Source organism: Dysgonomonas sp. Shenzhen-Wh21 (genome assembly GCF_043392705.1).
Classification (GTDB): Bacteria; Bacteroidota; Bacteroidia; order Bacteroidales; family Dysgonomonadaceae; genus Dysgonomonas.
This window is the reverse complement of sequence record NZ_JAIXHZ010000156.1, coordinates 1-57,671: the sequence shown is the minus strand read 5'-3', so window position 1 is coordinate 57,671 and position 57,671 is coordinate 1. Positions and strand designations below refer to the sequence as shown.

Here is a 57,671-nt window from a genome sequence, read left to right as displayed (position 1 = left end):
GGTGGGCTTCACCAAAAGATGTAATACTAAAATTGGCAGGAATACTTACCGTAAAAGGTGGCACAAATGCTATTATAGAATATTTCGGAGATGGAACGAGCTCGCTATCTGCTACGGGAAAAGCAACGATATGTAATATGGGAGCAGAAGTAGGGGCAACAACATCCATCTTCCCTTACGACAAAAAATCATCAGATTACCTGAAAGCAACAGAACGCACCGATGTGTCTGAACTGGCAGATAAAGTAATCGAGTATCTTCAACCGGATACAGAAACAGTAAACAATCCGAAAGAATATTTCGATCAGGTGATAGAAATAGACCTATCGACACTCGAACCATACGTAAATGGGCCATTCACTCCCGACGCAGCTCATCCGATTTCGGAATTTGCCAAAGTAGTGAAAGAAAAAGGCTATCCTCAAAAAATGGAGGTGGGTTTGATTGGGTCGTGTACAAACTCATCATATGAAGACTTATCACGAGCAGTATCAATCGTAAAAGACGCAAAGCAAAAGCATGTAGAAGTTAAAGCACAATTCATTATCAATCCCGGATCGGAACAAGTACGTTATACAGCCGAAAGAGACGGCATACTTCCGGCCTTCGAAGAAGTGGGCGCTACCATAATGGCGAATGCCTGCGGCCCATGTATAGGACAATGGAAACGTGAAAGCAAAGACCCTGAGCGTGCGAATTCTATCGTCACCTCTTTTAACAGGAACTTTGCAAAAAGAAACGACGGAAACCCAAATACACACGCATTTGTTACATCTCCTGAGATTGTTGCCGCATTGAGCATTGCCGGTGATCTTTGTTTCAACCCTATGACTGACACCTTAGTAAATAGTGAGGGGGAGAAAGTAAAATTGGAAGAGCCAAAAGGATATGAATTACCTCCGTTGGGATATGAATTGAAAGAGTCCGGATTTTTAGCACCAATTGCAGATGGATCGGATATCGAAATCAGCATAGCAAAAGATTCACAACGACTTCAAGAATTAGCGCCATTTGCGGCATGGAATGGCAAAGACATTATAGAACAACCTCTTCTGATCAAGGTAAAAGGAAAGTGTACAACGGATCATATTTCGATGGCGGGACCATGGCTTCGATTTAGAGGACATTTGGATAACATCTCCGACAATATGCTCATTGGGGCGGTAAACGCTTTCAACGATAAGACAAATGCAGTACTTGATCAGGAAACGAACGAATATATTCCTGTTCCAAAATTGGCTCGTAAGTTTAAAGCCGAGGGGTTAGGGTCTGTTGTTGTTGCAGAAGAAAATTATGGAGAAGGATCTTCTCGTGAACATGCTGCGATGGAGCCTCGTTTCTTGAATGTAAAAGCTATACTTGTTAAGTCTTTCGCTCGTATACACGAAACAAATCTAAAAAAACAAGGGATGCTGGCACTTACCTTTGTGGATAAGAATGACTATGAAAAAATAAAGGAAGACGACAAAATCAGCATAATCGGACTCTCCGAATTTAAACCCGGAAAGAACCTGACTGTTGAACTAACACACAAGAATGGCACAAAAGAATCGTTTGAGGTTGCCCATACATATAATGAGGTGCAGATAGCTTGGTTTAAAGCCGGTAGTGCCCTGAACTATATGAAACAAAAATAATTTTTATTTATCTCATTATAAAGTTACACATAATAGTAAAAGGTGACATTACGAGAACATCATTAACCTGTTACTTTTGTCACCTTTTACATAGAAACACAATGTAGCAATGATCATAAACGTTGTACTATTTCACAACTTTGAAACCCTTGACGTATTTGGTCCTGTGGAAGTTTTTGGCAAAGCAGACGAATGGGAAATCAAATACTATTCTCTGGATGGCGGTTTGATTTCGAATCAAGACAATGTACACATCGCGACAGAAAAACTTGATCAGTTTATCTCCGATCAAGTATTATTTCTTCCCGGAGGAATGGGCGCAAGGGATGAAATAAACAACTCCGGCTTTATTGATACAATTAAACATCTGGCAAACAAAAGCCAATTTGTTATCACCGTCTGTACAGGAAGTGCCTTACTGGCAAAGACGGGTCTATTGGACGGAAGAAAAGCAACATCGAACAAACGGTCTTTCGATTGGGTAAAACAAAGCTCCGACAAAGTGATTTGGATAAAACAAGCCAGATGGGTCGTAGATGGCAAATACTATACATCTTCAGGTATTAGCGCAGGAATAGATATGGCTTTAGGCTTTATAGCAGACATAAAGGGGCTAGAAAAAGCAAGAGAAATAGCAAAAAGAATAGAATACAACTGGCAGGAAGATAAAACCGTTGATAACTTCACAGAGTAAGGATCAAATATGATAACAATAAAACATATTGAAGAGAATGATTTTGAAGAACTAGTTGCTCTTTTTCTTGAATTTGCAACATTCCAGAACCAACCGGAAAAGATGAAAAATTCGGTAGAAAAGATGATATCCGAGAAAGAATTCCTTCATGGTTTTACAGCCAGAGACGAAAATGATAGGATTATAGGATATGCTACTTTTTTCTTTGCATATTATACATGGGTGGGTAAATCCTTATATATGGATGACCTTTACATAAAAGAACAATATAGAGGGAAGGGAATCGGCACGCTACTCATCAATGCAGTTATCAAACATGCCGAGAAAGAGAAGTGCGACAGGTTAAGGTGGCAAGTTTCTGAATGGAACAAGCCTGCGATATCCTTTTACAAAACTTTAGGAGCAAAAATAGACGAAACAGAAAAAAATTGCGATATAGTATTCTAAATATATTTCTCCTATTCAAGAACCTATTTGAATAATTTTTTGTTCCTAATAAGTACCATTGACAAACAGTTAAAACCAGATATTATGGATAGATTAAAAGATAGTGAAACAATAAAAAAAATATCAAAAACAGTAGAAACAACATGCAACATTGACAATGAACTTTTCAAAACTTTCAATGTAAAACGTGGACTTAGAAATGAAGACCATACAGGGGTTGTTGTTGGTCTCACAAAGGTAGGTGACGTTGTTGGGTACGAACGTGATGCTGAGGGAAATCTGACGCCTATACCGGGAAGGCTGATATACAGGGGAATTAGCCTTGAAGATATAGTAAAAGGAGCTCAAAAAGAAGACCGACTAGGATTTGAAGAAGTCGTTTATCTTATTCTATCGGGTAATCTGCCAAGCAAAGTAGAACTAAAAGAGTTTTCGGGTGTAATAAGCAGAACTATGGATTTGAATCCTAAAATCGTAATGCATATATTAGACTTGGTAGGAAAAGACATCATGAACTATTTATCAAGGTGCGTGCTCGAACTATACACTTTCGATGAGAATCCGGACGATACGACTCCCGAAAACCTAATCAAGCAATCCGTCAATCTGATTGCAACATTCCCTACCATAGTAGCCTATGCACATAATGCCATACGACATGGACAAGGTAAGTCGTTACATATAAGACACCCTCAGCCGGATGTTTCTCTTGCCGAGAATTTCCTTTACATGATGAAAGGACGCCACTACACTCCACTGGATGTAAAGATACTAGATCTTGCCATGATGGTACACGCCGACCACGGTGGAGGGAACAACTCTACATTTACGGTACGCGTAACCAGCTCTACAGGAACCGATACATATTCTACTATTGCCGCAGGCATAGGCTCACTGAAAGGTCCTCTTCATGGAGGAGCAAACCTGAAGGTTATAGACATGATACAAACTATCAAGAGTGAGGTTAAAGACTGGACCAGCGTTGAAGAAATAGACAATTACCTTTGTAAGATATTGAACAAAGAAGCTTATGACCGCACCGGGCTTATTTACGGTATCGGGCACGCTATATATACCATATCAGATCCTCGCACTGTTCTCCTGAAAGAAATGGCCCGGGATTTGGCAATCGAGAAAGGCCGTGAAGCTGAGTATAATTTCTACACCTTATTAGAAGAGCGGGCGATCTTCAACTTCATGGAAACGAAAGGGAAAAATGTTAACAAACAGGTATGTGCCAATGTGGACTTTTATTCCGGATTTGTATACGATATGATTGGTCTTCCGCAGGAAATTTATACTCCGTTGTTTGCTATGGCTCGTATTGTAGGATGGACAGCACACCGCATTGAAGAACTAAACTTTAAGCAAAAACGAATCATCCGTCCTGCATATAAAAATGCAGCTGATGTTCGTGAATACATACCTATAGATAAAAGATAATGAAGCAACTCGTATTAATTGCAGCAAGTATATACGGTACTATATCTGTTATACTTGGAGCTTTTGGAGCACATGCCTTCAAGGCGATGCTAACTCCCGATAAGCTAGCGAGCTTCGATACAGGGGTGCGTTATCAAATGTATCATGCGATTGTATTGCTGATAATAGGCCTGACTCTATCTTTCACATCCTCACTCGAGAAGTGGGCTGCTATCTCCATCATTGTGGGTGTATTCTTATTTTCGTTTAGTATTTATTTTCTAGCCTTCTCCGAATATTGGAATGTGAACTTAAAATTTCTAGGTCCCATTACCCCTATCGGAGGCATGTTTATGATTGCAGGATGGGTGCTGCTGGTTGTATTTTTCATTAAAAATAAAATTATTTAATTTTTTTTGATTTTTTCTGTAACCAAAAACATAGTTATGCCGTCATATCTATAAGTTAACAATTTTAAATTATTATAGAAATGAAATCTATTTTATACACAATCAGCATTAGTTTATTAATATTTGTTGCCCAGTCTTGTAACTTCAATTCGGTAAGAGGTAACGGAACAATAGTAGAAAACGAAGTTAGTATATCTGACTATAAAGCCATTGAATTTGGTGGAGGCGGTGAACTCGTTTATGAACAAAAGCCCGACGTAGCACCATATGTGCGTGTAGAAACTGATGAAAATATTTATCCGTTGTTGATAATAAAAACAGATGGTGACGTGCTATCGTTCAAAAGCAAGGAAAATATAAGCCCTACAACATACAAGATATATACTAACTCGAAAGACCTGACAAGCCTAAGCATCAGCGGTTCTATGAAAGCTCACCTAAAAGGCAAGTTAGAAACATCAAAATTAGATGTGTCTGTATCAGGGAGTGGCAACATCATTATAGACAGCCTTATATGTCATTCATTATCAACAAGAGTATCGGGATCGGGCGATGTAGATGCAAAAGGGAAAGTAACAAACATAGACTCCAGAATATCAGGTAGCGGTAAAGTAATAGCTACAGATCTGGTTGCCGACTCTGTTAAATGTTCGGTATCTGGGAGCGGAGACTTTTTTGTATATGCCAACAAATATCTAGACGTAAGTATCTCTGGTAGTGGTAGTGTTAAGTACAAAGGTAACCCACAAATAGATCAGTCAATATCCGGAAGTGGTAAGATTTCGAGACAAGAATAAGAAGCGTAAAGCATAAAAACAAAAAAGATTATCCCGGTCGGGATAATCTTTTTGTATTATAATACAATAGCAATTGTATAAACTAAACAACTATAATCCTATTTGAGTTTTTATAAAGTTATTCGCTTCATCTTCACTCTGGAAATATATAAGTCCTTTAAACTCAAACGGGAAGTTATCGAAAGGCAAAGAGAATCGTTTCTTTTCACACGTTACGGAAAAGTCCTCATAATTGGTCGTCGTAAAATTTACAACTTCGTCAGGAGAGTCAATCTTAAATACCTTTATAGACAACTTTTTGGGGTCAACTCTATATAATATATCCCCTACCTTCAAAACATCTCTAAGTCTCATAGCAATATCATTTTAAAAGATGGAACAATAGGTCATATTATAACAACCATCTATAACACATTGTTCACAAAATTATCTATTTGATATAAAAGGGATATGAGTATAGGCAATATACAATCAATATTAATAACATAGCAATTAGTACTAAATATGGATATATTACTACGTAGCACAACTACAAGAACCACAATATCAATATAAACTGTAACATATTTCCATAAATGCACAGTTTCTTATTTTTTGTGCATAACACAAGTTTTTTTATAATTTTAATTTCGTTGTCTTATATTTTAATAGTACCTTTGGGGCGAACTAAATAATAACTTTTTATTCAAATATAACATGGATATTTCGCACATTGAACATCTAGGTATTGCTGTGAAAAGCATCGAAGAACAACTTCCTTATTATGAAGGAGTTTTAGGCTTAAAATGCTACAGCATAGAGGTTGTTGAAGATCAAAAAGTAAAGACCGCTTTTTTTAAAGTAGGCCAAACAAAAATCGAACTGCTTGAACCGACAAGTCCAGACAGCACAATTGCTAAATTTATTGAGAAAAAAGGAGAAGGAATTCACCACATTGCATGGTGTGTTCAAGACGGCGTAGCAAACGCTTTAGCTGAAGTAGAAGCTAAAGGAGTTCAACTAATAGACAAAGCCCCTCGCCGTGGTGCTGAAGGTCTTGATATCGCATTCCTTCACCCGAAATCAACAGGAAGCGTTCTTACAGAACTTTGTGAGACTCCAAAAAAATAAATAAGAAGATGACTTTACTCATTAAACCCACAATGAAGTAAAGTCATTTTTGCATTATCCTATAATTTAATTAGAATCTAAAATATTAAAACATGGGCCAACTTGAAAAAGTAAAAGAGCTGATAGAGCTCCGCGCAAAGGCACGCCTCGGTGGAGGAGAAAAGAGAATAGAAGCTCAACATGCAAAAGGCAAGTATACTGCACGCGAACGCTTAGCCATCTTATTGGATGAAGGCAGTTTCGAAGAATTTGACATGTTCGTTGAACATCGCAGTACAAACTTCGGAATGGACAAACAAAAATTTCTTGGAGACGGAGTCGTAACAGGCTGTGGTACGATCGAAGGTCGTCTTGTTTATGTCTTCGCTCAAGACTTTACTGTTATAGGAGGATCACTTTCCGAAACTATGGCATTAAAGATCTGTAAAGTAATGGATATGGCGATGAAAGTAGGTGCTCCGGTAATCGGTATCAACGACTCGGGAGGCGCACGTATACAAGAAGGAGTTAACGCTCTTGCCGGCTATTCAGAAATTTTCCAACGTAATATCTTAGCTTCGGGTGTAATACCTCAAATATCAGGAATCTTCGGCCCATGCGCCGGTGGAGCTGTATATTCACCAGCTTTGACAGACTTCGTCTTGATGACAGAAGGCACATCTTATATGTTCCTTACAGGACCTAAAGTGGTAAAAACTGTTACCGGAGAAGATGTAACACAAGAAGAGCTTGGTGGAGCAAGCGTACACACTACCAAATCGGGGGTTGCTCATTTCTCTGTAGCAAACGAAGATGATGGATTATCTTTGATCCGTCACTTATATAGCTTCCTTCCTCAAAACAATATGGAAGAAGCTCCTCGCAAAGAATGCACAGACCCAATTGCCAGAATGGAGGATTTACTAAATGAAATCATCCCTGACAATCCGAATAAACCATACGATATGTTTGAAGTAATCGGTGCGGTTGTCGACAATGGCGAATTCCTTGAAGTACATGGAAACTATGCTAAGAACATAATAATTGGTTTTGCCCGCATGAATGGTCAATCTGTTGGTATCGTGGCTAACCAACCTAAATACCTTGCCGGAGTACTAGACATCAACGCTTCACGCAAAGCAGCTCGTTTTGTACGCTTCTGCGATGCTTTCAATATTCCGTTGGTGACATTGGTAGACGTACCTGGATTCCTTCCTGGAACAGGTCAAGAATACGGCGGTGTAATTACTCATGGCGCAAAACTTCTTTATGCATATGGAGAAGCTACAGTACCTAAAGTAACAGTTACTCTACGTAAATCTTACGGAGGTTCACACATCGTAATGAGCTGTAAACAACTTCGTGGCGACATCAACTACGCATGGCCTACTGCCGAAATCGCAGTTATGGGTGCCGATGGAGCAGCAGAAGTACTTTACGCGAAAGAAATCAAAGAATCTGAGAATCCGGCTGAAGCACTTGCTGCAAAGAAAGCAGAATACAACAAATTATTCTGTAATCCTTTCAACGCTGCACGCTATGGATATATTGATGACGTAATAGAACCGAGAAATACTCGTTTCCGCGTTATCCGCGCTTTGGAACAACTGAGAACTAAAAAGCAAGTCAATCCTTCTAAGAAGCATGACAACCTGCCTCTATAATCTCTAAACGAATTAGTATTATGAGTAATAATAATATACCGTCAGAAGTATTAGCAGCTATAGCCTTAGCTATATATGATGTGCAAAACCAGCACGACATAGAAAGCAATGTGCTAACGATCAAACATGTGTCGAAAGATTATCTACCATGGGCTGACAAAAGTAAAGCTATGCTTCAAATGCCAGTAAGAAAATAAAATTTGATAAATTATTATGAAACAGTTCATATATAGAATAAACGGACAGGAATACATAGTAGCCGTAAACAAGATGGATAACGGTCTTGCTGAAGTTGCAGTAAACGGAAGCAACTATAAAGTAGAATTGGTAAACAACGAGGAAGAAATCACTCTTGTTACTCGTCCGGCTTCGAAAGCACCGGCAGCTACTGCCACTGCAGCACCTAAAGCTACAACTTCGGCACCAACCAAACCAGCAAGTGGTGGTGCAGGCAGTGTAAAATCTCCGCTTCCGGGCATCATCATCGACGTATTAGTTAATGAAGGTGACGAAGTAAAGAAAGGACAAACTGTAGTTATGCTTGAGGCTATGAAAATGGAGAATGCTATCCAAGCTACTCAGGACGGAAAAGTTACCGGTATACATGTATCTAAAGGAGACTCTGTACTAGAAGGAGTTGCTCTGATTACAATCGGATAAAAAACAACTATCTATAAAGTAGCGCCGCATAAATTAATTTTTATGTGGCGCTCTCTATTTATCTCACCTTACGCTAATGAATATTTTCCTATCTCTTATAACTCTATAGCAAAATCAAACTAAAAAACTATTTATCAGCAATTTACACAAAACACACTTTGTTAAAAAACAAAAAAAAGAAAATTTATATGCAACGTTTTTATATCCCCTCCATCTATATACTAAATGAGCACTAGAACAATACTTAAAAACAAAGCTACACTACATAATTAAAACTATATATTCTTTATTTTTAAAGGTATATTAAAAGAGAAAACAAACAACATTACTACGCTAATTAAGAGAAAGCTACATAAATTAATTTTTATGTAGCTTTTTTATATACAAATTCAAAATCATATCATTTACATTTGAATCCCTCACCCACTTTGTTTCAAGATTAGACTTAAAATATTTATTTATTCCAAAAAAACTTTATACCTTTGCGCCGTTCTTTTGAGTTTTAAATACAATACGTGGGAAAGTTTAGCTTATATAATATCCCTTTGAGAAGTTTAACCGAAGGGAAACATGAATTCAAGTATGACTTGGATAATAAGTACTTTGCTCTTATTGATGACGGCACAGCCGATATAAAAAGGGGCAACTTAAAAGTAGTAGTATCTTTAAATAAGACCAGTACTATTTTTGAGCTCAATTTTGATATTTCCGGATTTGTTTTAGTTCCATGCGATAGATGTTTAGACGACATCAACATGAATGTGGAAACAAAAAACAAGCTTATCGTTAAATTCGGTAAAGAATACTCTGAAGAAAGTGATGAGATCGTTATCATCCCTGAAGATGATGGAGAAATTAATATCGCATGGTTTTTGTATGAATTTATTGTACTCAGTTTACCGGCAAAACGAATACATCCTCCGGGCACATGCAATAAAACAATGTCTTCTAAGTTAAATAAGCATAGAGCTAAAAGTACTTCCGATGAAGATTCAGACGAAGACGACTTGGATGATATCGAAATAGAGGACGACTCATCCCTTACAGATTCTCGTTGGGACGCATTGAAAGATGTCTCTATTGACGAGGATTAAATAAGAACAGGAATTTGATTTTTTAATTCAGATATATAGAAATAACTAAATAAAACAAAAAGATGGCACATCCGAAACGAAGACAGTCAAAGTCTAGAACAGCTAAAAGAAGAACTCATGACAAAGCAGTAGCTCCAACATTAGCTGTATGCTCTAATTGCGGCTCTTGGCATGTATTCCACACAGTTTGCCCTGAGTGCGGATACTACAGAGGTAAATTGGCAATAGAAAAAGGAGCGGCGGTTTAATATCTTAAACCAAGACTTTAAGCCCTAATATTAGGGCATTTTTTTTATAAATACTCACAAAACCAAAAAATACAATGATTCGAGCTGCAATTACCGGTATAGGAGCATATGTCCCTGAGGATATTCTCACCAACAGTGATATTGAAAAATTGGTGGATACTACAGACGAATGGATCATGACCCGTGTCGGAATCAAAGAACGTCGTGTACTCAAAGGCGAAGGCAAAGGAACTTCTGTTATGGGAGCCGAAGCTGTGAAAGAATTATTGAAGAAAACAAATACCAAACCAGAAGAGGTTGAGGTAATCATTTTTGCCACTACTACACCTGACTATGTATTTCCATCAACGGCTGCAATGACAGCTGAAGCTTGTGGAATAAAAAATGCTTTAGGGTTTGATATCCAAGCTGCATGTTCAGGCTTTATATATGCATTAGAGGTTGGTTCTAATTTTATCAAATCAGGTAAATACAAAAAAGTAATTGTAGCTGCAGGAGATAAAATGACATCTATAGCCAACTATAAAGACCGTGCTACATGTCCTCTATTTGGAGATGCCGCAGGTGCTGTAATGCTGGAACCAACTGAAGAGGAGTTTGGCATTATGGATAGTATTCTTCATCTCGACGGAGTTGGAATAACTCATCTCCACCAATATGGAGGAGGGTCGGCATATCCGGCTTCCCACGAAACCGTAGATAAAGACATGCACTATGTTTATCAGGAAGGACAAGTCGTATTCAAACATGCCGTATCTAAAATGGCTGATGTTTCTGTAGAGATAATGGAACGCAACAATCTATCAAATGAATCGGTAGACTGGTTAGTTCCTCATCAGGCAAATATTCGTATCATCGAGGCTGTAGGAAATCGCATGGGACTTTCGCCAAACAAGGTTATGGTAAACATACAAAAGTATGGTAATACAAGTGCCGCCACAATTCCGGTGTGCATACACGAATGGGAATCTCAGCTTAAGAAAGGAGACAACCTCATCCTTACAGCATTTGGCGGAGGATTTACATGGGGAGCTTTATACTTAAAATGGGCATATTGATATCGCCTGTCAATTAATAAAAACAAAAAAGGTGCCAAATGGCACCTTTTATTGTTTATGTAGAATACTAATTAATATTCACGTCTTCTAAAACCACCGTTTCCACCTCTGTTGTTATCGAAGTTTCTGCGTGGGCGGTCTCCACCTTCTGTACGAGGACGAGCTTCTGAAACAGAAATAGTTCTTCCGTCATATTCAGCACCATTTAATTCTTCAATAGCTTTTTGTCCGGCTGCATTGTCTTCAAGTTCAACAAATCCATAACCTTTAGAACGGCCTGTAGCCTTGTCCATAATAACTTTTGCTGAGGAAATTTCACCGTATTCGTTGAATAAATCTCTCAAATCATTGTCGTTGATGCTGTAGCTCAACCCTGCAATAAAAATGTTCATTGTAAAAAAATAAAATTTAAAATTTAATACTTTGCAGAAGAAGTAAATAAGAATAAAAAGCTAAAATAAACTAGACAAGAAAGGTTACCAAGAAGGGAAGTGACTTGCGAAGAAAAATTTAAACCATACTGTTAAGAACTCTAATGCTCCACAAATATAAAAATAAAAATCAGTTATTTAACTCTTTATCTATTATTTTTTTGTTATAAGTTAATATTTTAGGATTATATAACTGAGATATGGTTTAGAGACTAGGTATTAAGCCCTTTATAATTTTCAATAACTTTTATTACAGTCTCTTTATCTCTACTAATCTGATCCTTTAAAGTCGTAATATCTGAGAATTTTTCGTCAGGACGCACAAAATCAAGAAATTCTGCCGTGAGGGTTTTATTATACAGATCTCCGTCAAAATCGAAGAGATTAACCTCTATACTTATATTATCTCCATTATGCAGCGTAGGACGTTTACCAATGTAAAGCATACCATCATATTTAACACCTTCGACATGTACATAGACTGCATATATGCCAAAAGCAGGGACTACCTTGTAAGTCTCCCATATCTGTATATTGGCAGTTGGGAAACCTATCGTCCTACCTACTTTAAATCCTTCTACAATCTTTCCTGAGATGGTGTAGTTATATGATAATAGCTTCCCCGCTTTACGGATGTATCCTTCTGCCAGAAGCTTACGTATACGTGACGAACTAACATGTTCGAGCCCGGGTAAAGCTTTAGCTTCTATGACCTGCATTTTTATTTCACTGCCATATCGTTCGTAATCAGAAAAGTCATCTTCTCTATTGTGACCAAAACGATGATCGTAGCCTATGATGAGAGAATCAACATTCAGTTTTTCTTTCAGAATATCCTGCATAAATCTCTTCGCAGACATTTGTGATATCTCAACCGTAAAGTCGAGACAAATACAATAATCGATTCCGGTAGTAGCCAGACGCTCTATCTTTTCGTCATAGCCACAAAGTAAAGACGGCTGATAGTCTTTTTGCAACACCTTTCGCGGATGTACAGGAAAAGTTATGACGGCAGAGGGTAAACCTCGCTTGGCGGCTTCTTCTTTCACCTGATCAATCAGATATCGATGTCCTGTATGCACACCATCGAAAAAGCCAATAGTAGCCACTAATGACGGAAGTTCTATCTTGTTTGTCTTATCAACTAACTGCATATCCTAAGTATTAACTTATAATAGCTCTCTATCAGTAAACACTTTTCTTAGGTCTTCTGTTTGATCGACCAGACAAGTTTCAAAGCCAATCGCTTTACCTATTTCTATATTCGCTTTGCCATCATCAAGAAACAGAGTCTCGGACGGAATCATTCCCGAATCGGCAAGTATAAAGTCAAATATCTCCTTGTCGGGTTTTGCATGCCCTATCTCAAAAGAAAGATAGCATTTATCAAAATATGCCTGAATAGGCAAACCTTCGGGTGAGAAAGCCTCACTTGAAGCCCATTTAATTACAGACGGATTTGTATTGCTTAATAAGTATACTTTATACTTTTTGCGAAGCTCTTTCAAAAGTTCAAATTTGTATGGAGGAATCCCCGCTAAAAAGCCTAACCATCCATTATCGATATCTTCGGCGGCAATATTATCATTACCGCATAACTTGCGGAATTCTTTATAAAAACCTTCTGGACTTATTTTACCTTCTTCGTACTCCAGAAATATTCCTTCTTGACGAAACTCACCTAAATAATCTTCAATATTAGGGAAGCCAATAGCCGTAAAACGGTTCAACGCTTCCTGTTTATTCAGGCTTATAATAACTCCTCCTAGATCAAAAAGTATATTTTTTATTTTTTGAGACATAACGTTATATTTATTATATGCGAAGTTAGTCAATTATTTTTACATGGCTGAGATAATTCATGCTTGTTTAATAAATAACCTCCATAGATCAGAAATTGTAAAAAGTGACAAAAGTGACAGTATTTTACTTGTTTTTCGATGTTACTTTTACCCTTTACAATATTTATCACACATCGAACGGCTCTTTATAATAAGATAATAATTGAAGATAAAGCTAAACGAGTTTATTCCTTTTTTACTATCCCCTTTTATCTTCTTTGTAGAGATAACGAATCTCACTCGGATAAAAAATAGTATTTTTGTATAGCTAAACATTATCGAAGTGCTTTATAAGACAAGAGGACTGGTACTGAATACCATAAACTACAACGACAAGTATTTGCTTGCTCTGTTATTCACCGAATCCTTCGGGCGGGTAACGTATATGGTGTCCAAAGCAAGAGGTAAGGGCTCAAAAGTTCCTAAATCTTTATTTTCGCCTCTAGCGATACTCGACATGGAAGTTGAGCATCAAAGCAATAGAGATATTCAAAGAATCAGAGAAGCCCGCTCCGATTTTTATTTATATGAGATAGCGGGAGATATGGGAAAAACGTCAATGACTTTTTTCCTTTCCGAATTTTTATCAAGGGTCTTAAAAGATGCCGACACCAGTCAATTGCTATTCGACTTTCTTGAACAGTCGGTACAGATACTCGAGATGACAGATAAAAGCATAGCTAATTTCCATTTGGTATTTATGCTCAAACTGAGCCACTTTATGGGATTTTACCCTAACCTTGAAGAATATAAGGAAAATAATTTGTTTGATATGATAAACGGCGAGTTTGTTCATTATCAACCTTTGCATAATCATTATCTTAACAGGTACGACAGTAAAGCTTTATCTATGCTGGCACGTATTACGTACGAAAATATGCATCATTTTGTTTTCTCTCGGCAAGATCGGATTAACATCATAAATAGAATATTGGAATACTACCGTTTGCATCTGTACGACTTTCCGGCACTGAAGTCGCTCGATGTCTTACACGAATTGTTTTAGCATACGATTAATTATAATAAAATCTATAACTTTAGCGAATGACACTAGAAGAAGTACAAGAATCATATAAGGATCTTATAAAAAGAGAAGACGAAAAGCTGACTAAATTAAAAAGTTCTATTTTTCAGATCGGAACTTTGCGATTAGTTACTGTTTTGGGATGTATCCTCCTTTGCTGGGTAATGTGGGGACATACTGTTTCGGTTGTCTCTATTATTTTTATAACAGTCGTCATCTTTCTCTATCTGCTGAAATATCACAACAAGCTATTTCTAAAAAAAAGATATTGTGAGTTGCTGATAAAGAATGCTGAAGGTGAGCTGAAAAGTATCGATTATGATTTTTCAGCTTTCGATGGAGCACCCGAAAAGGTTGATGGCAGCCATAGCTATAGTGTAGATCTCGACTTATTTGGAAATCACTCATTCTTTCAGTCTATAAACCGTACTGTTACTTCTTTTGGCAAGAATAAACTGGCAGACTCCCTGCTAAAGACCTTTGAGAAAAAAGATGATATTATTGCACATCAGGAAGCCGTAAAAGAATTGAGTCGCAACCCACGGCTACTCAACCACCTGAGAGCAACAGGACAGATGAGCGAAACCGAAGGGCTGGATATAGATCACTTCTCCCGTCAATTTATGCAAACTCGCTTATTATCTGAAAGCTATTGGCGATACTTTGTATATATCGCCCCTGCTGTGTTTACTCTATCTATTATTCTAAGTTCTTTTGGATTGATGCCTATTGCAATACTAGGATCTTGTTGGACTATTTTCTTTATAGCAAGCCTTACTCCGATGAAAGACATTCGACTGAAGATGAGTTTTTTTCAAAAGAAAATAGAAACACTACAAACATACTCAAGCCTATTTGAAATAATAGAGACCGAAGAGTTTAAATCACCGTTATTAATCGAATTACAAAATAAAATTAAAGATCGGGAACTTGCCTCACTAGCTATCCGCCAGCTAAAATCATATAGCAACAACCTCGATCAGTCATCCAATGTCTTGGGGTTGCTTCTTCTCAATCCCATTTTCTTCTGGAATATTATTTATTCAATAAAGATTGAAAAGTGGATAAGCCGCCATCAAGAAAATATCGGAAGCTGGTTAAAAGTTTTGGCAGAGTTTGACAGTCTGGTGTCTTTTGCTGTATATGCTTACAACCATCCCGACTATATTTATCCCGAGGCATCTGAAACATATATATTGGAAGGTGAAAACCTTGGTCATCCGATGCTCCATCGGAAGGTATGCGTAAGCAACGATGTAACAATAAAGAGCCATCCCTTTTTCCTTGTAGTCACGGGAGCAAATATGGCAGGCAAAAGCACATACTTGCGAACCGTAGGTATAAACCTCATGCTGGCTTGCGCCGGTGCTCCGGTGTGTGCCTCTTCATTGAAATTCTATCCATACAAGCTAGTGACCAATCTTCGTACCTCCGATTCGCTTACAGAAAACGAATCTTACTTTTTTGCAGAGCTTAAGCGTCTGAAAATGATAATCGACCGTCTGCAATCGGGCGAGCCGTTATTTATTATCCTCGACGAGATACTGAAAGGCACCAACTCGGAAGATAAGCAAAAAGGCTCTATAGCTTTAATGAAACAATTGGTGTCACTTGTGGCGAATGGTATCATCGCTACACACGATTTATTGTTGGGCGACCTTGAAAAAGAGTTTCCCGATGCTATAAAGAATTACCGCTTTGAGGCGGATATTAAAGACGATCATCTCTCATTTACCTACAAAATCAGGGAAGGAGTAGCTCAAAATATGAACGCAAGCTTTCTGATGAAAAAAATGGGTATTACCGGATTATGATCGACAACCTAACACTTAACTTATGGAAGACATTTTACACTACATCTGGAAATTCAAACTCTATCAGAAAGAACTGAAAACGACTGATGGTCGTCAGATAGAAGTTTTGGACGTAGGCTTGCCAAATACGAATGAGGGTCCCGACTATTTTAATGCTAAAATAAAAATAGATGGTGAACTATGGGCAGGAAATATAGAAATACATACAAGCTCTGATCAATGGAAAGTGCATAACCATCATAAAAATAAAAGCTACAACTCGGTGATACTTCATGTCGTAGAGAAGGCTAATTGTGAAGTGTTTAATGAACTGGGGCAATCTGTTATCCAGTGCGAGATAGTCTATCCGCAGCATATAAAAGAGAATTATGATTTCCTCATTCATTCCAATACAGACATTCCTTGTCGCAACTATATAGGAAACATTCCATCTTTTCATCTCAACTCGTGGATGAATACGTTACTGATAGAGCGTCTTGAAAGAAAAGCAAACCATATAGAAAGCTTACTTAAGCGTTTCCAGAACTCGTGGGAAGATGCTTTTTATGTGCTGCTTACCCGAAATTTTGGATTCGGTCTCAACTCCGACTCCTTTGAGCGATTAGCTCTTAGTCTGCCGTTGAAATGTATTCAAAAACAAGGAGACAATATTATTCAAATAGAAGCTCTTTTATTCGGACAGGCGGGTATGCTTGATAATGTGAAAGTTGAAGACGATTACTTCTCTTTGTTGAAAAAAGAATATGAGTTTCTGAAAAATAAATATGATTTGAAACCGTTAGATTCATATATATTCAAAAGTATGAGATCACGGCCTACGGCTTTTCCTCAGATAAGAATTGCCCAACTGGCTTCTTTGTTGCATAGTTCACATGGATTATTTTCTAAAATTACAGCTTGTGATGATATCGGACGTATCCGGCTGATGTTTCATGTCAATGCTTCTGAGTATTGGCAAACCCATTACGCATTTGGAGTAACATCGGAACGTAAGTCTAAATATCTAGGTGATTCGTCTCTCGACATTTTACTGATCAACACTGTAGTTCCGATATTATTTATATATGGGAAAAGTATAGACAATGAAACCCTTTGCGAACGAGCTCTAAAGTTTTTGGAAATGCTAAAACCTGAACAAAATAGTATAACCAAGCTTTTTGCAAAATTGAAAATGCCATTAAACAGTGCAGCCGACTCACAGGCTATGATTCAACTGAAGAGAGAATATTGCGAACTTCGCAAATGTTTGTTTTGTAGAATAGGACATCAATTACTGGTAGAAAAATAAAAATAAAATGAAGTACATAGACCTTTTTAATCATCTAAAGAAGATCGAGAACTATACAGATAGTGAGATCGAGATCGATCAAAATTTGGTAATGCGTAACTTTACCTTCGACTCCAATTATCGTTTTATCCTTCCCGGAGGATTGGGCAATAACGATGATTATGAATTTATACCGAGTGTACCTGAAGATTATGAACCCGATGTGATTCAGGAAATGTTGAACAAGAGAGATGCTGAAATATTAGAGAATATCAAGTTCAGATATCACATGATAATGCCTAAAAAAGAAACGAAAGCGAAAGGCATTATACTCATGTTTCACGGCTTTAATGAGAAAACTTGGTATAAATATTTACCGTGGGCTAAGCATATAGTCGACAAAACGGGTAAATCAATAGTTATGTTCCCTATAGCATTTCATATGAATCGTGCTCCTGCGGTTTGGAGTAGTACTCGTGAAATGTACAGAGTGAGCGAGCAACGAAAAATGCGCCACCCCGATGTTATCTGTTCCAGTTTATCCAATGTAGCCATCAGTACACGTTTGCATAATAAGCCTCAACGTTTTATTTGGTCGGGGTTGCAAACTTACTATGATGTAATCGACTTTGTAGAGAATTTCAAGGAAGGATTACATCCCGCTATAGATAAGGATGCTTCTATCGATTTCTTTTCATATTCTATAGGTACATTCTTAGGCGAAATACTGATGATGAGTAACAAAGACGGGCATTTCTCTAACTCCAAGTATGCTACTTTTTGTGGAGGAGCAGTATTCAACAGACTATCCCCTGTGTCAAAATTTATTCTCGACAGTGAAGCCAATGTAAGTCTTTATTCCTATGTCGTAGAACATCTGGATAGCCATATGAAGCGCGACGAAGTGCTTCGTCATTATATGCATACACATCCGGAAGGCAACAACTTCAGAAGCATGCTCAATTATAGGGTACTGACAGAATGCCGAGAAGAAGTATTCCGAAAAATGAGCCATCAATTTTATGCTATAACATTGGCGAAGGATGAAGTTGTTCCCGCCTATGAAGTGATAAATACACTGCAAGGTTCACGCAGGGATATCCCGATCAATATCGAAATTCTGGATTATCCATACAAATATATACATGAAGATCCATTCCCTGCGCTACCAAAAATCGCAGATGAAGTAGACGAGCAATTTAGATTTACGTTTGACAAAATCAGTGCTTTTCTCCAATCTTAGCGCTGTATTTTTTCTTTCTGAACTTAATATATGAGAAAGCAATAATGGCAATTAATATGAGTAGAAAACATACTTTGTAAACATCTATCGTGTTTAGTTGTTTTATTTGCAGGAAAATAAGAAGAAATGAAGATTGATAAAACAAACGCCGTCCGGCTTTTGGATAAAGAGAAAATAGAATATAAGCTTATTCCATACGAGGTTGACGAGTCCGATCTTAGTGCCATACATGTGGCCGAACAGTTACAAGAACCTGTTGAACAGGTCTTTAAAACACTGGTACTGAAAGGAGATAAATCCGGTTATTTTGTTTGTATTATACCCGGAGCAGAAGAGCTTGACTTGAAAGCAGCTGCGAAAATCTCAGGAAATAAGAGTTGTGATATGATACCGATGAAAGAGCTTCTTAACATCACAGGATATATAAGAGGCGCTTGCTCTCCTATTGGTATGAAAAAATTATTTCCAACCTATATCGATAAATCTTATGAAGCGTTCGAATATATTTACATTAGTGCCGGAAAAAGAGGTTTACAAATTCAGTTAAATCCGCTAGATTTAGTACAAATAGTAAGTACAACCAGCGGAAACCTAACCAAATAAAGACCGAACCTCCCCAAAGATAGAGATTATTGGATTTTGTATGATAAAATGCTAGCTCAATATGTTTTAAGACATCTTTTTTTTAACATCTTTATTCATAAAAAAAAGGAATATAATAAGAATAACATCTACCTTTGTGTGGGGATCAAATGAGAACTTTATTATAGTTAGCGATTACTAAAAAAATTATTATAAAGAAAAATGGCCAAAATAAAAGGAACAGTAGTTGTAAACGAAGAACGTTGTAAGGGCTGTGACCTCTGTGTGGTTTCATGTCCTTGTGATGTTTTAGAACTTCAACCTCGTGAAGTTAACAGTCGGGGTTATCACTACGTTTACATGAAAAATCCAGATGCTTGTATAGGTTGTGCCAATTGTGGTTATGTATGTCCTGACGGATGTCTCACAGTCTACAAGAAAAAATTTGAATAAATGATGACGAATCAATACAGCTTTTTCGCTTAGTAGATTCGTTTTTTTAATTAACCAAAAATTATGTCAGAAGAAATAGTTTTAATGAAAGGCAATGAAGCCATAGCTCATGCTGCAATTAGATATGGGACAGACGGATATTTTGGCTATCCTATTACTCCTCAATCGGAGATAATGGAAACGTTGATGGCCGAAGCACCGTGGAATACTACCGGTATGGTTGTACTTCAGGCTGAAAGCGAAATAGCATCTATAAATATGGTTTACGGGGGAGCCGGATGCGGCAAGGCCGTGATGACCTCATCTTCAAGCCCGGGCATGAGCTTAATGCTCGAAGGGGTGTCTTATCTTGCCGGAGCCGAATTGCCTTGTTTGTTAGTGAATGTTATGCGTGGAGGACCCGGATTGGGTACAATACAACCATCGCAAGCCGATTATTTCCAAACTGTAAAAGGAGGAGGGCATGGCGATTATAACCTGATAACTCTTGCTCCTGCGTCGGTACAAGAAATGGTGGACTTTGTTGCATTGGGATTCGATCTCGCGTTCAAATATCAAACACCGGCTATGATACTTACCGATGGTGTTATCGGGCAAATGATGGAAAAGGTAAAACTTCCGGAATTTAAACGAAGAAGAACCGAAAAGGAGATACGCGAACAATGTCCTTGGGCTACCCTTGGAAAACCAGCTGATAGAAAACCGAATGTAATAACTTCGCTGGAACTTGATCCGTATAAGATGGAGATAAATAACCTCCGTTTTCAAGCTAAGTTTAAGAAGATAGAGAAAGATGTTTGTTTGCACCAGGAAGTAAACTGCGAAGATGCAGATTATATACTTGTTGCATTTGGGTCTGCTGCCCGTATATGCCAAAAGGCAATGGAGATAGCACGTGCTCAAGGAATAAAGGTGGGTCTTATACGCCCAATAACTTTGTGGCCGTTCCCATCGAAGGAGATTGACAAATATTCAACAAAGGTAAAAGGAATGCTTACAGTGGAAATGAACGCCGGACAGATGGTCGAGGATGTTCGTTTGGCTGTAAACGGTAAAGTAAAGGTTGAACATTACGGACGTTTGGGTGGAATTGTTCCTACACCAAGCGAAGTAGTAGACGCCTTGCAGAATAAATTTGACTGTTGAAAAACGATATTAAGATAGGCAAGTGTTCATTACATTTGCGAGAATAGTAAGTAGGTCTGAGACCTTAAAATTCAAAGTTTAAACAATTATGAGTACAAATATTATAGATCCGGCTAACCTAGTATATGCCAAGCCTGCGTTGATGAACGATGTGGACATGCATTACTGCCCGGGTTGTTCACATGGTGTAGTTCATAAGTTGATAGCTGAGGTTATTGATGATATGGAATTGCGTGATAAAACAATCGGTATAGCTCCGGTTGGTTGTGCTGTGTTTGCATACAACTATTTGGATATCGACTGGCAGGAAGCTGCACACGGACGTGCTCCGGCACTGGCTACAGCAGCAAAACGACTGAATCCCGATAAAATGGTATTTACATATCAGGGAGACGGAGACTTAGCTGCCATTGGTACTGGTGAAACGATACATGCGGCTAATAGAGGTGAAAATATTGCTATAATCTTTATAAATAACGGAATTTATGGCATGACCGGGGGACAAATGGCTCCAACAACCCTTAGCCAAATGATAACATCAACATCTCCTAACGGACGCGATACTCACGAGAGTGGATACCCTCTCAAGATTCTCGATCTGTTGGCTCAGTTACAAGGAGTTTGTCTGGCTACTCGTCAGAGCGTTCATACAGCAGCCTCTGTAAAGAAAGCGAAACGCATGATACGTAAAGCGTTCGAAAACTCGATGGAGAATAAAGGTACATCTATTGTAGAAATTGTATCTACATGTAATGCCGGATGGAAAATGTCACCTCAGGCAGCTAACGATTGGATGGTAGAAAATATGTTTCCTGCATATCCATTAGGCGATTTGAAAAATATTTAAACAAAGAAACATGACACAAGAAATAATTATAGCAGGTTTTGGAGGACAAGGTGTATTATCTATGGGTAAAATCCTTGCTTATTCAGGTCTGATGGAAGATAAAGAAGTTTCATGGTTCCCTTCTTACGGACCGGAGCAACGTGGTGGCACAGCTAACGTGACTGTAATATTGAGCGACAGCCCCATCAGCTCGCCGATAGTGAATGAGTTTGATATTGCGATTATTTTAAATCAGCCGTCATTGGACAAATTCGAGTCGCATGTAAAACCGGGAGGAATATTAATTTATGACCCGAACGGATTTCAACATCCACCAACACGCAAGGATATCAATATCTATAAAGTTGAAGCTGTGGATACAGCTATATTGATGAAAAATACGAAAGCATTCAATATGATTGTTCTAGGTGGATTATTGAAAGTAAGCCCAATGGTAAAACTCGAAAACGTTATGAAAGGATTGAAAAAATCTTTACCTGAACGTCACCATGGTTTACTGCCAATGAATGAGCAGGCAATAATGAAAGGTATGGAGATTATACAAGAAGTTCAAAAATCTGAATAAGATTTCGTTTCTTTGAAAATAAAAAAGAGGCTGTCTGAGACTAGACAGCCTCTTTCTATATTTATTTTATTGAGGCAACTTAAGATTTGTCAACACAGGAACTTTTGTTGTTCTTACTTCTGTGTGATGCTTATCATGCTGTTGTTCAAAAATTACGATCTCATTTTGTCCTTTTTTCAGCCATACCCCCGGAACATATAACGTTTGTTGAGGTCCTACATGCCAATAACGCCCGATGTTCTTACCATTTATAAAGACAATACCTTTGCCCCAATCTTCCATATCGAGGAATGTATCCCCTGTTTCTGTCAGATTGAATGTTCCTTTATATAAGGCCGGAGCTCCGAGAAGACGTTTCGCTGCTGATTCGGTGTTACCAAATACGCTATTTTTTTGCATCTTACTAAAATCAGGAGCTTCATCCATCGGTATCTGGTACATTTGCCAATCACCTTCTATCTCCATTCCGTTTATTATAACAGGGCTGATGATTCCTTTTGTGTTATGAACAATCTCTGATCCGTAATTGATGCGTCCCATGTTCTCTACTAAGATCTCTAACGTAGAATTGAATGGAATGTCAACATCGATAGAATCTTGATTAAAATATCGGTTAAGCTCCCCTACCTTTTCATCGTTTGCATATATAATGGCATAATCGCGCAAACCATTTATCTTCAGTGTACCGCTTATTGGCTGATTGAAGTGCTTTTTATATAAAACATATCCATAACCTTGGTTTAACTGTTCGAAAGTCATAGGTTTATTATTTTCCACTACTTTTGAGTTCAATCCGTCTAAGGTAGCGATCTTGTCAAGTTTAATAGATGGGATCTCTATAACAGGTATAGCAGCGGGAACCTTAGGCAAAGAGTAATTGACATATTTTTTAATTACATTACGAAGCGAGTCGTATTTTGGTGTTACCCATCCGGCTTCGCTAATAGGTGCATCGTAATCGTAGCTAGTAAGATCGGGCTGAATATCATGTTTCTTATCATAGTTAGCGCCACTGGTAAAACCAAAATTAGTTCCGCCATGCACCATGTAATAGTTGATAGACACATTATTCTGTAAATACTTTTCTGTTTGACGAGCTATACTTGTAGCACTTATCTGAGGATGAGGTTCGAGCCAGTGAGCAAGCCATCCGGGATAAAACTCTGCAACCATATAAGGTCCTTGTCCTCCATTATACTTATCTACAGCTTTCTTTAAATTCTCTATATTACTTTCTCCATTTGCAGTTGGCAAAGCTCCGGGAACAGCACCTCCTTCAAACAACCAACTTCCATCCGAAGTAAAAGATGGAACATCGAAACCTGCATCTTTTAATTGCTGAACGATTTTTGCATTGTATCTGCGATGCTCTTCCAATGGAATATCTTTACGTTGGGAGACATAAGATCCGAATTCATTTTCTGCCTGCACCATAACAATAGGGCCACCTTTAGTTATTTGCAAATTTCCAACTTCCTTATACAATCTATTTATATATAACTGGGTATATTTTAGAAATTGTTCGTTATCACGTCTCAATTCCAAACCCTCTACATTTTGAAGCCACCAAGGATAACCTCCAAATTCCCACTCAGCACATACATACGGACCGGGACGAAGTATCACCATCAATCCTTCTTCACCTGCTATTTTTATATATTCCGCAAGATTCTTATCTCCTGTAAAATCCCACTTACCAGGTTCGGGTTCATGTATATTCCAGAATACATAAGTAGCCACAGCATTCAGTCCCATTGCTTTCAGCATCTGCATACGATGACGCCAATATTGATGAGGAATACGCGGATAATGCATTTCGCCTGAAATTATTCTTACCGGTTTTCCGTCATATACAAAATCTCCGTTCTTAATCTCAAACGTATGTTTCTTCTGAGAAAAAGAACTGATGGAAAAAACGAATAATAATATAAAAAAGGTTGAACAAATCTTTTTAAACATGGTTTTCTTTTTAAATTACTAATTTAAAGCTATATATTATTATAAATTAAATTCACGTTTATAAACTCAATTATAAGTGTTTACTACATTAAATATTCTTTAATATCTTTGTCGTAAAATTAAGGTTGGAATGTTAGAGTATAAAGATACAACAGAAAAAGTAAAAATACCAGCGCAACGCTTAGCCGATCTCATTTTAGATATAGGAACTTATCTACTTGCATCGGGAGCGCATTGCGGAAGACTCAATAGTAATCTGGGGAGAATGGCTTCGACATGGGAGTTTGATCTGCATATAGATCCTACGTTCAAAGGACTGTTAATTACTATAAAAGATATGAACGACCCTGCAAATACAGTCACCAGATTTAAGAATTCGCCCCCTCACAATGTCCACCTTGCTGTTTTGACCGAAATATCACATTTGTCGTGGAAAGTAAAAGAAGAGAAACTTTCCATCACTGAAGCGGAAAACGAATTTGCTCTAATCAAAGCTAAACCATATTATAAAGATATATATGTTGCTATAGCTGTCGGACTTTCATGTGCAGGCCTATGCCTTTTCTCATTAGGAGATTCGATGAACGCTATGGTTGCTTTTGTTGCCGCTTTTTTAGGATATTTCGTACGTGTTGCCTTCTCTAAGAAGAATTTCAACTCTATGATTTGTATCTCGATAGCAGCTTTTGTTACCACTCTTATTACAGGACTTGGAAGACTATATGGAATCGGAGCACACCCCGAAGCTGCTATGGCTACAGGCGTATTATATCTTATACCGGGAGTCCCTCTTATAAATTGTGTTATAGACCTGATAGAAGGCTACCTCTCGTCTGCAATCAACAGAGCCTTATTCGGAGGGTTTATTTTACTTTGTATTGCCGCAGGGATGACCTTATGTATTACATTAATGGGGATCAATAATTTTTAGAAAAAAATGGAAGAACTTACTATTATAAATATACTACGCGACTTTGGCATTGCATTCATCGTCGGCTTCTGTTGGGCTATATTATTTGGTTCACCTAAACGTTTGTTATGGGTAGCCGGCCTGCTGGGAGGAATGGGGCATTGTATCCGTTTTATTTTGGTTCAGCTCGATTTCGGGTTAATAACCGCAACTCTGGCTGGGTCTGTGCTGATAGGGCTGATAGGCATTTTTGCGGCACATAAGGTAGACAGTCCACCTGTTGTATTTACAATGCCGGCATGCATTACGATGATACCGGGTATGTTTGCTTATAAAACAATGCTTGCCGGAATAAAGGTTACAGATCTAACAATTGTAGAACAGAATCCTCGCATACTTATAGAGATGTCACACAATCTTATGCTGACAATGTCTCTTTTATTCACCTTGGCAATAGGAATATGTATCAGTGCGCTGCTTTTCCGAAAATCCAGTGTAAAAAATATATCTCTGAAAGATATAATAGGAAAGGGCTGATACTCTAGTTTACTTTACTATCTGTCATCAGTTCCTCTCTAAAGAACCGATCAATTGTTTCTTATGTATTAATTTGACTATCCATCTGGATACAAGAAATACTATTATCTGTGTGAAAATAATAAATACGCCGGAAGGCACATCCAAAACAGCAGAAAGAAACAATCCGACCAAACAGCCTACGAACCCTATAAGAATGGACAGCGAAATCATCTTCACAAAATTAGAAGTGAATAGATTAGCTGTCATCTGAGGAACCGTCAATATAGACATAAGTAAAACAATTCCAACCAAACGGATAGACAAAACGATTGTTATTGCGATACCCATCATCATCGCATACTTAATCAGATTGACAGGAAGATTGCGCGTCTTTGCAAAATCAGAATCAAATGCTGCAAAAAGTATTTGTCGCCCAAAAAGTAAAAAAACAATGATGAGCACCAAGGATAAAACAGCCAGATATAAAATATCCGGTTTTGTTATAGTTAAAATATTTCCAAAGAGATAATCGGAAAGGTTGGGTGCAAACCCGGGCTTAAGATAGATAAAAATAATACCAACAGCCATCCCTAAAGACCAGAATGAGCCAATAGCAGAATCTTCTCTAACTCCCTGCCTTGAAGAAAGCCACTCAATACCAAATGCCGACAGTATAGAAAAAATCATTGCCGACAGAATTGGATTCCACCCAAAATAAAAGCCCATTCCTATACCTCCGAGCGAAGCATGTGTTATCCCTCCACTAATAAAAACTAATCTGCGGATAACAACATACGATCCTATAATTCCACATGCAATAGAGGCAAAAAGACTACCTAGAAGAGCATTCTGAAAAAAGCTATAGGATAGAAGATCAAAAAATTCCATTGTGATAATATTATTTTTTCTGAATCATATATCTCCGGAATGGGGAATAATCATCATTTCTATTTTCCAGAAAAGTGACAAAAGTAACACTTTATTGAAGGTTTCTTATTTACCTGTTTTGTCACTTATTTTATATTTATATCAGATTCGCACTTAAAAATTTGCGAATAACCTCTGCGTCCTCACCTCTTCTTTCAACATAGGATTCCATCTGATCATCAAGAATATTTCCAATATTAAAATATTTCGATTTAGGATGAGATATGATTATTCCACTTACCGAAGCATTGGGTAACATAACGCCATTTTCGGTAAGTTCTACTCCTATTTCTTTCGATTGTAGCAGGTCATTATTCAACAAAAAGTTGATAGACTGATCGGGAATAGACGGATAGCCTACTGCTGGACGAATACCCTGATATTTAAGAGTAAACATATCATTTACGGAAATATTTTCTTCGGCAGCAAAGCCCCAATACTCTCTTCTTATTTTTGCGTGCAACCACTCAGTTGTAGCTTCTGCCAACCGGTCTAACACTGATTTTAGTAATAGAACTTTGTATTCGTCACCCTGCTGCTCGAATTCGCTCATCAATTCATTCGAGCCTACTCCGGCAGTTACTGTAAAACCTCCTACATAGTCCTTCTTAACAGATGATTTAGGTGCAACAAAATCGCAAAGAGACAAATATTCTCCTCTGTCATTCTTTTTTTGCTGACGCAACATCGGAAAACAGACATCATTGATGTAGAGACATTCATTTTCGCTATATGCCTCAAAAACACCAAAAACAGCATTGATATACTCCACTTTCTCAAATATCAATTGATCTAACAATGCCTTCGCATCTTTATAAAGCTGCATACCTTCGCTTGCTTTTTCTCGTTCGTGCTCGGGAAAAGAATTCAGCCATGTCGTACGACACGAAGAACAATCATCAATATGCTGCACGGATGCATAACGGGCTGACAAATTCCATGAATGGAAGAAGAACTTCCAATCCACATACGGAACTATCTCATCCACCGGTATACGCTTCAAAACCTGTCGCCCTTTTACTTTCGGCTCGGGTGTTTTATATTCAGACCAGTCTATTAGCATTCCTTTATCTAAAACTTCAGACAGAGGTAACAGATCTGCCTTTTTATCTCCGGCATTATCTCTTAATTGAGAATATTCCTGTTTTACTTCATTTATATAATTTTCTTTTGTATTCGGATTTATTAATTTACTTACAGCAGCAGGAGCCTGAGACGCATCTTTGACATAAACTACTGATCCATTATTATACTTAGGATCTATCTTTATTGCGGTATGCAGTTTAGATGTAGTTGCACCGCCAATCATCAATGGAATAGAGAATCCTGCCTTTTCCATCTCGTGAGCAACAATACTCATTTCTTCCAGCGATGGGGTAATCAGTCCGCTTAAGCAAAGAATATCCGGCTGTTCTTCCTTCACTTTTTGGATAATAACTTCAGGAGGAGTCATAACCCCTAAGTCTATAACTTCATAGTTGTTACAAGCAAGAATTATAGCTACAATGTTTTTACCGATATCATGAACATCACCCTTCACAGTCGCAATAACAAGCTTTCCGGCTTTATTGCTCCCTGCCGAAGATGATTTCTGCGCTTCCAGTGTTGGTTGAAGAATAGCCACGGCACGCTTCATTGTACGAGCTGTTTTCACCACTTGCGGCAAAAACATCTTACCCGAGCCAAACAGGTCACCTACCTTGTTCATACCGTCCATCAGAGGCTTATCGATTATATCCACAGCTTTAGGATACACTCTAAGGGCTTCTTCCAAGTCTTCTTCCAAGTGATCGCTAATACCCTTTATTAATGAATATTGGATACGTTCATCGAGCGGGAACGATCTCCACTCTTCCACTTTTTGTTCAGTCTGCCCGTTCTTTTCATTTTTAATGCGTTCTGCATATTCGATAAGTTCGTCAGTAGCTTCCGGTCTACGGTTAAAGATCACATCTTCTACCAGATTTTTAAGTTCGAGTGGAATATCATCATACACCACTGATTGCCCCGGATTAACAATTCCCATATCCATACCCCTCTGAATAGCATAATAGAGGAATACGGCATGCATCGCTTCACGAACATAGTCGTTGCCTCGGAAAGAGAAAGATAAATTACTTACCCCTCCACTAATTTTTGCATGCGGAAGGTTTTTCTTTATCCATGTAATAGTTTCTAGGAAATCAACAGCATAGTTACGGTGTTCTTCTATACCGGTAGCTATAGCCAAAATATTAGGGTCGAATATTATATCAAGCGGATCGAATCCGTCATTTATCAACAATTTGTATGCTCTCTCACAGATTTCGATTCTACGGGAGAATGTATCAGCTTGTCCTGTTTCATCAAAAGCCATTATGATAACAGCTGCACCATATTGTCTGACAAGACGAGCATGATGAAGAAATTCCTCTTCCCCTCCCTTCAGGGATATAGAATTTACAATAGCCTTTCCTTGTACACATTTTAGACCGGCTTCCAACACTTCCCACTTCGAGGAGTCGATCATCACAGGAATGCGTGACACATCAGGATCGGAGGCCATCAGGTTGAGGAAAGTTGTCATTTCTTTTACACCATCAAGCAGTCCTTCATCCATATTCACGTCGAGTACCTGTGCTCCATCTTCTACCTGCTTATGAGCAATAGTTAGAGCCTCTTCATATTTCTCTTCTTTTATCAGACGAAGAAACTTGCGAGAACCTGCTACGTTGAGACGTTCCCCTATATTGATAAAATTAATTTCAGGCTTAGCCTCTAGCAACTCCAAACCTGAGAGCCACATATATTTTGGCTTCTCAGCTGGTTTGTGAGGTTTTGCATCCTTCACCAAATCAGCATACTTTGCTATATGTTCGGGTGTCGTACCACAACAGCCACCAATAATGTTTACCAATCCTTCTCCGATGAATTCGCTGATCTGCTCAGCCATAATATCAGGTGTCTGGTCATATTCTCCAAACTGGTTTGGCAACCCCGCATTTGGATATGCTGAGATAAAACTTGGAGCCATTCGAGCCAATTCTTTTAGAAATGGTTTCATATCTGATGCTCCAAAAGAACAATTAAGCCCGACCGAAAGATAGTCTATATGATTGACCGATGCCAAAAATCCTCCTATTGTTTGCCCTGATAATGTACGCCCTGCTTTATCTGATAAAGTCACAGATATCATTATCGGCAACTCAATATTTCGTTCTTTGCGAACCTCTTCGGCAGCGAATAAGGCAGCCTTTGCATTTAGCGTATCAAATATCGTTTCTATAAGCAATAGATCGACACCACCATCCGCAAGCCCCTCTATCTGTTCCTTATAAGCAGAAGACAAGTCGTCAAAAGTAACAGCACGATAAATCGGGTTTTCAACCTTAGGACTCATTGATGCCGTTTTGTTAGTCGGCCCAATAGAACCCGCAACAAAACGAGGCTTATCCGGATTCAGGTTTGTATAATCTATAGCAGCTTTTTTTGCAATCTTCGCTGCCTCTCTGTTTATTTCTTTTGCCAGATGCGACATGTTATAGTCCTCTAGGGATATAGCTGTTGCATTGAATGTATTCGTTTCAATAATATCAGCTCCCGCATCCAGATATTTTCGATGAATTTCTTCTATTATATCGGGGCGTGTGAGATTAAGCAGATCATTATTCCCTTTTTGTAATATTGCACTATCACGAAAACGCTCGCCTCTGAAATCCTCTTCTTTCAATTTATACTGTTGAATAAGGCTTCCCATAGCACCATCAAGGATAAGTATCCTCTCTTTCAATATATCTTGTATCTTTTGCATCAATTTATTTATTTTCTACATCAAAAATTTTAACTGAGTTTACACCCATATAATTTCCATACGCATTCTGCATCCACACAATCGAATCTAAAGGAATATCTCCCGTTTTGGGACGTACCAATATAGATTCGGATGCACTAAAACGTCCGTATATTATAATATCTTTTATTCCTTTTTGTTTTTCAGCAAGCACAATCCGATCTCTTTCTGCCCATATTTCGTGTATTCGTTTAAAGTCTTCGAGACTTAGCCAATAAGAATAAACAAAGACTAAAAAAGCAACTCCAATGATTGAGTATAAAAACTTCTTTATCACAGAAATGGAAAAATCCAGATTGGCATATAGCAACCCTGTAGCAATAAACAGGAATATCAGTATAGCAAACCACACCCGGGTAGGGAAAGTAGGTGCACCGGTCATAGCCAACGTTCCCACACCTGCTGTAACGGCAAATAACAGAGACAGAAACAATGTCTTCTTATTACTTTCTTTCTTTTTGAATTTGAAATATAAAAATAAAGAAATTAGATATATAACCGTTGGAATAAGTGCATACCATGTAGATATTTTCAAAATACTTGTAAACCTATAAACATAAAACATGTATATAGGTTCAGTGCCTCCCGAATTCAGGTTGCTAAGTTCTCCTGCATTTCTTATATAATTACCTGGCGCTAAGAGCATAAAAGCACACCCTACAATAGCTCCTACAAGCCCTAATATCATCCATTTGTGTAGCGTTTGCTTTTCCTTTTTCGCTAATATAATTAAGCATACAACGAAAAATATCATTGCCACAGCCATATTCTCATTTGTCCATCCGGCGATAATACCAAGCAAAAATATTGCACAGGTTTTTATCCAACTATCCTTAGACTTTCCTGTAAGGTAAGCAGAGCAATAGAAAGATAGAAACAACAAGATAAGTAAGGTTCCCCACATATAATTTGCACTCCCCGTAATCCAAAAAACATTTTCGATCAATGCAGGCGTAAGAAACCATATCAACAGATTTATTCCAACAAAAAGTGACAAATTACTCTTGTTTCCCTTATTTGCTATATAATAGATTGTTAAAATTAATACTATATACCCAATGCTATTGATGATATCACCCCAGAAAACACCTGCAGCAAGCATAAACTGAGCTATTGCATGAACAACTGAACGTCCTCCCCACTTGAAATAATGAACATATTGATACGGAATAATGTCAGAAAAGCCAACTCTATTGCCTTCGGCTGTCATACTGTATGTCCAGTCATCAAGCGTTATAGGGAAATAATGATTCAGTCCATAAATACCGAAGAACAGTAATATGGAAGCAAGAACAATGTATTTTTGCTCCAATAAAATCCTTTTAAATCCCTGTGACATTCCCTATACAATTAATGCTTCATAGCACGATCCATAGCACGTTTATCGTCTTTCTCGCGTAGCGACTGACGTTTATCATATTGTTTTTTACCTCGTGCTACAGCTATATTTACCTTAGCTAAACCCCGTTCATTTAAGAAAATACGGGTAGGTACGATCGTATATCCTGTTTCTTTTACCAATCGCTGTATTTTTTTCAGCTCTTTCTTATTCAACAAAAGTTTGCGATCACTACGTGCAGCATGATTGTTATACGAACCATAAAAATATTCTGCAATGTACATATTACGTACCCACAGCTCATTCTTTTCGAACATACAAAATGTATCCACCAGACTGGCTTTACCAAGGCGAATAGATTTTATTTCTGTTCCTGTAAGCACAATGCCGGCAGTATATGTTTCGATAAATTCATAATCAAAACTTGCACGTTTATTCTTTATATTTATGTTTGATTGATTCATAATTATATAAGCATTCTTATCCAAACTTACAAAAATACTAAATATTAGGCTTAAGTATCTATTTCAACCTGAATATTCTTAGTTGATGCATTCAGAACAAGATAATCTCAAGCGTTGATTATGAAAAAAGAAGAATTTTGATATTGTAAAGCTAGTTTGCGGACACATAATTTTGCGGAGAAAAAAGTGGCGAAGAAAAAAGGTTGAATTCTCAAATTCAACCTTTTAATTTCTTTTCTATTTCAGCAACTTCCTCTCGGAACGTTTTATCTACTTCCATTTGCTCCCGTACTGTCCTACATGCATGGAGTACCGTCGCATGGTTTTTCTTACCTATCAAGGAACCAATCTGAGCAAGAGACATTTCCGTATAGCTCTTAGAAAGATACATCGCTACCTGCCTTGCTTGCACAATCTGACGTTTCCTTGAAGCCGTATGAATAAGTTCGCTCTTGATATTGTAGAAATCACAAACAGCAGATTCTATTGTATTAATTGTGATTTTCTTTGCTTCTATCTTCTTTATTGCCTGACCAATAACTCGTCTGGCTAAAGGTAAATCTATCTCTTTGTTATATACCAAAGAGTGAGCCATAATAGAAACAATGATACCCTCTAAGTCACGAGCATTATCTGTTACATTTTCAGCTATATAATCTACTACATCCTCAGGAATAGACAATCCATCGTGTAATATCTTATTCTGAAGGATTTTCAATCTTAACAGCTTGTCCGGATTATCAACTTTAGTAGTTAATCCCCATCTAAAGCGAGTCAGCAATCGTTCTTCAACACCGTGTAGCTCCGAAGGAGACTTATCGCAAGTGAGAATAAGCTGCTTATTGTTTTGATGTAAATGATTGAATATATGAAATAATGTATTCTGCGTTTTCTCTATTCCGGCCAATTCGTGAATATCATCTATAATAAGGACATCTATGCCCTGATAGAAATTGATAAAATCATTGGTCGTATTGTATCGTCCCGCATCTGCATATTGTACTTTAAACAAATGAGCAGATACATACAATACACGTTTCTCCGGATATTGTTCCTTAATGCTATTTCCTATTGCATGACACAAATGCGTTTTACCCACACCTGATGTTCCATGAACAAACAAAGGATTGAAGGCTGTCTTCCCTGGATTTCTTGTTATAGTTTCTCCTGCGGTACGAGCCAGCTTGTTACTTTCCCCTTCAAAAAAGTTATCGAATGTATATTTATTATTCAGTTGCGAATCGAAATCATCCGCTACTACTTTTTGGAATGGATTAGGTACTTTGTTTGTATTCTTTCCTAGTACAATCTTATCTGTAGAAGATTTTGCATCGCCACGATAGTCTACTAATGTATTCGTAGTATTTTCCATAAGTATGCGATATTGCAATATCGTATCGCTACCTATTTCTCTATATAATGTGGCTTTGAGCAAATCAATGAACTTGTCTTCTAAATATTCGTAAAAGAATTGGCTGGGAACTTGTATCGTAAACACCCTGTTTTCGTACGAGAGTGGGACAATAGGCAGAAACCATGTCTTGAAAGCGGCCTCAGTTACATTATCCTGAAAAACCTTCAAACAATTTGACCATAATTTCTGAGCTGACACTTGTTCCATTTACGTTATTTAATATGAATTTGAATATTTATTAATTGCTTCCGAATGTAAATTTCTAAAATATTTTCAATAAAAAAAAGTGGGTATAAATTTGGAATTCCTCGCAAGCAAGCATCTCGTTTAATATCAACCACTTATAGAGCTTTAACCCAATCAGAGGGGAAGTACCTTCAAAAGCCTATCTAAATCAAGACCTTAGTAGCCAATAATGAAATGTAACAAAATTTTAACAATTCCGAAATATCTCTCAGAAAGCATTCGTGTTACACCTTTACAAAAAATAATGTTTTTTGCTTATTTAGAACAATTCTAAACAATGGTCTTAAAACACCTTGACATTAATATAACGGGAAGGGTTTTCTTTTACATCTTTAAGAAGCAGAGATGCGTTACTCATGGTATTGACAATACTATCATAGAGTTGTCTATCATTCAGCAACAGACCAATAGATCCGTCTTTCGAATTCATTTTTGCTGAAAGATTTTCTAAGCTTTTCACGGTTGCATCAACAGACTTATAAGTAGAAGCCAAATCAATTTGGTTGAATTGTTTCGACATAGTAGCAAAATCGGTTGAAGCCTGGCTAAGGTTTCCGGTAATTGTAGGCACATCTTTATTTAATGCTGCCATCATTACATTCAGCTGTTTTGTTGTTTTAGCTAAATCTCCTGTTATTTGATTCACATCAGACAAAGATTGAGATAAAGCAGGGTTATTGACCAGTACATTTATACCGGTCAAAATAGAATCTATCTTCGGCATGAGATTCTGTATTTGAGGGATCATCCCCCCTGCAGCATCCAGCATGCCCTTATTTCGAATGCCAATTATAGTGTCCGAAGGAGAAATAAACTCTGTCTTATTATCGCTTTCTTTAACAATTATTGTGGCAGAGCCCAACATAGATACATCTAATATCATTTTACTACCTTTAGGTAGTTGCACTCCTTTGTTCATATCCAAATAAGTAATGATACGATTTCCGTGTTCTGTATCCAATTTCATAGAAGATACCAAACCGATCGGATAACCGTTTAGAGTTACCGGTGTAGCCTGTGTTAATCCGGCAACATCGTCAAAAACTACCATATACGAATTAGATGGCCTGAACAAGTTAATTCCTTTCAAGAAACTGATTCCGTAATACAATATAAATATTGCAATTACAAAAGCCATGCCTATTTTTACTTCTTTAGATATTTTACCCATAATGTATCTCTATTGTATGTTAGTTAATCCGGTGCTTATTACTTTATACGCTTCCCATTCTTCATTCTTATAACAAATGCATCTTTAAATTTCAACCTTACCTGATTCTGTATCTTTGTTATTTCATTAAAATTGGTAGTAGAACCGTATGTATATCTATACACACTACCATCTTTATAAAAAGACACGGGAGACAATCCCTTCAGAGCCGGTGAATTTCCAGATAACTTGCGAGGCGATACAAGAAACTGCACTCTATATTCTATTTGATCTTTTTCTATTTTTTTACTTGATGACGCAGTATTGTTTCTTACTTTTTCAGAAACTGACACTTGAGGTATCCTGTCTTCATTCTGATCGTTCTTAACTGCTATCGTTTCTTCTTCTACATCATCAAAACTAATATCTTCTACTTCTGTAGATTCTACAACTAATTTCCCTTGTTTTTTATCAAAGTCACGTTTGTATTTTCTAAAACCGGAGTAGATAGCTGTAGCCATCGACTGTTGTCCTGACTTTGTTGATAAAAACTGTGCCTCCGATTGATTATTTATAAAACCTAGCTCAATCAATACACTCGGAGCACTTGTTTTTCTTAACACCAAAAATCCGGCCTGACGAACTCCTCTATCCACCCGCTTTGCTACATTCCTAAAATCAGACTGAACAAAAGAAGCAAATTGTAGACTTTGCTCCATAAAGGTGTTCGTCATGAATTCAAAAATAATATACGATTCGGGCGAATTCGGATCAAAGCCCTCATATTTGGTTTTGTAATTATCTTCTAATAATATCACAGAATTTTCCCGTTTGGCAACTTGTAGGTTTTCTTCACTACGAGCCAACCCTAGAATATAAGTATCAGCGCCCGATACTGTAGTTGACTTTGCTGCTGTAGAATTGGTATGAACCGAGATAAATAAATTAGCTTTAGCCTTATTTGCTATATCAGCTCTTTTATCAAGATCTACAAAAACATCTGATTTTCGAGTATATACAACTTTTACATCTTTATGATTTCGCTCTATCAATTGGCCTAAAGCTAAGACAACTCCAAGATTTATATCTTTCTCTTTATATCCACCTCTGGTTGCCCCGGTATCTTTTCCTCCGTGCCCGGCATCAATTACTACAACAAATCTTGAGCCTATTGCATAAGTTACATTTGCAATAAAGAGTAAAAAAAGAAGACTCAAAACTTTGTTCATAAGGAAATTAATCGGTGTATAAAGTTACGCTTTATAAACTACTTGGTTTTTAAGTTCTTTGCCTGCAAAGAAATCAGAAATACTATTCATTGTAGTATTTGCGATATTCTCCATCGCCTCCTGAGTAAAGAATGCCTGATGCGAAGTTACTATCACATTGTTAAAAGACAAAAGTCGAGCCAATACATCATCTGTCATCACAGCATCAGAGTGGTCTTCGTAGAAGTATGCTCCTTCTTCTTCATATACATCTAACCCGGCATAGCCAATCTTTCGGCTTAACAATCCATCAATCAAATGTCTTGTATGAATCAACTTTCCTCTACCTGTATTAACAATCATCACGCCGTCTTTCATTTTCTTGATAGACTCATCGCAAATAAGATACTCTGTTTCTTTTGTCAATGGACAATGTAAAGTAATTATATTAGAATTGGCATATAGCTCATCCAAAGTAACATATTTAATACCTTCTGCTTCGGCGAAAGCATTATCAGGATATAGATCATAAGCCAGCACATTCATTCCTAAACCTTTGAACAAACCTATAGCGACCTTACCAATCTTGCCTGTACCGATTACACCGACAGTCTTTCCGTACATATCAAAACCTTCGAACCCGACAAGAGAAAAGTTTCCGTCGCGTGTTCGTAAAAAAGCACGGTGGACTTTGCGGTTAAGGCAAAGCATCAAAGCCAAAGTATGTTCAGCAATAGCATGCGGAGAATAATCGGGTACACGTACTACTTTTACTCCATGCTTTTCAGCAGCCAAAATATCTACATTATTGAAACCGGCACAACGTAATGCTATCAGATTAATTCCATATGATTTCAATTTTGCTACAACGTCTGAATCAACGACAGCATTAACAAAAATACATACAGCATCTGCACCGTTAGCCAGCACAACATTATTTATATCGAGATGTTCTTTGTGATATGTTAGTTCGAATCCATATTTTTCATTTACTCTATCAAAAGTAACTCTGTCATATGGTTTTGCATCAAAAACTGCGATTTTGTACGCCATTATTTTATTTTTTTAATTCTTATAACACTAAGTTACAAAAGTAAACAAAATAACTTTTATCCTCAAAACTATCATTGAGCTATTTGTTTTACAGTATTACATTTAAAATATTTTTCACATATACCCCACTCATTAGTCAATCCTGCTATACAATCAGAAAGTATATATAACTAGCCCGTGACCCCGTAAGTCTCTAAAAACAACAAAGGGAGCGAAAAAGCTCCCTTCATTTATAATCTTAAGTCTAATTTATTATTTAGCGTAACTTACTGCACGGGTTTCACGAATGACAGTGATTTTCACTTGTCCCGGATAAGTCATCTCATCCTGAATACGTTTAGCGATATCTGCAGACAGTTTTTCAGTTTCCACATCATCAATCTTATCTGCTCCAACTATAACTCTCAACTCACGACCAGCCTGAATAGCATAAGTTTTCAATACGCCCGGATACGAAAGAGCTAATTGCTCCAGATCATTCAAACGTTTGATATAAGCCTCAACAATTTCGCGACGAGCACCCGGACGAGCACCGGATATCGCATCACAAACCTGCACGATCGGTGCCAATAAGCTTGTCATTTCCACTTCATCGTGGTGAGATCCTATCGCGTTACAAACGTCGGCTTTTTCTTTATATTTTTCAGCCAACTTCATACCAAGCAAAGCGTGTGGAAGTTCCGGTTCATCATCTGGAACTTTACCTATATCGTGTAATAATCCGGCTCTCTTTGCTTTTTTAACATTCAGTCCTAGCTCGGATGCCATAATCGCACAAAGATTAGCAGTTTCACGAGCATGCTGCAACAGGTTCTGTCCATAAGATGAACGATACTTCATCTTACCAACTAAGCGTATCAACTCTGGGTGTAAACCGTGTATACCTAAGTCAATAGTCGTACGTTTTCCTGTTTCTATTATTTCTTCTTCTATTTGCTTTCTCACTTTGGCTACAACCTCCTCAATACGTGCCGGGTGAATACGTCCGTCTGCAACCAACTGGTGCAAAGCCAAACGTGCAACCTCACGTCTCACTGGATCAAATCCTGAAAGGACAATTGCTTCGGGAGTATCATCTACTACGATTTCAATCCCTGTAGCAGCCTCTAATGCACGAATATTACGTCCTTCACGTCCGATTATACGACCTTTTATTTCGTCAGACTCTATATGGAATACTGTTATGGCATTTTCAATTGCAGTCTCTGTTGCCACACGCTGAATAGATTGGATAACAATCTTCTTCGCTTCTTTATTGGCTGTCATTTTAGCCTCTTCCATTATCTCACTGATATAAGACTGAGCATGAGACTGAGCCTCATCTTTCAAAGCTTCTACCAGTTTTTCCTTCACTTCTTCTGCCGACAATCCCGACAACGCCTCAAGCCTTTCCACCTCTTGTTTGTGAAGCTTATCCAGATCTTGCTTTTTCTTATCTATCACCTCTAATTGAGCCTCTAGATTAGTTTTGATTGTATCTACCTCGCTACGCTTGCGTTGAAGCTCTTCCTGCTTTTGGGTCAAACTTAATTCTCTTTGCTTAATTTTAGCTTCAGCAGCTTGTAGTTTCGAGTTCCTACTATTCACTTGCTTTTCAAATTCAGACTTCATCTGTAAAGCCTGCTCTTTTACTTCAAGTAGTTTATTTTTCTTGATCACCTCTGCTTCTTGTTCCGCCTCTTTTACTTGACGTTTGAATTTTGAATTCGCCATAAAATTCAAAACCACCCAAGTCAGTATTGCTCCAACAAGAAAGGTAATTCCATACAATAATATATCCATATTCTATTTTTCTTTGATAAAAACTTATATTCAATAAACAAAAAAAACACCAACCCAAATATGAAACTTATCTCATATCTGAAATTAGTGCTTTATATATCATCAATTTAAAACTTTACTTTACCTGCGCTTTCAAATATTCATCCAGTTCATTTGTCAAACTCTGGATTCTATGCTCGAAAGTTTCGGCTCGCAGTTGATGTTCAACTTTCTCTGCCACTGCCTGAATTGATGTCATTGCCATATAGTCGACATCCCTCAACGGCTGAGTAGAAACTCCTGTAAAATAATTTTTATATTGTACTAACTTATAATCTATTTCATCTGCAGCTCTACGATAAACTTCCTCATCTCTACGTTTTATACGAAGAGGGTATCTCATATCAGCCACTCGTAGATTAATAATTAAATGCTCATCCATAACATCATTTTTAGTTTACGCTTTCAGCATGGTGATACATTTATCTACATCTCGCACTAATTTCGACAACCGTTTTTTAGCATTCATCCTCTCCTCTGGGTCTGCTGATGAAAAAGATTTTGCAAACTTCAAATTGTCATATTTAGCATTTAACGCATCCAACTTTAATGATAATGCTTCTATCGCTGTTTCTTTTTGCTTCAATTCCTGCTTCATCTGTGCATTTTCCTCTTTAAGCATATCACAGAGATACATTAACTGCCTCATTCTTATCTCAAACTCGGCAAGAAGTTTTTCATCATTTTCAGTCATATAATAGCCAAAATGCTACACAAAAATAGATAATACCAACGAATTAACAAAATTATTACGCTCCTTAATTATTGAAAAATACATTATAAGGAAAAAAAACAAAGAGGGGCACTTACTATACGTAATAAGTACCCCTCTTTTGTAAGCTTGTTTAGGTCTTTCAAAGCAAAACGACTTGCAAGTCGTCCTTTAATTCGTTAAACGCAATTTTCCCTTCTCTGGCTAACCAGCCAAGAGCTGCATACATGTCTTTTTCTGTAAGTTTGCAGGCTTTCTTGATTTCCTTTAAAGATTTACTACCTTCCGCATCAAGATAAGTCCAAATGATTCCTGCATTTGTTCCAATTTTTTCTTTCATAATGGGTGTAAGTTAAAAAATTAAACTCATCATTAATTATCACTTACAAAAATACATAAAATTAACTACCCCAACAATTTAATATTACATTTATTAGCAAATAGATAATATTATGACAAAGTAGTTAAAGGGATCATTTATTTGGATTTTAACCAAATTCTTGTAGTTTTGTGATAAAAATAATTGCCTTGCGTTTTTTTAGTCTGCATAAGAGAAAGGAGTATAGTGACGAAGAGCTTTTGTCACTTTTTAAGGATACGAGTAAAGCTGAATACTTCCAACAGCTTTACGAACGCTACATACCTCTCATCTATGGGTTGTGCCTGAAGTATCTGCAAAACACAGAACAATCGCAAGACGCTGTAATAGATATTTTTGAGAATCTTTCACAGAAAATACAGGGCTATGAAATAAAGATTTTCAAGAACTGGCTGTATAGTGTTGTTAAAAATCACTGTTTTCACATTTTAAAAGAAAATAAAAGAGAAATTATAGTAAATTTCGACTCTCAACTTATGGAATCTGAACCTATTTTGGATCTATTAAGCGAGAATGCGAATGAAGATAAAGAAGATGCATTGAACAAATGCTTGGAGCAGCTTCCCGAGCCTCAGCGCATATCTGTGGAGAAGTTCTTCTACGAAGACAAATCCTATGCTGAGATTGTGGATGAAACTGGATTTCATCTGAAGAGTGTAAAAAGCTATATACAAAACGGAAAAAGGAATTTAAAAATCTGCATTGAGAAAAACCTGAAAGAATGAATTTTTTAGATTACATAAAAGGACAAAGGAAAGGCGTTGATGCTCATCGGATCGAAAAAGATTCGATGAAAGATCCGTTTATGTATGAGGCAATAGAAGGTTTCGACAGTATCGACGATGATCACTTGGCAAGTATCAACAATATACACGAACGCCTGAATGCCAAAACAAAAACAATCAAGAAACATCATCCTATATGGCAAAGTATAGCGGCGGCAGCTGTTGTAATTTTTGCTATAGTCGGATATATGATTATCGGATACCATGAGTCTAACGACCTACAGGCACAAGATAAAGGCTTTAGCTCTATTATCAACATATACGTGCCTGAAGAATACTATGTAGAGAATATAGTTGTAATAGCAAAACATAATACCGAAGCAACCAAAACATATAAGCCCAACATAAGCAAGTTCAGATTAGACAAAGAGGAGTCTATCAATACCGAAGCTCTGACTGTACTATCCGAGCAAGAGGACAATGGCATGATAGAGGTTTATGCACCCGAGAACTTCAGAGACGAAGCAAATACTTCTCTTACGACAAAGAAGGGGAAACCTGAGCCAATAGGTGGATATGACAGATATAATGCTTACTTAAAAACGGCAATGCGCCGACCTACCGACGATTCGTGCAAAGACAGGAAAGGTAAAGTAGCCATTGAATTCTCGGTTGACGAACAAGGACGCCCATATCTATTTGAAGTAAAACAAAGTCTTTGCGGAACTTGTGACAATGAAGCCATTCGCCTGATACAAAACGGAGCCAAATGGACTACTGGTACTGAGCGTGTTATGGTGAGGGTAATGTTCTAATCTTTCTTTTCGAGCAAATCAGGGCGCAAACGTTCGGTGCGCTCCATAGCTTGCTGCAAGCGCCATTCATCCACCTTAGCCTGATGACCCGACAACAAAATATCAGGTACACGCCAACCCTTATATTCTGCAGGACGTGTATAAACAGGAGGAGCCAGTAAATTATCCTGAAAAGAATCGGACAAAGCCGATTGCTCATCTCCTATTGCGCCGGGTAAAAGTCGAACAATGGCATCAGCCATCACAGCAGCAGCCAATTCTCCTCCCGTAAGAACATAATCACCTATAGATATTTCACGGGTTATCAGATGTTCGCGCACGCGATAGTCGATACCTTTGTAATGCCCACACAGGATAATTATATTGTTATACGACGACATTTGGTTTGCTATTTTCTGATCAAATACTTCTCCATCCGGTGAAGTATAGATCACTTCATCGTAAATTCGCTGTTCCTTTAATGCTGAGATAGCATTATCGATCGGTTCTATCTGCATTACCATGCCTGCTTCGCCTCCGAAAGGATAATCATCCACACGTCGATGTTTGTTCGTTGTATAATCACGAAGATTGTGAACAACTATCTCTACTAAGCTTTTGTCTTGAGCTCTCTTAAGAATAGAACAATCCAAAAGACCTGTAAACATTTCAGGCAAAACACTTATTATATCTATGCGCATACTTATAGTAAAATGAATTGCAAAGGTAGAGTTTTCTTTCAATTAATAAATAAGAGCCCGGGATATAACTAAAAAGGTGACAAACACGCAAAACAACACAACACAGACAATCAATACATTACAAACAAAAGGTGACAAAAGTGACACTTTTTAAGTTGTTTTTATTTGTCACTTTTTCTTCTTTCGAAGAAGTCAATAATAATGAATACTATACGTTGTTCTCATGCTTTAGGAACGAAGCAAGAAACTCCGTATTACTCTTTTTACTCTGAGGTTAAAAAGAATAGATGGGAACGAATGCGAGAACAATTCGTTTTTATGAACTAATAAATCAAAGAGCGTTTATAATAGATAATCTTTTTCATATAAATTATAAGCTCTCATTATTACTTTTCTTCCTATACCGTAGTTTAAATTACACTCAACCGCTTATTCCTTTTGTTCTAATATTTGTAGCCACTATAGCCGACAAAATGAGGGCTACTCCTAGCCAGCGAAGTGCATCTACCGATTCTTGCAATATAAATGCCGAAGATGATATTGCGACAGGCAACTCGACAGCACTAAGGATTGCACCTATAGAGACACCCACACGGGGCATACCCATCGAAAAGAAAAGAGGAGGAACCACCGTACCCAACAGAGCCAACGCCAGCCCCCAAAAGACCAATCCACCAAAATATATACCATTAAAGAAGAATAATGGAGGAAAAATTATCCATGTAATAACACACGATCCAGTAATCATCAACGCACTCTTTTTCAGTACAGGCAGATCGTTACCTACACGTCCACTTGTCATCAAGAAAATAGCATAACTAGTGGCCGCCAGCAACCCGAAAATGACTCCTTTCAGGTTCAACATGATCTCCTGACTAAATATTCCACCGGCAAGCAGTGTCCCTATCAAAACAATACCAAGTAGAAGCAATTGCTTACGTCCGGGTTTCTTCCCGAAAACGACAGCTTCTATCAGCATACTTATCCACAGATATTGCATCAGCAATATAATAGCGACCGATGCAGGCAATAGTTTCACACATTGGTAATAGAATATACCAACCAGCCCCGTAAAGGTTCCGGCAACGACTATTTTCCACCATTTAGTATTAGGTTGAGTATTATAAATCGTTTCTTTTTTATCACCTTTCTTTACCGATTTGGAAATGAAATACAATAGCCATAAAATGACCATTCCCGAGAAAGATTGCGTTCCTGTGATTTCGCCGAGTGTGTAACCTTCGGCATATGCAAATTTTACGATAGTGGAAAGTAGTCCGAAGCTTGCCGCTCCAATAAACACTAACAATCCGCCTTTTATTCTTTGATCCATTATTTATGTTAAGTTCTAAATCATTATACCTCAGAGGTAAGCACAAAAAAAAGGAATACCCTTTTTCGGATACCCCCTCCATTTACATTTTCGTTCGCATACAACAAATTCAAGAATTATTATATACGCTTTGGTACTGCAAAATTACAATATTTTTTTCTTCATGCAAAACACGTTGGAAAGTTTATATATTTCTTTACAACAAGAAACTACGCCTTTTATGCTCTACTCTTCCTATTTCTCCTTTTTATGGAACATATTCCCTGTAGCCTGTGCCGTAGGCATCACCAGCATATCCTGAATATCCACATGCGGAGGTTGTGATATGGCAAAATAAACAGATTCCGCAATATCGTCGGCAACCAGATTCTCATAACCTGTATATACCTGATCGGCACGACCTTTATCGCCTTTGAAGCGAACTAATGAGAATTCCGTTTCTACAGCTCCGGGACAAATCTGAGTTACTCGAATATTATAAGGTAGCAAATCCATACGCATACCCTGATGCAATGCATTCACTGCATACTTAGTCGCACAATATACAGCACCATTCGGATAAACTGCCTTCCCGGCAATAGACCCTATATTGATTATATGCCCTGAGCAACGTTCTACCATAGCCGGAGTAACCACCCGAGTAACATATAACAAACCTTTGACATTTGTATCTATCATTCTTTCCCAGTCGTCAACTTCACCTTTGTAAATTGGGTCTAACCCTACAGCAAGCCCCGCATTATTGACAAGGACATCGATATTTTTCCATTTTTCAGGAAGGTTGCCCAAAGCAGCCTCTACCTCATTATATTTTCTTACATCAAAGCATAGAGGGAGAACCGTAGAACCATAGTTTATGCTTATTTCTTTATCCAGTTCTTCTAATTTATCCTTTCTTCGTCCGGTAATAATAAGGTTGTACCCTTCCTTGCCCAGCCGCAAAGCGATTGCTTTGCCCAAACCGGATGTAGCACCGGTTATTAATGCTATTTTTTTCATTTGAGTTTATTTAATCCAAACATTCAATATTTCACCGATATACATTTTATGATATCCGCTTTTACTCCAATCTTTATTCGGTAAAGATTTATCAACTACAGCTTCGGGCGTAATTGGCTGCGCTACTATTTTCTTACATTCAAAGATCATCCAAGCTTCAGCAAATGCCGTAGCACCTGATGGAGTTTTGATAGGTGTCAACCCCGATCCTTTTATTTTATCTGTAGTACGACCACTTACCGAACCGCAATACCGCAAAGCATCTTTATACGCTTCAGTGTAAAACGATATTGTATAGGTCTCACCTTTATCCATTGTTTGTACCGAGTAGCGTGAAGGATTGAGGAAACAGAATGAGACCGGCTTTTCCCAGAAAGCACCAAGTCCGCCCCACGAGGCAGTCATCACATTCATTTGATCGGCTGTACCCGAAGTGATCAATGTCCAATCTCCTAACAGTTTAATAATATTGCCCGGTATTTTATCGGGAGTTATCTGCCTGAATCCATTCATTGTAGCAACCGCACCTCCGGCAATCGTTTGCGAGGCATTATTAGATGTTATCGGAATCGATGCAGCAACCTGAACAGGATCGGTTATAGATTGAGCGACTACAGGCACTTCTACCGGACTTTCTTTTTGAGGTACTGCAGGAGCTGAATATGTTTTCGCCTCTGCTTGCAGTGAGGTTGTTGCACCTGTTGTATTAATACCGTTCAGATAAATGTCTATAGATTTGTATATGCTGTTTACAGAATCTACAGTATGCATTCTGAATTTATCATAATAGCGATTTAGTTTATCTCCTTTTTTGTTGAGCGCTATTTTGTCAGAGATCATCTCCTCAGCCGGAAGCAGTTTCTTACTATCAGAATAGCTATATTTTATATTCCTCAACGTTACTTCGCATGCTCCATCTTTCGTTTCCAAAATCAACTGATAAATCATCTTAGCTCGATCAAGCACAAGAGAACTTCGCTTAAACTCAAGATATTTCTCTCCAAAACATGCGATCATTTTATCATCAGCCTTACTTAGCAGAACCCGATTATTCAAATCTTTCTCATCAGTCTGTACATTATCATAGTTGTTTATTGTCCATTTTTGCATCAATGAAAAAAGCTGTTCGTCGGAGATTTGCCCCTTTACAGGTATCTTCTTCGAAAAAACAATCTTACCGTCCACTTCGGGGACAGCTCCTACTAGATATTTCGGGTTGTCTTGTGCACTTACTACCAACGAGAACACTGCACATAAAAAAAACAGAAGACTATTTTTCATTTTATCAGAGTTATTATGTTATATACCATAAAAGTAGTATAATTTCAGAAACAAGACAATAGAATATTAAAACAAAAAAAATGGTATCGACCGATTACTGTTGATACCATTTTCGTCTATATTTATTATTTTCTTTAGAAATTATATGCAACGCCTATACCTAGCATTTCTTTGAACTGCACCTTCGGTCCTTTTTTTATTTCTGTACCGTCATCTGCTTTTTCTATAATCTTCACGTCATCGTCGTATTTGAGTGTTGTATTGATCGATGCCGACAAGAATTTATTAATCTTCATACTGAGCAGTAAGTCCCAGTTAACATCAACGTTACCAAATGATTTGTCGTACGCTGTAAAAAGATCCATAGTAGTTATCATCTGTACATTTTCCATTATTTTCTTTTGGACACGAGCTTTCACATATGTACCTAATTGGGCTTTAAACTTATCGCCCGGATCAACGCCAAAAGCACCTATACTAGACAGGTAGTCATCTTGTACAAATGTTAGTTTTCCGGCAAGAGGAGAAAAGTAAACCGAGTAGCTCTCATTAGGACGATACTCTAAACCCAATGAGATATTAGAATATGCGGGAGCAAAGAATTTTGAGATATAATATTCCTTATTCGGATAATTATATCCTTTATAAAACTGAGTTTTAAGGTCACCCATAATTGTATAATACCACTTATTGTTGGTAGAATATCCGAGCTGTGTTGTAAAATCGATCTTATCACTTACCTTCTGAGTTCCCTGTGTTTCGGTTCTGGTCAAGCCATAATCAAGAGCCAAAGCATTTGACCAAAGCCAATTTCCGCTTTTGCGATTCAATGTTCCATTGAGATAGAGATTTCCGGCGAAGGAACTCTCACCACCTGCAGACCAATTACTAAGAGAAGTTTGTGATAGATTGAATCCGGTAACACCTTTTAGGTTCCATTTGCCGTCTTCCAATTTGTTCTTGTCGTCCTGAGCTTTAACCGACATAAATGAGCCCGCAATAATAAATGCGATAAGTAAATATTTCATCATAAAAATTTAAATATTGTGTATATCGAAGCTGTTATCTTAATTTTAAGACATCTCCTTCGGTAGGAACATATTCAAAATCTTTTTTGTTCATTTTGTACAAGTTTTTCACCTTGATGCCATACAGCTGGGAAATACTATACATAGACTCTCCCACCTGAACTTCGTGCTCATAATATGGTTTATCGGCTTTCGATTTTTTCTTCTCAAAATAGACCAAATCACCTGCCTTTAAAGGAAAGCCTTCGGGTACTTCATTGTATTTATACAAATCTTTTGGCTTAAAATCAAATTCGCCCGCAATACCCTCGTACGTATCACCGGCCTCTGCTATCACATAAACCAAATTATGTGTTTTATAAGGAATATGACGATATTCCTTATTTCTTACCTGAGTTTCTTCTATTTCTCTTATCTTCTCTTTGGAGAATCCTCTTTTATCGTGTTGGTAAAGTTCATAATCTTCAATTAGCTTTATCAGTTTGTTCGCATAAGCTTTATCAGTTGCATACCCTGCTTGCTGCAATCCTTTTGCCCATCCTCTATAATCAGTAATTTCCAAAGCAAACAGGCTTTTATATCGTGGTTTATCGGCTAGAAATCTCGAATGATCTTCAAATGAATCTTCAGCTCTTTTATATTTCCTGAAACAATCATTCGGGGTATCATCCGCTTGATAGACCTTTCCTCCTGTCCAATCGTTGTGACACTTAATACCAAAGTGATTATTCGAATTTTTAGTCAAAGCACTTTTACCCGCACCTGATTCTAACAACCCCTGAGCGAGCGTTATACTTGCCGGAATTTTATATTTTCTCATGTGATCTACAGCTATGCCTTTGTAAGTCTCAATATACTCTTCGTATATCTTGTATCGTTTTGCCTGAGAATAGGCGGATGTAGTAGACAGAAAAACAAGTACAGAAAGGATAATAAATTTGAGAGATATATCCGAGCTATTTGCTTTTTTCATATATTTAGAAGTATTTTATTTGTAACAGTAATAAAATGGAAAATTTAAATTTAACAACAAAGATACTCGTTTACACCTTTGAAGAGGCTACCGAAAGTATAAAAAAACTTATAATAGAGGCTAAAGCGGTTGCGGAAAAAGCATATGCGCCCTACTCAGGCTTTCATGTAGGAGCGGCAGTTCTTCTTTCCAATGGAAAAATTGTTACGGGCAACAATCAGGAAAATGCGGCTTACCCTTCAGGGTTATGTGCCGAACGGGTTGCTATGTTTTATGCAAACGCACAATATCCGGAGGCTTCGGTGGAAGCGATTGCGGTGGCAGCTTGTCATGACGGAGCCTTTACAGCAAACCCTTGTAGCCCGTGTGGCGGTTGCAGACAAGTTTTGCTAGAAACAGAGAACAGATACAATTCTCCAATGAGAGTAATATTGTATGGCGAAAGTAAAATCTATGAATTAAAATCTGCCAAAACACTTCTTCCTGTAGGATTTGGAAAGGAATCGCTAGACGACTAATTTATAACATTGTTTTATGGTCTTTTAAAGCCTTTGTCAACTCTTTTGCTTTATCATCCGATACTTTATCCAGCAATTGCCAAAAACGTTCTCCATGATTCATTTCTACCGTATGGCATAGTTCGTGTAAGATTACAAAATCCACAAGGTATTCAGGTAAGAGCATACAGTAAAACGACAGGTTTATTGTCTTCTTTGATGAACAGCTTCCCCATCGGGTACGACTTTTATTAATCTTTACTTCGGTATATTTAAAACCGTACCTTTCTGCAAACAATTTTACTTTTGCCGGAAAGAGCCTGTTTGCCTCATAGCGAAGAGCTTTTTCTACAAAGCTTTTTATTGTCGATTGAACCGTTGAGTCATTGTAGTCTGTACCAGCCGGACATGAGATGGATAGCACCCCTTCTTTCAGACTCATATAATAATTTTTGGTCGATGTTCCGGTAATCAGCTTCAAGGTAAAACTAAAGGTCTTAAATTCTATATCGGGAGTGAAAAGTATGCGGGTAGTTTGTTTTTCTACTAACAACATCAGACGAGGCTTCATATCACGAATGGTCTTCTCTACAAAAGACATACTTACTGATGGTGGATATGTAAGTTGCAGATAACCATCTTTTTTTCGAACGATTATCCTCTTGGCTCTTGCATTCTTAACAAGCCTTATTTCTCCCAGATCTTTATCTACAATAACCATCAGAAATGATATAAAAAAAGCTTAACCCAAAAGCTAAGCTTTATATTTTATTTGCTTCAAACCTATTTGGCTTTATGATTTTCCTTTATAAACGCTTCTAATGCAGCCGTCATAGATGGCATACCGGGAAGCGGAGCTTCACAATCAAGCCTCAAGCCCGCATCGCGAACAGCTTTTGCTGTAGCGGTACCAAAACAGCCAATAGCCCTCTCTCCTTGTTCGAAATTAGGCACGTTCTTAAATAAAGAAACAATACCGGCCGGAGTAAAAAATATCATCATATCGTAAGATAATATCTCAGACTCGGTTATTTCATTACTCACAGTTCTGTACATAACTGATTTTGTGTAATCAACTTTTTTCTCGTCCAATACTGCCGTAAGGTCTTCTGTATGTACATCCGAGACAGGTACAATAAATTTTTCTTTGTTATGTTTTGTTAAAGCTGTTGCCAGACCATCCATCTTACCTGTTGCACTAAAGAATATCTTACGCTTTCTGTAAACAATATATTTTTGCAGATACAAAGCGACTGCTTCTGATATACAAAAATATTTCATTGTTTCGGGCATTGTTACTCTAAGTTCCTCACAGAGAGAGAAGAAATGATCTATTGCAATCCTTGCTGTAAAAACGACTGCTGTATAATCTTGTATATTAATACGCTGTTGCCTAAACTCCTTTACGTCAATTCCATCTACACGAATAAACGGACGAAAATCCATTTGCACATGATATTTCTCGGCAATATCAAAGTAAGGCGATTTCTCTGTTGTCGGAGCAGGTTGAGAGATTAATATCTTCTTTACTTTCAAGGTCATAATAGTGTGTTAAATACGTCGGTTCTATATAATTGAATCAATCCTATCGCTAAATACACATAAGGTAATATTTCAAAGGTGCAAAGGTAGGCAATCAAATACAAAAAGTTAAATTTTTGACCAATAAAAAAGACTATTATTTGATAAAAAAGTGTTATTTGAACAATTAAGAAGAGTATTAATATAAGTATTAATATCTCAGTATGATAAAAATTAGAATAAATCAAGAGCAACGTAGGCAAAAAATATAGTATCCCCAGCACCTCGATAGACACCATATGCATTCTTCGCCACGAATTCATCGCTTTCTTCTGATTAAAGATATAACCTATCAGTTTGTAAATAAAATCTTTAATTCCAAAAAACAAAGCTATGGCGACGATAAATGTGACAATAGTCAGAAAAGCCTTACTATTGCTTTGCACAGAAGATTCATACTCTACAAAAACATCATAAATACATATTGCAGACAAAACAACAGATTGAAAAATAAGGATATAACTATATATCATTTCCCTAGAAGTCGTCTGATTATGTATCCTCGAAGCCTTTACAGGAGTAAAGAGGTAGGAAATACTTTCTTTCAAGAAAGATAACCCGCCACTATATATATATGTAAAAAGAAATAAGCATAAAAGCAACAGGCAGAAAATTCCATCTACTTGTTCCAGATTGAAAGGCAGAAGATCGCCGGAATATCTTACAACATCGCGAATGCTATCCTGATGAGCAGAATATAATTGTTTGTTAGTCATATTCACAATCTCACCTTCTACAGGATTTAATGAAAAACGATGAATATAGACAGTATCCTGCAACAAGACACTATCTTTCATTACACCTATGTATGGTACTGTATCGTTAATCAAAGCTCTTATATACTTGAAAGCACATACTTGCTCTATTGCAGAACATGTATGTGCTATATTATTATATTACAGATTAAACTCTTTTTTTATCACATCTACATAATCTAACTTCTCCCATGTAAACAACTCTACTTCGCGAGTTATTCCCTGAGGATTGTAGCGTGATTGAAAATGTTTAGTTACGATTTCCGGCTCACGACCCATATGCCCATAAGCAGCAGTCTCAGCATAGATAGGATTGCGTAATTTCAGGCGTTGCTCGATTGCTTTTGGTCGCATGTCGAACAATTTCTCTACTTTCACGGCTATCTCTCCATCCGAAAGATTTACTGTACCCTTACCATATGTATTTACATAAATATTCATAGGCTTGGCAACACCAATTGCATACGATACCTGAACAAGTATTTCGGAAGACACACCGGCAGCAACAAGGTTTTTTGCAATATGACGTGCCGCATAAGCAGCCGAACGGTCTACTTTTGAAGGATCTTTACCCGAAAAAGCACCACCGCCATGCGCACCTTTACCTCCGTAAGTATCAACTATGATTTTACGTCCAGTCAGGCCGGTATCTCCATGAGGCCCTCCTATAACAAAACGTCCGGTAGGGTTTACATGATAAGTAATATCAGTTGTAAAGAGCTTCGTAATATCATCTCTGAACTTATACTTCTCCTTCACACGAGGTATAAGGATATTGATCACATCTTCTTTTATTTTAGCTTGCATTGCCTCGTCGTCAGTAAAATCATCATGCTGAGTAGAAATAACGATTGTATCTATTCTCAAAGGCGTGCCGTTGTCATCATACTCGATCGTTACCTGCGATTTGGCATCAGGACGAAGGTATGGCATCAAATGCAATTCATTTTTGCGTATAACGGCTAATTCTCTCAACAATGCATGAGACAAGTCTAGTGCTAATGGCATATAATTGTCTGTTTCGTTTGTTGCGTAGCCAAACATCATACCCTGATCTCCCGCTCCCTGATCCATCGGATCGGATTTGCCATCAACACCTCTGTTGATATCATCGGATTGCTCATGTATGGCAGACAGCACCCCGCAAGATTGAGCCTCAAACTGGTATTCACTTTTAGTATACCCTATACGCTCGATCACTTTACGTGCCGTTTCGGGAATATCGATATATGCTTTTGATTTTACTTCTCCTGCCAAAACCACCTGCCCGGTAGTTACCAATGTTTCGCATGCGACCTTCGAATCAGCATCATAGGCCAAGAATTCGTCCAATAAGGAGTCTGATATCTGATCTGCCACTTTATCAGGGTGACCTTCTGATACAGATTCAGATGTAAATAAATAACTCATAAATATTGTTTTATTGTAATAAAAACAGGAAGATATGTATTATAATGCAGTGCAGAAAATGGTTTAGCATTTTTTCATGTGGTTGCAATCAATACAAATCTATCCACTTAATTGAGTGCAAAGATACATCTTTTTCTCAATTTAAAATTATTCTATATAAAAAAACAGCCTGTATCAAAATTGGTACAGGCTGTTTTTCATATTTTATATCTACTTATTTACTTGCCGTTAGCAAATTCAAATAAAGCTTTACCATTTGCATTTTCAGGATCTAGTTCAAGAACCTTTTCTGCATATAGTTTTACATTTGCTTTATCATCAGCCTTTTTGCTTTTCTCGAACTGTAAATAATAATAGTAGCTCAAATAGCTATATGCTTCTATCAATATTTTGCTGCTTGGTTCCGGATCAGCCAACAGAACTTTAATTGTTTCTTCATAGAATGGTTTTGCCAACCCTTGCTCCGAGTCCGGGTCCATCTGATAGTTTGTACGTGCTCTCTGATAGAATCCTAAATAACTATCTGGCTTACGTTCTGCAACTACAGCAAAAGCTGCATCTGCTTGTTTGTATAGCGCAATAGATTGTTCTTTTACTTGCTCCGGAGTTAACGATTTATCAGATTCAACTTTAGATGCTGCAGATAGATAGTAACTACCTAATTGATAATAATCAGTAGCTTCTGCTCTTTCTCCAAGCATCTGGATGTATTCTTTGTAATAATTAGCCGCTTCAGCGTACATCTGATCTTTGGCAGAAGCTGTAGCGATCTCTTTAAACAAGCTTACTTTGCTAGGATCTAATTTTATAGCTTTCTGATATTGCTCTATAGCCTTAGCTTTATTGCCTGTTTCAGATAGTATATTTCCATAAGCCATATAGTCTGAAACCAAATATTTCACTGTATCAACCTCAGATCTAGGTATACTGAAGAACTTGTCTCCTGCAGCTAAACCGTCCTGATAGTTTTTTGTTTCATTTTCGATATACATCAACAAACGATTCAACACGAAGCTGTTTGGTTCGCGTTTCAAACCTTCATTAATCAGATTCTTTGCACCTGAATATCCTTGTGTAAAGTACTCTGATGCAGCATAACGAGTAATATCATCTACGGTGTAATCGCCACCCTTGAAGAATTCTTTGTATGCAGCAATAGCATCCGGATAAAAACCGTCTCTGTAATACAAGTCAGCAAGGTCTTTGTAAGCAATCTTATATTCAGGTTTGATTTCTATCGCTTTTTTCAACAAATCGGCTGCTGTATTACGATTAATATATTCATATACCTTAGCACCTTTCATATAAGCCAATACACAGTTAGGGTCAAAGTTGATAGCCTGATCATATTGACCTGCTGCTCCGCCCGGATTGTTTTCTTTGGCTAACATATCTCCTTCGAGAATGTATGAATATGGTGATTTCTTATCTGCCTTCTTAGCTTCAGCAATCATCAAAGTGGCTTTGTCTTTCATGCCATTATCAAAATATGCTTTTGCGATTGCTAAAAGAACAGTTACATTCTTTTTATTCTTTTTTTGAACTTCTTTTAATTGATCTTCTGCAACCTTAGGGTTTGACTTTAATTGTAATTTAGCTAATCCTACAGCACCAAGACCTAGTTCAGTAGTTGCTGCCGCACTTTGCTCAAACTGAGACTTAGCTTCAGTCAAGTTATTTTCCAGAATTGCAATTTCTCCCAGATAATAATGAGATTCTTCAGGATTCTGTCCTACGTTTTTAGTAAAATATTCTTTCGCTAGTTTGGTTTCACCAAGGCTCAGATAATCTGCTCCCGGGCTATTTTGCGCAAATGCCGACAAGCTTATCGCTAAGCTCAAAAATGCGCTCACTAAATACTTCATTTTCATCTTCTATACTATTTTTATTAATATTTATTTATATGTGACAGATATCAGGCCTATCCTAAAATGTTGGGTTTGCTCTTACCAGTCTGGTAGGTACATTTGCGGGATAGAGCCCGGCCTTGAGTATAATACGTTGTCCTTTCTCTCCTGCAGCAAAGGTAACAAAACCTGAAGGTAATCCACCTTTGACATCTGAGATTATAATAAAAATATCTCTCGTTAGCGGATATTTTTTTAAGACTAAATATGCGGCAAATGGTTTAAAACTGTTTTCCTCAGTGGCTTTATCTTCTGAGCTTACCGACATAACATTTATACTATTAATAAAGCTTAAATTTTTAGGATCGGATGGATTACTAATCCAATTTACACCGATAACACCTATTGCATTAGGAACAGCAGCAACATAATCTATCACTTGCTGATTGGGTGTACGTTCTTGCAGATTGACATTTTTAACGCTGTCTGCCGATCTCGCTTTCACATTCTGACTAAGAGGCTCGCCTCCACAGATCGAATCTTTTATAAATCTGACAGTACTGGAATTAGGGCTATCGAATACGACCGATATTTCACCCAGTTTAGATTTCGGATTTATCTCCTTCCAATCCTTAATCTTCCCTGTCATTATTTTTTTTATATCAGACACTGTAATCAAAGTGTCCATATTTTCTTTGTTTACAATAAGGGCAATACCATCAATAGCAAGCCGCTGTGTACGTGGTGCTTGTTTGCGTTCTTTTATAATTTGTGTTTCGTTGGCAGTAAGTTGTCGTGTAGCAATTATTACACGCAAGCTATCTTTCATAAATAAATTAAATGCCTCATTCTCACTGGTAAATATGGGAATAACCAGAGCTTCGTGATTTAAAGCTCCAAAAACATCAACCTGTTCTTGTATTACAGGAGCAAAGCATTCATCAACAGCTATCTCAGCTATACCACTTGTGGGCGTATCTGTTCGTGTTATCTTTCTCTGGTCGCTACAAGAGAAGAGAAAGATAAAAGCAAAAATACATACAATAAGACTAAGATTTTTCATAACAAAAAACAGATAATTCGTTTAAAATTGTTTCCATGCACGGTATCCTCTGAATATGCCGTACAAAAACAACAGCACACCCATGGCCACACGAAGTAAGATATGTACATTCTCAAAAATAGGGGTAAATACCATCAAAACTGACACACATAGATAAAACAATATCATAAATATACCAAATATTGCTTTTCCCGATATTTTTTTTCCTTCTTTCATACCTTTTTTTATTGGAAAAAGAAGAGAAGATGTGTCTTTCATACTCCAACTTCTCTTCTTTACTAAGTCTTATTTACAATTTTTTTATAAAAATCTCAATAGATATTCACTTTTACTGTTTCAAACGGAATACGATAGGGAGAGTAAAGTACACAGGTACATTCAATCCATTTTGTTTTCCCGGTATCCATTTCGGCATCGATTTAACCACACGTACAGCTTCTTTGTCGCACGATGGGTCGATACCACGAATTACGTTTACATCTTCAATTGCTCCTGTTTTAGAAACAACGAAACGTACTGTTACACGTCCTTGAATACCTGATTCTTGAGCCACTACCGGATATTTGAGGTTGGAAGCAATATACTTTTGCATTTCCATCTCGCCTCCGGGGAAAGTAGGCATCTGTTCTACAGTAACGAAAGGTTTTTCAACGGCAGGTTTTTCTTCTACTATCACCTTGTGTTCTCTCAACTCAGCGATATCGACACCTGTCTTATCATTTGTACCTTTCACGTCAGCCACCGAAATTTGGATTTTAGTTTCCTGAATTTCATCCTGTGACTTCATTTGCTGATCGTCACGCACCTCATCGTCTTTTGCAATCTTAGGAGGCACAAACTTCACTGTTGTTTTCAACGGTGGAGGCGGCGGAGCAGTTTCTTGTTTAATCTTATTCTCTTCCGGAATTTCTTGTTCTACCGGAATATTAGATAACTCGAAAGTGTCTTCCATTGGTCCAGTATTGCCTTGTGTTAGATTCTTTACCACTGATACCAGACTCGGTAAAGCCGACACAAATATTGCAACAGCAAGGATTACTAAAAACGCAACGATATGTCTCTTCGATGATGATTGACGTAGCTTGTAAGCTCCATAGTTTTTATTCTTACCTTCAAAAACTACATCACACCATTCGGAGGAATTCAATTTTATATCTTTTCCCATAATTTTACTCCTTTCTTAATGTGATTAATTTTTTGGTGGTGCAGCACTAGCGCCATAAGCCCCTTTACTTTTCAGGTTCTCAAGCAAGAATTGGTCACCCTCAGTCATATCCACAATTGCATATTTTGCAATACTGCAAATCTGCATTTCATCAAGAGCATCAACAAGATTTTTATAACTAGCTTCGGATGTAGGTTTAATAACCACTACTTGTCCATCCTTGTCATCTTTTATTTCTTTTGATCTTGTCTTAAATTCTTCCTCTGACATTTTATTCTTCTTCTCAAATTTTTCCTGTCTCAATTCCCTCATCTTTGCTACAATAGGGGCATTGCGTTCCAGTAATATTTTACGAAGTCCTTCAGGGGAATAATCAGTTTCTTTCAAGGTAGTATAGTCACTATAGTTAGGTATACCTGTATAGTAATATACTTTATTGTCTTCTCCTAGAATCAAAGTAATAGCTTTAGACTCCTTGACCTTCACTTCATCCTCTTCAGTAAGTTTCTGATCTGTAGGCATCGCAATATCCATGATTTGCGGTTTACTCAATGTTGTACAGAACATGAAGAATGTAATCAAGAGCATGTTCATATCCACCATCGGAGTAAAGTCTACTCTCAGGGTCTGTTTCTTGGGTTTACCTTTTTTCTCTTCTCCACCACCGGACTGTTGTACTTCTGCCATAATTTTTTCTTTTTTTAATGTTTAAATCATGTTTTATACGCCTTCCGGCATTCCCCTTAGAGATGTTATGAGGCTATAACGGTTTTCTTTCATCTTCACAAGACTTTTCAATACCTTATCCACCAATGGATAAGCTGTTGACTGGTCTGCTTTGATAGCAATACCCATATCATCGCCTCCAATTTCGCGTGCATGTTGTACCCAACGTGAAAACTGATCGTTTACACTGTCGGATGGCACACCCCACTTCTTTATCTCACTATCTTGAGTGCTCAATGGCATATCAAGGAAAGCAGCCATTCTGTTCATAGGCACACCAATGTGTGTTTGTTCTATGAAAGATCTAATCTGCTTATCGGTGAATGTAATACCATAATCTTGCCCCATCTTTTCCAATACCGCCTTTTTATTTTCTGGTTACCATTCTTTTTTTTTTTTTTCCTTATTGCAAAATCTCCTTTATATTCAT

General features: G+C 37.5%; 60 protein-coding genes (1 of these 60 running past the window's edge). 27 read left to right on the top strand and 33 right to left on the bottom strand.

Annotated elements, in window-relative coordinates; genetic code table 11:
- From LDB17_RS10695 to LDB17_RS10670, 6 genes are all read left to right on the top strand, one after another.
- Window positions 1-1,637: the 3' portion of an aconitate hydratase gene (locus LDB17_RS10695; protein ID WP_252637698.1), read on the top strand. It extends 631 nt beyond the left edge of the window; 1,637 of the gene's 2,268 nt are visible here — the last part of the coding sequence; its start codon lies off the left edge, out of view; its stop codon occupies window positions 1,635-1,637.
- Between the two features lie 109 nt (window positions 1,638-1,746).
- Window positions 1,747-2,331 (top strand): DJ-1/PfpI family protein, encoded by a 585-nt coding sequence (locus LDB17_RS10690; RefSeq protein ID WP_252637697.1) that lies wholly within the window; start codon window positions 1,747-1,749, stop codon window positions 2,329-2,331.
- A gap of 9 nt (window positions 2,332-2,340) precedes the next feature.
- Entirely contained in the window at window positions 2,341-2,778 is a 438-nt protein-coding gene (locus LDB17_RS10685; protein WP_252637696.1) for a GNAT family N-acetyltransferase, read from the top strand.
- An 84-nt stretch (window positions 2,779-2,862) separates the two neighbouring features.
- Window positions 2,863-4,221, top strand: coding sequence for a citrate synthase (locus tag LDB17_RS10680; RefSeq protein ID WP_135103807.1), 1,359 nt, complete (start codon window positions 2,863-2,865; stop codon window positions 4,219-4,221).
- Window positions 4,221-4,610 (top strand): DUF423 domain-containing protein, encoded by a 390-nt coding sequence (locus LDB17_RS10675; protein ID WP_252637695.1) that lies wholly within the window; start codon window positions 4,221-4,223, stop codon window positions 4,608-4,610. The genes LDB17_RS10680 and LDB17_RS10675 overlap by 1 nt, the downstream gene beginning before the upstream one ends.
- A gap of 80 nt (window positions 4,611-4,690) precedes the next feature.
- A complete protein-coding gene (locus LDB17_RS10670) occupies window positions 4,691-5,407 on the top strand; it encodes a head GIN domain-containing protein (protein ID WP_252637694.1) in 717 nt (238 codons plus the stop codon).
- A 90-nt stretch (window positions 5,408-5,497) separates the two neighbouring features.
- Here LDB17_RS10670 and LDB17_RS10665 read toward each other — a convergent pair whose 3' ends face one another.
- The gene (locus tag LDB17_RS10665; protein WP_135103804.1) at window positions 5,498-5,761 is read right to left on the bottom strand and encodes a hypothetical protein; all 264 of its coding nucleotides are present in this window, start codon (window positions 5,759-5,761) and stop codon (window positions 5,498-5,500) included.
- A 342-nt stretch (window positions 5,762-6,103) separates the two neighbouring features.
- Here LDB17_RS10665 and mce point away from each other — a divergent pair, with 342 nt between their 5' ends.
- From mce to LDB17_RS10630, 7 genes are all read left to right on the top strand, one after another.
- On the top strand, window positions 6,104-6,517 hold the full coding sequence (gene mce / locus LDB17_RS10660) for a methylmalonyl-CoA epimerase (protein ID WP_006842412.1): 414 nt from the start codon (window positions 6,104-6,106) through the stop codon (window positions 6,515-6,517).
- A 92-nt stretch (window positions 6,518-6,609) separates the two neighbouring features.
- Entirely contained in the window at window positions 6,610-8,160 is a 1,551-nt protein-coding gene (locus LDB17_RS10655; RefSeq protein WP_006842411.1) for an acyl-CoA carboxylase subunit beta, read from the top strand.
- A 20-nt stretch (window positions 8,161-8,180) separates the two neighbouring features.
- Window positions 8,181-8,357 carry a hypothetical protein gene (locus LDB17_RS10650; RefSeq protein ID WP_167755417.1) on the top strand — a complete coding sequence of 59 codons (177 nt, stop codon included), beginning with the start codon at window positions 8,181-8,183 and terminating at the stop codon, window positions 8,355-8,357.
- A 16-nt stretch (window positions 8,358-8,373) separates the two neighbouring features.
- Window positions 8,374-8,820, top strand: coding sequence for a biotin/lipoyl-containing protein (locus LDB17_RS10645; RefSeq protein ID WP_252637693.1), 447 nt, complete (start codon window positions 8,374-8,376; stop codon window positions 8,818-8,820).
- A gap of 515 nt (window positions 8,821-9,335) precedes the next feature.
- Entirely contained in the window at window positions 9,336-9,914 is a 579-nt protein-coding gene (locus LDB17_RS10640) for a DUF177 domain-containing protein (protein WP_252637692.1), read from the top strand.
- Between the two features lie 62 nt (window positions 9,915-9,976).
- A complete protein-coding gene (gene rpmF / locus LDB17_RS10635) occupies window positions 9,977-10,162 on the top strand; it encodes a 50S ribosomal protein L32 (RefSeq protein ID WP_006842407.1) in 186 nt (61 codons plus the stop codon).
- 74 nt (window positions 10,163-10,236) lie between these two features.
- Entirely contained in the window at window positions 10,237-11,220 is a 984-nt protein-coding gene (locus tag LDB17_RS10630) for a beta-ketoacyl-ACP synthase III (protein ID WP_006842406.1), read from the top strand.
- Between the two features lie 71 nt (window positions 11,221-11,291).
- On the opposite strand, the gene LDB17_RS10625 is transcribed toward LDB17_RS10630, so the two are convergent.
- The 3 genes from LDB17_RS10625 to LDB17_RS10615 form a co-directional block, all read right to left on the bottom strand.
- A complete protein-coding gene (locus tag LDB17_RS10625) occupies window positions 11,292-11,612 on the bottom strand; it encodes an RNA-binding protein (RefSeq protein ID WP_006842405.1) in 321 nt (106 codons plus the stop codon).
- A 251-nt stretch (window positions 11,613-11,863) separates the two neighbouring features.
- Window positions 11,864-12,805 carry a riboflavin biosynthesis protein RibF gene (gene ribF, locus LDB17_RS10620; RefSeq protein ID WP_252637691.1) on the bottom strand — a complete coding sequence of 314 codons (942 nt, stop codon included), beginning with the start codon at window positions 12,803-12,805 and terminating at the stop codon, window positions 11,864-11,866.
- Window positions 12,806-12,820: 15 nt separating this feature from the next.
- Window positions 12,821-13,453 (bottom strand): HAD family phosphatase, encoded by a 633-nt coding sequence (locus LDB17_RS10615; RefSeq protein ID WP_252637690.1) that lies wholly within the window; start codon window positions 13,451-13,453, stop codon window positions 12,821-12,823.
- A gap of 322 nt (window positions 13,454-13,775) precedes the next feature.
- Here LDB17_RS10615 and recO point away from each other — a divergent pair, with 322 nt between their 5' ends.
- From recO to LDB17_RS10570, 9 genes are all read left to right on the top strand, one after another.
- Complete coding sequence (gene recO, locus LDB17_RS10610; RefSeq protein WP_252637689.1) at window positions 13,776-14,498, top strand: DNA repair protein RecO; 723 nt, start codon at window positions 13,776-13,778, stop codon at window positions 14,496-14,498.
- Between the two features lie 38 nt (window positions 14,499-14,536).
- The gene (locus LDB17_RS10605) at window positions 14,537-16,330 is read left to right on the top strand and encodes a MutS family DNA mismatch repair protein (protein ID WP_252637688.1); all 1,794 of its coding nucleotides are present in this window, start codon (window positions 14,537-14,539) and stop codon (window positions 16,328-16,330) included.
- A gap of 22 nt (window positions 16,331-16,352) precedes the next feature.
- Complete coding sequence (locus LDB17_RS10600) at window positions 16,353-17,618, top strand: DUF2851 family protein (RefSeq protein WP_252637687.1); 1,266 nt, start codon at window positions 16,353-16,355, stop codon at window positions 17,616-17,618.
- 7 nt (window positions 17,619-17,625) lie between these two features.
- On the top strand, window positions 17,626-18,840 hold the full coding sequence (locus LDB17_RS10595; protein ID WP_135103794.1) for a DUF6051 family protein: 1,215 nt from the start codon (window positions 17,626-17,628) through the stop codon (window positions 18,838-18,840).
- Between the two features lie 126 nt (window positions 18,841-18,966).
- Complete coding sequence (gene ybaK, locus LDB17_RS10590; protein WP_252637686.1) at window positions 18,967-19,443, top strand: Cys-tRNA(Pro) deacylase; 477 nt, start codon at window positions 18,967-18,969, stop codon at window positions 19,441-19,443.
- Window positions 19,444-19,644: 201 nt separating this feature from the next.
- Window positions 19,645-19,875 carry a 4Fe-4S dicluster domain-containing protein gene (locus tag LDB17_RS10585; protein WP_006842397.1) on the top strand — a complete coding sequence of 77 codons (231 nt, stop codon included), beginning with the start codon at window positions 19,645-19,647 and terminating at the stop codon, window positions 19,873-19,875.
- A 63-nt stretch (window positions 19,876-19,938) separates the two neighbouring features.
- The gene (locus LDB17_RS10580) at window positions 19,939-21,021 is read left to right on the top strand and encodes a 3-methyl-2-oxobutanoate dehydrogenase subunit VorB (protein ID WP_006842396.1); all 1,083 of its coding nucleotides are present in this window, start codon (window positions 19,939-19,941) and stop codon (window positions 21,019-21,021) included.
- Between the two features lie 88 nt (window positions 21,022-21,109).
- Window positions 21,110-21,868: a thiamine pyrophosphate-dependent enzyme gene (locus tag LDB17_RS10575; RefSeq protein ID WP_006842395.1), complete on the top strand. Its 759-nt coding sequence runs from the start codon at window positions 21,110-21,112 to the stop codon at window positions 21,866-21,868.
- 10 nt (window positions 21,869-21,878) lie between these two features.
- Complete coding sequence (locus LDB17_RS10570) at window positions 21,879-22,433, top strand: 2-oxoacid:acceptor oxidoreductase family protein (RefSeq protein WP_006842394.1); 555 nt, start codon at window positions 21,879-21,881, stop codon at window positions 22,431-22,433.
- Window positions 22,434-22,499: 66 nt separating this feature from the next.
- On the opposite strand, the gene LDB17_RS10565 is transcribed toward LDB17_RS10570, so the two are convergent.
- Entirely contained in the window at window positions 22,500-24,392 is a 1,893-nt protein-coding gene (locus LDB17_RS10565; RefSeq protein WP_252637685.1) for a beta-galactosidase, read from the bottom strand.
- Window positions 24,393-24,522: 130 nt separating this feature from the next.
- Between LDB17_RS10565 and LDB17_RS10560 the strand changes: the two genes are divergently transcribed.
- Together LDB17_RS10560 and LDB17_RS10555 are read left to right on the top strand one after the other, a co-directional pair.
- Window positions 24,523-25,323, top strand: a complete 801-nt coding sequence (locus LDB17_RS10560) for a threonine/serine exporter ThrE family protein (RefSeq protein WP_252637684.1) — start codon at window positions 24,523-24,525, stop codon at window positions 25,321-25,323.
- Between the two features lie 6 nt (window positions 25,324-25,329).
- Entirely contained in the window at window positions 25,330-25,839 is a 510-nt protein-coding gene (locus tag LDB17_RS10555; protein ID WP_006842391.1) for a threonine/serine exporter family protein, read from the top strand.
- A gap of 27 nt (window positions 25,840-25,866) precedes the next feature.
- On the opposite strand, the gene LDB17_RS10550 is transcribed toward LDB17_RS10555, so the two are convergent.
- The 12 genes from LDB17_RS10550 to LDB17_RS10495 form a co-directional block, all read right to left on the bottom strand.
- Window positions 25,867-26,709 (bottom strand): metal ABC transporter permease, encoded by an 843-nt coding sequence (locus tag LDB17_RS10550; RefSeq protein WP_252637683.1) that lies wholly within the window; start codon window positions 26,707-26,709, stop codon window positions 25,867-25,869.
- 136 nt (window positions 26,710-26,845) lie between these two features.
- Window positions 26,846-30,538 (bottom strand): methionine synthase, encoded by a 3,693-nt coding sequence (gene metH, locus LDB17_RS10545; RefSeq protein ID WP_252637682.1) that lies wholly within the window; start codon window positions 30,536-30,538, stop codon window positions 26,846-26,848.
- A 4-nt stretch (window positions 30,539-30,542) separates the two neighbouring features.
- Window positions 30,543-31,889, bottom strand: coding sequence for a DUF6056 family protein (locus tag LDB17_RS10540; protein WP_291104279.1), 1,347 nt, complete (start codon window positions 31,887-31,889; stop codon window positions 30,543-30,545).
- A 38-nt stretch (window positions 31,890-31,927) separates the two neighbouring features.
- The gene (gene smpB, locus LDB17_RS10535; RefSeq protein WP_006842387.1) at window positions 31,928-32,380 is read right to left on the bottom strand and encodes an SsrA-binding protein; all 453 of its coding nucleotides are present in this window, start codon (window positions 32,378-32,380) and stop codon (window positions 31,928-31,930) included.
- Window positions 32,381-32,597: 217 nt separating this feature from the next.
- The gene (gene dnaA, locus LDB17_RS10530; protein WP_252637680.1) at window positions 32,598-34,001 is read right to left on the bottom strand and encodes a chromosomal replication initiator protein DnaA; all 1,404 of its coding nucleotides are present in this window, start codon (window positions 33,999-34,001) and stop codon (window positions 32,598-32,600) included.
- Window positions 34,002-34,323: 322 nt separating this feature from the next.
- Entirely contained in the window at window positions 34,324-35,211 is an 888-nt protein-coding gene (locus tag LDB17_RS10525) for an MlaD family protein (protein ID WP_135103784.1), read from the bottom strand.
- A 38-nt stretch (window positions 35,212-35,249) separates the two neighbouring features.
- Window positions 35,250-36,419, bottom strand: a complete 1,170-nt coding sequence (locus LDB17_RS10520; protein ID WP_252637679.1) for an N-acetylmuramoyl-L-alanine amidase — start codon at window positions 36,417-36,419, stop codon at window positions 35,250-35,252.
- A 24-nt stretch (window positions 36,420-36,443) separates the two neighbouring features.
- A complete protein-coding gene (locus tag LDB17_RS10515) occupies window positions 36,444-37,451 on the bottom strand; it encodes a 2-hydroxyacid dehydrogenase (RefSeq protein WP_006842383.1) in 1,008 nt (335 codons plus the stop codon).
- 252 nt (window positions 37,452-37,703) lie between these two features.
- A complete protein-coding gene (gene rny, locus LDB17_RS10510; protein ID WP_006842382.1) occupies window positions 37,704-39,233 on the bottom strand; it encodes a ribonuclease Y in 1,530 nt (509 codons plus the stop codon).
- 115 nt (window positions 39,234-39,348) lie between these two features.
- The gene (locus LDB17_RS10505) at window positions 39,349-39,654 is read right to left on the bottom strand and encodes a cell division protein ZapA (RefSeq protein ID WP_006842381.1); all 306 of its coding nucleotides are present in this window, start codon (window positions 39,652-39,654) and stop codon (window positions 39,349-39,351) included.
- Window positions 39,655-39,669: 15 nt separating this feature from the next.
- A complete protein-coding gene (locus LDB17_RS10500) occupies window positions 39,670-39,966 on the bottom strand; it encodes a hypothetical protein (protein WP_135103781.1) in 297 nt (98 codons plus the stop codon).
- A gap of 160 nt (window positions 39,967-40,126) precedes the next feature.
- Window positions 40,127-40,324 carry a winged helix-turn-helix domain-containing protein gene (locus LDB17_RS10495; RefSeq protein WP_006842379.1) on the bottom strand — a complete coding sequence of 66 codons (198 nt, stop codon included), beginning with the start codon at window positions 40,322-40,324 and terminating at the stop codon, window positions 40,127-40,129.
- A gap of 170 nt (window positions 40,325-40,494) precedes the next feature.
- On the opposite strand from LDB17_RS10495, the gene LDB17_RS10490 reads away from it, so the two are divergent.
- Window positions 40,495-41,088: a sigma-70 family RNA polymerase sigma factor gene (locus LDB17_RS10490; protein WP_252637678.1), complete on the top strand. Its 594-nt coding sequence runs from the start codon at window positions 40,495-40,497 to the stop codon at window positions 41,086-41,088.
- Complete coding sequence (locus LDB17_RS10485; protein WP_252637677.1) at window positions 41,085-41,903, top strand: hypothetical protein; 819 nt, start codon at window positions 41,085-41,087, stop codon at window positions 41,901-41,903. Before LDB17_RS10490 ends, LDB17_RS10485 begins: the two co-directional genes overlap by 4 nt.
- On the opposite strand, the gene trmD is transcribed toward LDB17_RS10485, so the two are convergent.
- The 6 genes from trmD to LDB17_RS10455 form a co-directional block, all read right to left on the bottom strand.
- Window positions 41,900-42,583 (bottom strand): tRNA (guanosine(37)-N1)-methyltransferase TrmD, encoded by a 684-nt coding sequence (gene trmD / locus LDB17_RS10480; protein WP_252637676.1) that lies wholly within the window; start codon window positions 42,581-42,583, stop codon window positions 41,900-41,902. The genes LDB17_RS10485 and trmD overlap by 4 nt on opposite strands.
- A 421-nt stretch (window positions 42,584-43,004) precedes the next feature.
- On the bottom strand, window positions 43,005-43,916 hold the full coding sequence (locus LDB17_RS10475) for a DMT family transporter (RefSeq protein WP_252637675.1): 912 nt from the start codon (window positions 43,914-43,916) through the stop codon (window positions 43,005-43,007).
- A 234-nt stretch (window positions 43,917-44,150) separates the two neighbouring features.
- Window positions 44,151-44,915, bottom strand: a complete 765-nt coding sequence (locus LDB17_RS10470; RefSeq protein ID WP_252637674.1) for an SDR family oxidoreductase — start codon at window positions 44,913-44,915, stop codon at window positions 44,151-44,153.
- A gap of 6 nt (window positions 44,916-44,921) precedes the next feature.
- Window positions 44,922-46,196 carry a DUF4468 domain-containing protein gene (locus LDB17_RS10465; RefSeq protein ID WP_252637673.1) on the bottom strand — a complete coding sequence of 425 codons (1,275 nt, stop codon included), beginning with the start codon at window positions 46,194-46,196 and terminating at the stop codon, window positions 44,922-44,924.
- Window positions 46,197-46,330: 134 nt separating this feature from the next.
- Window positions 46,331-47,224 carry a DUF3078 domain-containing protein gene (locus LDB17_RS10460; protein WP_393925031.1) on the bottom strand — a complete coding sequence of 298 codons (894 nt, stop codon included), beginning with the start codon at window positions 47,222-47,224 and terminating at the stop codon, window positions 46,331-46,333.
- Between the two features lie 34 nt (window positions 47,225-47,258).
- Entirely contained in the window at window positions 47,259-48,197 is a 939-nt protein-coding gene (locus LDB17_RS10455) for a glucosaminidase domain-containing protein (RefSeq protein ID WP_252637672.1), read from the bottom strand.
- Window positions 48,198-48,232: 35 nt separating this feature from the next.
- On the opposite strand from LDB17_RS10455, the gene LDB17_RS10450 reads away from it, so the two are divergent.
- Window positions 48,233-48,715 carry a cytidine deaminase gene (locus LDB17_RS10450; protein WP_252637671.1) on the top strand — a complete coding sequence of 161 codons (483 nt, stop codon included), beginning with the start codon at window positions 48,233-48,235 and terminating at the stop codon, window positions 48,713-48,715.
- Between the two features lies 1 nt (window position 48,716).
- Here LDB17_RS10450 and LDB17_RS10445 read toward each other — a convergent pair whose 3' ends face one another.
- The 10 genes from LDB17_RS10445 to LDB17_RS10400 all read right to left on the bottom strand — a co-directional run bounded on the left by LDB17_RS10445 (window position 48,717) and on the right by LDB17_RS10400 (window position 57,589).
- A complete protein-coding gene (locus LDB17_RS10445) occupies window positions 48,717-49,415 on the bottom strand; it encodes a M48 family metallopeptidase (protein WP_252637670.1) in 699 nt (232 codons plus the stop codon).
- Window positions 49,416-49,477: 62 nt separating this feature from the next.
- Window positions 49,478-50,236: a uroporphyrinogen-III synthase gene (locus LDB17_RS10440; protein ID WP_252637669.1), complete on the bottom strand. Its 759-nt coding sequence runs from the start codon at window positions 50,234-50,236 to the stop codon at window positions 49,478-49,480.
- Window positions 50,233-51,072 (bottom strand): DUF4271 domain-containing protein, encoded by an 840-nt coding sequence (locus LDB17_RS10435; RefSeq protein WP_252637668.1) that lies wholly within the window; start codon window positions 51,070-51,072, stop codon window positions 50,233-50,235. The genes LDB17_RS10440 and LDB17_RS10435 overlap by 4 nt, the downstream gene beginning before the upstream one ends.
- Before the next feature lie 99 nt (window positions 51,073-51,171).
- Window positions 51,172-52,440, bottom strand: coding sequence for a methionine adenosyltransferase (gene metK, locus LDB17_RS10430; RefSeq protein ID WP_252637667.1), 1,269 nt, complete (start codon window positions 52,438-52,440; stop codon window positions 51,172-51,174).
- Between the two features lie 218 nt (window positions 52,441-52,658).
- Window positions 52,659-54,311, bottom strand: a complete 1,653-nt coding sequence (locus LDB17_RS10425) for a lipopolysaccharide assembly protein LapB (protein WP_135103769.1) — start codon at window positions 54,309-54,311, stop codon at window positions 52,659-52,661.
- A gap of 55 nt (window positions 54,312-54,366) precedes the next feature.
- The gene (locus LDB17_RS10420) at window positions 54,367-55,350 is read right to left on the bottom strand and encodes a PstS family phosphate ABC transporter substrate-binding protein (protein WP_252637666.1); all 984 of its coding nucleotides are present in this window, start codon (window positions 55,348-55,350) and stop codon (window positions 54,367-54,369) included.
- A 21-nt stretch (window positions 55,351-55,371) separates the two neighbouring features.
- Window positions 55,372-55,566 (bottom strand): hypothetical protein, encoded by a 195-nt coding sequence (locus tag LDB17_RS10415; RefSeq protein WP_252637665.1) that lies wholly within the window; start codon window positions 55,564-55,566, stop codon window positions 55,372-55,374.
- 112 nt (window positions 55,567-55,678) lie between these two features.
- Window positions 55,679-56,515, bottom strand: a complete 837-nt coding sequence (locus LDB17_RS10410) for an energy transducer TonB (RefSeq protein ID WP_006842363.1) — start codon at window positions 56,513-56,515, stop codon at window positions 55,679-55,681.
- A 24-nt stretch (window positions 56,516-56,539) separates the two neighbouring features.
- On the bottom strand, window positions 56,540-57,202 hold the full coding sequence (locus tag LDB17_RS10405; RefSeq protein ID WP_006842362.1) for a biopolymer transporter ExbD: 663 nt from the start codon (window positions 57,200-57,202) through the stop codon (window positions 56,540-56,542).
- Between the two features lie 33 nt (window positions 57,203-57,235).
- The gene (locus tag LDB17_RS10400) at window positions 57,236-57,589 is read right to left on the bottom strand and encodes a hypothetical protein (RefSeq protein WP_393925029.1); all 354 of its coding nucleotides are present in this window, start codon (window positions 57,587-57,589) and stop codon (window positions 57,236-57,238) included.
- Between the last annotated feature and the right edge of the window lie 82 nt (window positions 57,590-57,671).

Coding starts and splice junctions, on each gene's coding strand:
- LDB17_RS10450 (WP_252637671.1), top strand. CDS start 48,233: ATGGAAAATTTAAATTTAACAACAAAGATACTCGTTTACACCTTTGAA.
- LDB17_RS10565 (WP_252637685.1), bottom strand. CDS start 24,392: ATGTTTAAAAAGATTTGTTCAACCTTTTTTATATTATTATTCGTTTTT.
- metK (WP_252637667.1), bottom strand. CDS start 52,440: ATGAGTTATTTATTTACATCTGAATCTGTATCAGAAGGTCACCCTGAT.
- rny (WP_006842382.1), bottom strand. CDS start 39,233: ATGGATATATTATTGTATGGAATTACCTTTCTTGTTGGAGCAATACTG.
- LDB17_RS10435 (WP_252637668.1), bottom strand. CDS start 51,072: ATGAAAGATAGTGTCTTGTTGCAGGATACTGTCTATATTCATCGTTTT.
- LDB17_RS10690 (WP_252637697.1), top strand. CDS start 1,747: ATGATCATAAACGTTGTACTATTTCACAACTTTGAAACCCTTGACGTA.
- LDB17_RS10670 (WP_252637694.1), top strand. CDS start 4,691: ATGAAATCTATTTTATACACAATCAGCATTAGTTTATTAATATTTGTT.
- LDB17_RS10580 (WP_006842396.1), top strand. CDS start 19,939: ATGTCAGAAGAAATAGTTTTAATGAAAGGCAATGAAGCCATAGCTCAT.
- LDB17_RS10515 (WP_006842383.1), bottom strand. CDS start 37,451: ATGGCGTACAAAATCGCAGTTTTTGATGCAAAACCATATGACAGAGTT.
- LDB17_RS10465 (WP_252637673.1), bottom strand. CDS start 46,196: ATGAAAAATAGTCTTCTGTTTTTTTTATGTGCAGTGTTCTCGTTGGTA.
- LDB17_RS10495 (WP_006842379.1), bottom strand. CDS start 40,324: ATGAAAGAAAAAATTGGAACAAATGCAGGAATCATTTGGACTTATCTT.
- LDB17_RS10665 (WP_135103804.1), bottom strand. CDS start 5,761: ATGAGACTTAGAGATGTTTTGAAGGTAGGGGATATATTATATAGAGTT.
- trmD (WP_252637676.1), bottom strand. CDS start 42,583: ATGCGCATAGATATAATAAGTGTTTTGCCTGAAATGTTTACAGGTCTT.
- LDB17_RS10475 (WP_252637675.1), bottom strand. CDS start 43,916: ATGGATCAAAGAATAAAAGGCGGATTGTTAGTGTTTATTGGAGCGGCA.
- LDB17_RS10675 (WP_252637695.1), top strand. CDS start 4,221: ATGAAGCAACTCGTATTAATTGCAGCAAGTATATACGGTACTATATCT.
- LDB17_RS10570 (WP_006842394.1), top strand. CDS start 21,879: ATGACACAAGAAATAATTATAGCAGGTTTTGGAGGACAAGGTGTATTA.
- LDB17_RS10415 (WP_252637665.1), bottom strand. CDS start 55,566: ATGAAAGAAGGAAAAAAAATATCGGGAAAAGCAATATTTGGTATATTT.
- LDB17_RS10560 (WP_252637684.1), top strand. CDS start 24,523: ATGTTAGAGTATAAAGATACAACAGAAAAAGTAAAAATACCAGCGCAA.
- LDB17_RS10425 (WP_135103769.1), bottom strand. CDS start 54,311: ATGAAAATGAAGTATTTAGTGAGCGCATTTTTGAGCTTAGCGATAAGC.
- LDB17_RS10555 (WP_006842391.1), top strand. CDS start 25,330: ATGGAAGAACTTACTATTATAAATATACTACGCGACTTTGGCATTGCA.
- LDB17_RS10585 (WP_006842397.1), top strand. CDS start 19,645: ATGGCCAAAATAAAAGGAACAGTAGTTGTAAACGAAGAACGTTGTAAG.
- LDB17_RS10405 (WP_006842362.1), bottom strand. CDS start 57,202: ATGGCAGAAGTACAACAGTCCGGTGGTGGAGAAGAGAAAAAAGGTAAA.
- LDB17_RS10595 (WP_135103794.1), top strand. CDS start 17,626: ATGAAGTACATAGACCTTTTTAATCATCTAAAGAAGATCGAGAACTAT.
- LDB17_RS10410 (WP_006842363.1), bottom strand. CDS start 56,515: ATGGGAAAAGATATAAAATTGAATTCCTCCGAATGGTGTGATGTAGTT.
- smpB (WP_006842387.1), bottom strand. CDS start 32,380: ATGAATCAATCAAACATAAATATAAAGAATAAACGTGCAAGTTTTGAT.
- LDB17_RS10605 (WP_252637688.1), top strand. CDS start 14,537: ATGACACTAGAAGAAGTACAAGAATCATATAAGGATCTTATAAAAAGA.
- rpmF (WP_006842407.1), top strand. CDS start 9,977: ATGGCACATCCGAAACGAAGACAGTCAAAGTCTAGAACAGCTAAAAGA.
- LDB17_RS10625 (WP_006842405.1), bottom strand. CDS start 11,612: ATGAACATTTTTATTGCAGGGTTGAGCTACAGCATCAACGACAATGAT.
- LDB17_RS10685 (WP_252637696.1), top strand. CDS start 2,341: ATGATAACAATAAAACATATTGAAGAGAATGATTTTGAAGAACTAGTT.
- LDB17_RS10420 (WP_252637666.1), bottom strand. CDS start 55,350: ATGAAAAATCTTAGTCTTATTGTATGTATTTTTGCTTTTATCTTTCTC.
- LDB17_RS10525 (WP_135103784.1), bottom strand. CDS start 35,211: ATGGGTAAAATATCTAAAGAAGTAAAAATAGGCATGGCTTTTGTAATT.
- LDB17_RS10440 (WP_252637669.1), bottom strand. CDS start 50,236: ATGACCTTGAAAGTAAAGAAGATATTAATCTCTCAACCTGCTCCGACA.
- ribF (WP_252637691.1), bottom strand. CDS start 12,805: ATGCAGTTAGTTGATAAGACAAACAAGATAGAACTTCCGTCATTAGTG.
- LDB17_RS10575 (WP_006842395.1), top strand. CDS start 21,110: ATGAGTACAAATATTATAGATCCGGCTAACCTAGTATATGCCAAGCCT.
- ybaK (WP_252637686.1), top strand. CDS start 18,967: ATGAAGATTGATAAAACAAACGCCGTCCGGCTTTTGGATAAAGAGAAA.
- LDB17_RS10470 (WP_252637674.1), bottom strand. CDS start 44,915: ATGAAAAAAATAGCATTAATAACCGGTGCTACATCCGGTTTGGGCAAA.
- LDB17_RS10520 (WP_252637679.1), bottom strand. CDS start 36,419: ATGAACAAAGTTTTGAGTCTTCTTTTTTTACTCTTTATTGCAAATGTA.
- LDB17_RS10615 (WP_252637690.1), bottom strand. CDS start 13,453: ATGTCTCAAAAAATAAAAAATATACTTTTTGATCTAGGAGGAGTTATT.
- LDB17_RS10455 (WP_252637672.1), bottom strand. CDS start 48,197: ATGAAAAAAGCAAATAGCTCGGATATATCTCTCAAATTTATTATCCTT.
- LDB17_RS10485 (WP_252637677.1), top strand. CDS start 41,085: ATGAATTTTTTAGATTACATAAAAGGACAAAGGAAAGGCGTTGATGCT.
- LDB17_RS10655 (WP_006842411.1), top strand. CDS start 6,610: ATGGGCCAACTTGAAAAAGTAAAAGAGCTGATAGAGCTCCGCGCAAAG.
- LDB17_RS10400 (WP_393925029.1), bottom strand. CDS start 57,589: ATGGGGCAAGATTATGGTATTACATTCACCGATAAGCAGATTAGATCT.
- LDB17_RS10630 (WP_006842406.1), top strand. CDS start 10,237: ATGATTCGAGCTGCAATTACCGGTATAGGAGCATATGTCCCTGAGGAT.
- LDB17_RS10600 (WP_252637687.1), top strand. CDS start 16,353: ATGGAAGACATTTTACACTACATCTGGAAATTCAAACTCTATCAGAAA.
- metH (WP_252637682.1), bottom strand. CDS start 30,538: ATGCAAAAGATACAAGATATATTGAAAGAGAGGATACTTATCCTTGAT.
- LDB17_RS10650 (WP_167755417.1), top strand. CDS start 8,181: ATGAGTAATAATAATATACCGTCAGAAGTATTAGCAGCTATAGCCTTA.
- LDB17_RS10460 (WP_393925031.1), bottom strand. CDS start 47,224: ATGAAATATTTACTTATCGCATTTATTATTGCGGGCTCATTTATGTCG.
- LDB17_RS10500 (WP_135103781.1), bottom strand. CDS start 39,966: ATGACTGAAAATGATGAAAAACTTCTTGCCGAGTTTGAGATAAGAATG.
- LDB17_RS10645 (WP_252637693.1), top strand. CDS start 8,374: ATGAAACAGTTCATATATAGAATAAACGGACAGGAATACATAGTAGCC.
- dnaA (WP_252637680.1), bottom strand. CDS start 34,001: ATGGAACAAGTGTCAGCTCAGAAATTATGGTCAAATTGTTTGAAGGTT.
- LDB17_RS10445 (WP_252637670.1), bottom strand. CDS start 49,415: ATGGTTATTGTAGATAAAGATCTGGGAGAAATAAGGCTTGTTAAGAAT.
- LDB17_RS10505 (WP_006842381.1), bottom strand. CDS start 39,654: ATGGATGAGCATTTAATTATTAATCTACGAGTGGCTGATATGAGATAC.
- mce (WP_006842412.1), top strand. CDS start 6,104: ATGGATATTTCGCACATTGAACATCTAGGTATTGCTGTGAAAAGCATC.
- LDB17_RS10680 (WP_135103807.1), top strand. CDS start 2,863: ATGGATAGATTAAAAGATAGTGAAACAATAAAAAAAATATCAAAAACA.
- LDB17_RS10550 (WP_252637683.1), bottom strand. CDS start 26,709: ATGGAATTTTTTGATCTTCTATCCTATAGCTTTTTTCAGAATGCTCTT.